The organism is Streptomyces sp. NPDC041135, assembly GCF_055592085.1.
Genome location: NZ_JBVIYZ010000025.1, coordinates 1 through 57,671, shown reverse-complemented (window position 1 = coordinate 57,671; position 57,671 = coordinate 1). Strand labels below are relative to the sequence as shown.

Annotated in this window: 39 protein-coding genes, 1 other RNA gene and 1 pseudogene (1 of these 41 running past the window's edge); 23 read left to right on the top strand and 18 right to left on the bottom strand. The window is 73.5% G+C overall.

The features are described 5' to 3' along the window. The 3 genes from ACZ6CZ_RS32330 to ACZ6CZ_RS32320 all read left to right on the top strand — a co-directional run. Positions 1 to 4,359 carry the 3' portion of an NAD-glutamate dehydrogenase gene (locus ACZ6CZ_RS32330; protein ID WP_469028360.1) on the top strand. The gene continues 600 nt to the left of window position 1, outside the view, so the window shows 4,359 of its 4,959 coding nt (coding positions 601-4,959); its start codon lies beyond the left edge, outside the window; its stop codon occupies positions 4,357 to 4,359. 188 nt (positions 4,360 to 4,547) lie between these two features. Beyond that, positions 4,548 to 5,102: a GtrA family protein gene (locus ACZ6CZ_RS32325; protein WP_469028357.1), complete on the top strand. Its 555-nt coding sequence runs from the start codon at positions 4,548 to 4,550 to the stop codon at positions 5,100 to 5,102. Then, positions 5,083 to 6,600, top strand: coding sequence for a hypothetical protein (locus ACZ6CZ_RS32320; protein ID WP_469028354.1), 1,518 nt, complete (start codon positions 5,083 to 5,085; stop codon positions 6,598 to 6,600). The genes ACZ6CZ_RS32325 and ACZ6CZ_RS32320 overlap by 20 nt, the downstream gene beginning before the upstream one ends. Before the next feature lie 55 nt (positions 6,601 to 6,655). Here the strand turns inward: ACZ6CZ_RS32320 and ACZ6CZ_RS32315 are convergent, their stop codons facing one another. The 4 genes from ACZ6CZ_RS32315 to ACZ6CZ_RS32300 all read right to left on the bottom strand — a co-directional run bounded on the left by ACZ6CZ_RS32315 (position 6,656) and on the right by ACZ6CZ_RS32300 (position 12,772). Continuing rightward, complete coding sequence (locus ACZ6CZ_RS32315; RefSeq protein ID WP_469028352.1) at positions 6,656 to 8,323, bottom strand: glycosyltransferase family 2 protein; 1,668 nt, start codon at positions 8,321 to 8,323, stop codon at positions 6,656 to 6,658. After that, complete coding sequence (locus ACZ6CZ_RS32310; protein WP_469028350.1) at positions 8,320 to 10,515, bottom strand: CDP-glycerol glycerophosphotransferase family protein; 2,196 nt, start codon at positions 10,513 to 10,515, stop codon at positions 8,320 to 8,322. The genes ACZ6CZ_RS32315 and ACZ6CZ_RS32310 overlap by 4 nt, the downstream gene beginning before the upstream one ends. 399 nt (positions 10,516 to 10,914) lie before the next feature. Then, positions 10,915 to 11,745, bottom strand: coding sequence for an ABC transporter ATP-binding protein (locus tag ACZ6CZ_RS32305; RefSeq protein WP_469028402.1), 831 nt, complete (start codon positions 11,743 to 11,745; stop codon positions 10,915 to 10,917). Positions 11,746 to 11,851: 106 nt separating this feature from the next. Beyond that, on the bottom strand, positions 11,852 to 12,772 hold the full coding sequence (locus ACZ6CZ_RS32300; RefSeq protein ID WP_469028347.1) for an ABC transporter permease: 921 nt from the start codon (positions 12,770 to 12,772) through the stop codon (positions 11,852 to 11,854). A 202-nt stretch (positions 12,773 to 12,974) separates the two neighbouring features. On the opposite strand from ACZ6CZ_RS32300, the gene ACZ6CZ_RS32295 reads away from it, so the two are divergent. Continuing rightward, complete coding sequence (locus tag ACZ6CZ_RS32295; protein WP_469028344.1) at positions 12,975 to 13,601, top strand: TetR/AcrR family transcriptional regulator; 627 nt, start codon at positions 12,975 to 12,977, stop codon at positions 13,599 to 13,601. Positions 13,602 to 13,821: 220 nt separating this feature from the next. On the opposite strand, the gene galE is transcribed toward ACZ6CZ_RS32295, so the two are convergent. The 3 genes from galE to ACZ6CZ_RS32280 are packed head-to-tail and all read right to left on the bottom strand — an operon-like array spanning position 13,822 to position 17,773. Then, entirely contained in the window at positions 13,822 to 14,802 is a 981-nt protein-coding gene (gene galE / locus ACZ6CZ_RS32290; RefSeq protein WP_469028341.1) for a UDP-glucose 4-epimerase GalE, read from the bottom strand. Positions 14,803 to 14,831: 29 nt separating this feature from the next. Then, positions 14,832 to 16,454 (bottom strand): glycosyltransferase, encoded by a 1,623-nt coding sequence (locus ACZ6CZ_RS32285; protein WP_469028338.1) that lies wholly within the window; start codon positions 16,452 to 16,454, stop codon positions 14,832 to 14,834. A gap of 29 nt (positions 16,455 to 16,483) precedes the next feature. After that, on the bottom strand, positions 16,484 to 17,773 hold the full coding sequence (locus ACZ6CZ_RS32280; protein WP_469028336.1) for a glycosyltransferase 87 family protein: 1,290 nt from the start codon (positions 17,771 to 17,773) through the stop codon (positions 16,484 to 16,486). Positions 17,774 to 18,164: 391 nt separating this feature from the next. On the opposite strand from ACZ6CZ_RS32280, the gene ACZ6CZ_RS32275 reads away from it, so the two are divergent. Continuing rightward, positions 18,165 to 19,727 carry a glycosyltransferase family 39 protein gene (locus ACZ6CZ_RS32275; protein WP_469028334.1) on the top strand — a complete coding sequence of 521 codons (1,563 nt, stop codon included), beginning with the start codon at positions 18,165 to 18,167 and terminating at the stop codon, positions 19,725 to 19,727. On the opposite strand, the gene ACZ6CZ_RS32270 is transcribed toward ACZ6CZ_RS32275, so the two are convergent. Next, positions 19,675 to 20,163 carry a MarR family winged helix-turn-helix transcriptional regulator gene (locus ACZ6CZ_RS32270; RefSeq protein WP_469028332.1) on the bottom strand — a complete coding sequence of 163 codons (489 nt, stop codon included), beginning with the start codon at positions 20,161 to 20,163 and terminating at the stop codon, positions 19,675 to 19,677. The two genes, ACZ6CZ_RS32275 and ACZ6CZ_RS32270, sit on opposite strands and share 53 nt — an antisense overlap. A gap of 122 nt (positions 20,164 to 20,285) precedes the next feature. Here ACZ6CZ_RS32270 and ACZ6CZ_RS32265 point away from each other — a divergent pair, with 122 nt between their 5' ends. Further along, positions 20,286 to 20,699 carry an organic hydroperoxide resistance protein gene (locus ACZ6CZ_RS32265; protein WP_469028329.1) on the top strand — a complete coding sequence of 138 codons (414 nt, stop codon included), beginning with the start codon at positions 20,286 to 20,288 and terminating at the stop codon, positions 20,697 to 20,699. 6 nt (positions 20,700 to 20,705) lie between these two features. Here the strand turns inward: ACZ6CZ_RS32265 and ACZ6CZ_RS32260 are convergent, their stop codons facing one another. The 8 genes from ACZ6CZ_RS32260 to ACZ6CZ_RS32225 form a co-directional block, all read right to left on the bottom strand. Next, positions 20,706 to 21,974 carry a hypothetical protein gene (locus tag ACZ6CZ_RS32260; protein WP_469028327.1) on the bottom strand — a complete coding sequence of 423 codons (1,269 nt, stop codon included), beginning with the start codon at positions 21,972 to 21,974 and terminating at the stop codon, positions 20,706 to 20,708. After that, positions 21,971 to 24,187: a bifunctional glycosyltransferase/CDP-glycerol:glycerophosphate glycerophosphotransferase gene (locus ACZ6CZ_RS32255; RefSeq protein ID WP_469028324.1), complete on the bottom strand. Its 2,217-nt coding sequence runs from the start codon at positions 24,185 to 24,187 to the stop codon at positions 21,971 to 21,973. Before ACZ6CZ_RS32255 ends, ACZ6CZ_RS32260 begins: the two co-directional genes overlap by 4 nt. Before the next feature lie 7 nt (positions 24,188 to 24,194). Beyond that, positions 24,195 to 26,396 carry a bifunctional glycosyltransferase/CDP-glycerol:glycerophosphate glycerophosphotransferase gene (locus ACZ6CZ_RS32250; RefSeq protein ID WP_469028322.1) on the bottom strand — a complete coding sequence of 734 codons (2,202 nt, stop codon included), beginning with the start codon at positions 26,394 to 26,396 and terminating at the stop codon, positions 24,195 to 24,197. 172 nt (positions 26,397 to 26,568) lie between these two features. Beyond that, a complete protein-coding gene (locus ACZ6CZ_RS32245; protein WP_469028320.1) occupies positions 26,569 to 28,833 on the bottom strand; it encodes a bifunctional glycosyltransferase/CDP-glycerol:glycerophosphate glycerophosphotransferase in 2,265 nt (754 codons plus the stop codon). 203 nt (positions 28,834 to 29,036) lie between these two features. Next, the gene (locus tag ACZ6CZ_RS32240) at positions 29,037 to 29,960 is read right to left on the bottom strand and encodes a carbohydrate ABC transporter permease (protein ID WP_469028317.1); all 924 of its coding nucleotides are present in this window, start codon (positions 29,958 to 29,960) and stop codon (positions 29,037 to 29,039) included. Between the two features lie 91 nt (positions 29,961 to 30,051). Continuing rightward, positions 30,052 to 31,404 carry a carbohydrate ABC transporter permease gene (locus ACZ6CZ_RS32235; RefSeq protein ID WP_469028314.1) on the bottom strand — a complete coding sequence of 451 codons (1,353 nt, stop codon included), beginning with the start codon at positions 31,402 to 31,404 and terminating at the stop codon, positions 30,052 to 30,054. Positions 31,405 to 31,411: 7 nt separating this feature from the next. Then, the gene (locus tag ACZ6CZ_RS32230; protein WP_469028312.1) at positions 31,412 to 32,794 is read right to left on the bottom strand and encodes an ABC transporter substrate-binding protein; all 1,383 of its coding nucleotides are present in this window, start codon (positions 32,792 to 32,794) and stop codon (positions 31,412 to 31,414) included. A 225-nt stretch (positions 32,795 to 33,019) separates the two neighbouring features. Continuing rightward, complete coding sequence (locus ACZ6CZ_RS32225) at positions 33,020 to 36,490, bottom strand: FtsK/SpoIIIE domain-containing protein (protein ID WP_469028309.1); 3,471 nt, start codon at positions 36,488 to 36,490, stop codon at positions 33,020 to 33,022. Between the two features lie 468 nt (positions 36,491 to 36,958). On the opposite strand from ACZ6CZ_RS32225, the gene ACZ6CZ_RS32220 reads away from it, so the two are divergent. From ACZ6CZ_RS32220 to ACZ6CZ_RS32205, 4 genes are all read left to right on the top strand, one after another. Further along, the gene (locus tag ACZ6CZ_RS32220) at positions 36,959 to 38,623 is read left to right on the top strand and encodes a serine/threonine-protein kinase (protein WP_469028306.1); all 1,665 of its coding nucleotides are present in this window, start codon (positions 36,959 to 36,961) and stop codon (positions 38,621 to 38,623) included. 142 nt (positions 38,624 to 38,765) lie between these two features. After that, the gene (locus tag ACZ6CZ_RS32215; protein ID WP_469028304.1) at positions 38,766 to 39,995 is read left to right on the top strand and encodes a serine/threonine-protein kinase; all 1,230 of its coding nucleotides are present in this window, start codon (positions 38,766 to 38,768) and stop codon (positions 39,993 to 39,995) included. A gap of 71 nt (positions 39,996 to 40,066) precedes the next feature. Then, the gene (prfB, locus tag ACZ6CZ_RS32210) at positions 40,067 to 41,173 is read left to right on the top strand and encodes a peptide chain release factor 2 (protein WP_469028302.1); all 1,107 of its coding nucleotides are present in this window, start codon (positions 40,067 to 40,069) and stop codon (positions 41,171 to 41,173) included. A gap of 303 nt (positions 41,174 to 41,476) precedes the next feature. After that, a complete protein-coding gene (locus ACZ6CZ_RS32205; protein WP_469028299.1) occupies positions 41,477 to 42,364 on the top strand; it encodes a hypothetical protein in 888 nt (295 codons plus the stop codon). A 141-nt stretch (positions 42,365 to 42,505) separates the two neighbouring features. Here the strand turns inward: ACZ6CZ_RS32205 and ACZ6CZ_RS32200 are convergent, their stop codons facing one another. Continuing rightward, positions 42,506 to 42,697 carry a hypothetical protein gene (locus ACZ6CZ_RS32200; protein ID WP_016438128.1) on the bottom strand — a complete coding sequence of 64 codons (192 nt, stop codon included), beginning with the start codon at positions 42,695 to 42,697 and terminating at the stop codon, positions 42,506 to 42,508. Positions 42,698 to 42,951: 254 nt separating this feature from the next. Here ACZ6CZ_RS32200 and ftsE point away from each other — a divergent pair, with 254 nt between their 5' ends. From ftsE to ssrA, 5 genes are all read left to right on the top strand, one after another. After that, positions 42,952 to 43,641 carry a cell division ATP-binding protein FtsE gene (gene ftsE / locus ACZ6CZ_RS32195; RefSeq protein ID WP_469028297.1) on the top strand — a complete coding sequence of 230 codons (690 nt, stop codon included), beginning with the start codon at positions 42,952 to 42,954 and terminating at the stop codon, positions 43,639 to 43,641. Positions 43,642 to 43,694: 53 nt separating this feature from the next. Next, a complete protein-coding gene (gene ftsX, locus ACZ6CZ_RS32190; RefSeq protein WP_469028295.1) occupies positions 43,695 to 44,612 on the top strand; it encodes a permease-like cell division protein FtsX in 918 nt (305 codons plus the stop codon). A gap of 67 nt (positions 44,613 to 44,679) precedes the next feature. Beyond that, positions 44,680 to 45,855 carry a S41 family peptidase gene (locus ACZ6CZ_RS32185; protein WP_469028292.1) on the top strand — a complete coding sequence of 392 codons (1,176 nt, stop codon included), beginning with the start codon at positions 44,680 to 44,682 and terminating at the stop codon, positions 45,853 to 45,855. 58 nt (positions 45,856 to 45,913) lie between these two features. Next, positions 45,914 to 46,393, top strand: a complete 480-nt coding sequence (smpB, locus tag ACZ6CZ_RS32180; RefSeq protein WP_469028290.1) for an SsrA-binding protein SmpB — start codon at positions 45,914 to 45,916, stop codon at positions 46,391 to 46,393. 171 nt (positions 46,394 to 46,564) lie between these two features. Continuing rightward, positions 46,565 to 46,951: a transfer-messenger RNA gene (gene ssrA, locus ACZ6CZ_RS32175) on the top strand. Positions 46,952 to 47,060: 109 nt separating this feature from the next. On the opposite strand, the gene ACZ6CZ_RS32170 is transcribed toward ssrA, so the two are convergent. Next, complete coding sequence (locus ACZ6CZ_RS32170) at positions 47,061 to 48,311, bottom strand: MFS transporter (RefSeq protein WP_469028287.1); 1,251 nt, start codon at positions 48,309 to 48,311, stop codon at positions 47,061 to 47,063. A gap of 83 nt (positions 48,312 to 48,394) precedes the next feature. Between ACZ6CZ_RS32170 and ACZ6CZ_RS32165 the strand changes: the two genes are divergently transcribed. The 8 genes and pseudogenes from ACZ6CZ_RS32165 to ACZ6CZ_RS32130 all read left to right on the top strand — a co-directional run. Further along, a complete protein-coding gene (locus tag ACZ6CZ_RS32165; protein WP_469028285.1) occupies positions 48,395 to 49,366 on the top strand; it encodes a LysR family transcriptional regulator in 972 nt (323 codons plus the stop codon). Between the two features lie 156 nt (positions 49,367 to 49,522). Continuing rightward, a complete protein-coding gene (locus ACZ6CZ_RS32160) occupies positions 49,523 to 50,728 on the top strand; it encodes a hypothetical protein (protein ID WP_469028282.1) in 1,206 nt (401 codons plus the stop codon). Further along, entirely contained in the window at positions 50,728 to 52,926 is a 2,199-nt protein-coding gene (locus ACZ6CZ_RS32155) for a polysaccharide deacetylase family protein (RefSeq protein WP_469028280.1), read from the top strand. The genes ACZ6CZ_RS32160 and ACZ6CZ_RS32155 overlap by 1 nt, the downstream gene beginning before the upstream one ends. After that, entirely contained in the window at positions 52,923 to 54,326 is a 1,404-nt protein-coding gene (locus tag ACZ6CZ_RS32150; RefSeq protein WP_469028277.1) for an acyltransferase family protein, read from the top strand. Before ACZ6CZ_RS32155 ends, ACZ6CZ_RS32150 begins: the two co-directional genes overlap by 4 nt. Positions 54,327 to 54,512: 186 nt before the next feature. Further along, entirely contained in the window at positions 54,513 to 55,181 is a 669-nt protein-coding gene (locus ACZ6CZ_RS32145) for a hypothetical protein (RefSeq protein WP_469028276.1), read from the top strand. After that, on the top strand, positions 55,169 to 56,212 hold the full coding sequence (locus ACZ6CZ_RS32140; RefSeq protein ID WP_469028273.1) for a hypothetical protein: 1,044 nt from the start codon (positions 55,169 to 55,171) through the stop codon (positions 56,210 to 56,212). Before ACZ6CZ_RS32145 ends, ACZ6CZ_RS32140 begins: the two co-directional genes overlap by 13 nt. A gap of 98 nt (positions 56,213 to 56,310) precedes the next feature. Next, complete coding sequence (locus ACZ6CZ_RS32135) at positions 56,311 to 56,979, top strand: hypothetical protein (protein ID WP_469028271.1); 669 nt, start codon at positions 56,311 to 56,313, stop codon at positions 56,977 to 56,979. A 68-nt stretch (positions 56,980 to 57,047) separates the two neighbouring features. Then, a pseudogene (locus ACZ6CZ_RS32130) lies at positions 57,048 to 57,671 on the top strand (hypothetical protein); the annotation flags it as partial.

Below are 57,671 nucleotides of genomic sequence, written 5' to 3'. Positions count from 1 at the left end.
GACCTGCTGCGCGTGCTCTCCGACGTCCGCGAGGCCGTCGAGGACTGGGAGAAGATGCGGGAGGCGGCGGTGCGCGTCGCCGACCGCCTCCAGGACGAGCCCGTCCCCGGCGACCTGGCCGGACCCGAGGTCGAGGAGGCCCGGGAGCTGCTGCGCTGGCTGGCCGCCGACCACTTCACCTTCCTCGGCTACCGCGAGTACCAGCTGCGCGAGGACGACTCCCTGGCCGCCGTCCCCGGCACCGGCCTCGGCATCCTGCGCTCCGACCCGCCGCACGGCGGGGACGACAGCCACCCGGTCAGCCCGAGCTTCGAGCGGCTCCCGGCCGACGCCCGCGCCAAGGCCCGCGAGCACAACCTGCTGGTGCTGACCAAGGCGAACAGCCGGGCCACCGTGCACCGCCCGTCGTACCTGGACTACATCGGCGTCAAGAAGTTCGACGCGGACGGCAACGTCATCGGTGAGCGCCGCTTCCTCGGCCTGTTCTCCTCCGCCGCCTACACCGAGTCCGTCCGCCGGGTCCCGGTGATCCGGCGCAAGGTCGCCGAGGTCCTGGAGCGGGCCGGTTTCTCGCCCAACAGCCACGACGGCCGCGATCTGATGCAGATCCTGGAGACCTACCCGCGCGACGAGCTGTTCCAGACGCCGACCGCCGAGCTGCAGTCCATCGCGACGAGCGTGCTGTACCTGCAGGAGCGGCGGCGGCTGCGGCTCTACCTGCGCCAGGACGAGTACGGCCGCTACTACTCGGCCCTCGTCTACCTGCCGCGCGACCGCTACACCACGGGCGTCCGGCTGCGGATCATCGACATCCTGAAGGAGGAGCTGGCCGGCACCAGCGTCGACTTCACCGCCTGGAACACCGAGTCGATCCTCTCCCGGCTGCACTTCGTCATCCGCGTCCCGCCGGGCACCGAGCTGCCCGAGCTGTCGGACGCCGACAAGGAGCGCATCGAGGCCCGCCTGGTGGAGGCCGCCCGCTCCTGGGCCGACGCGTTCGCCGAGGCCCTGACCGCCGAGTGCGGGGAGGAACGCGCGGCCGAGGTGCTGCGCCGCTACAGCAACGCCTTCCCCGAGGGCTACAAGGCCGACCACAGCCCGCGCGCCGCGGTCGCCGACATCGTCCACCTGGAGCAGCTGGGCGAGGACAAGACGTTCTCGCTGAGCCTGTACGAGCCCGTGGGCGCCACGCCCCAGGAGCGCCGCTTCAAGATCTACCAGAAGGGCGGCACGGTCTCCCTCTCCCAGGTGCTTCCGGTGCTCAGCCGGCTGGGCGTCGAGGTCACCGACGAGCGGCCCTACGAGCTGCGCCGCGCCGACCGCACCACCGCCTGGATCTACGACTTCGGTCTGCGCATGCCCAAGGCGGCCGGCGGCGGCGCCGAGCACCTCGGTGACGACGCCCGTGAGCGGTTCCAGGACGCGTTCGCCGCGACGTGGACCGGCAAGGCGGAGAACGACGGCTTCAACGCCCTCGTGCTCAGCGCCGGGCTGACCTGGCGGCAGGCGATGGTGCTGCGCGCGTACGCCAAGTACCTGCGGCAGGCGGCGTCCACCTTCAGCCAGGACTACATGGAGGACACCCTCCGCAACAACGTCCACACCACCCGGCTCCTCGTCTCCCTGTTCGAGGCGCGGATGTCCCCGGACCGCCAGCGCGCCGGGATGGAGATCGTCGACGCGCTGCTGGAGGAGCTGGACGCCGCCCTGGACCAGGTGGCGAGCCTCGACGAGGACCGCATCCTGCGCTCCTTCCTGACGGTCATCAAGGCGACCCTGCGCACGAACTTCTTCCAGGAGGCGATCGGCGGCACGCCGCACGCGTACGTGTCCATGAAGTTCGACCCGCAGGCCATCCCGGACCTGCCGGCGCCCCGGCCGGCGTACGAGATCTGGGTGTACTCGCCGCGGGTGGAGGGCGTGCACCTGCGCTTCGGCAAGGTCGCGCGCGGCGGTCTGCGCTGGTCCGACCGGCGTGAGGACTTCCGCACCGAGATCCTGGGCCTGGTCAAGGCGCAGATGGTGAAGAACACCGTCATCGTGCCGGTCGGCGCCAAGGGCGGCTTCGTCGCCAAGCAGCTGCCGGATCCGAGCGTGGACCGCGACGCCTGGCTGGCCGAGGGCATCGCCAGCTACAAGACCTTCATCTCCGCCCTGCTGGACATCACCGACAACATGGTGGCCGGCGAGGTCGTGCCGCCGCAGGACGTCGTGCGGCACGACGGGGACGACACCTACCTGGTGGTCGCGGCGGACAAGGGCACGGCGACGTTCTCCGACATCGCCAACGAGGTCGCCGAGTCGTACAACTTCTGGCTCGGTGACGCCTTCGCCTCCGGCGGCAGCGCGGGCTACGACCACAAGGGGATGGGCATCACCGCCCGCGGTGCCTGGGAGTCCGTCAAGCGGCACTTCCGGGAGCTGGGCGTGGACACCCAGACCGAGGACTTCACGGTCGTCGGTGTCGGTGACATGTCCGGTGACGTCTTCGGCAACGGGATGCTGCTGAGCGAGCACATCCGCCTGGTCGCCGCCTTCGACCACCGGCACATCTTCATCGACCCCCACCCGGACGCGGCCACCTCCTACGCCGAGCGCCGCCGCCTGTTCGAGCTGCCCCGCTCCAGCTGGGCCGACTACGACACCGGGCTGCTCTCGGCGGGCGGCGGGATCTTCCCCCGCAGCGCCAAGGCCGTCCCGGTCAACGCGCACATCCGCGAGGCCCTCGGCATCGAGGAAAAGGTCACCAAGATGACCCCGGCCGACCTGATGCGGGCGATCCTGCACGCGCCGGTCGACCTGCTGTGGAACGGCGGCATCGGCACGTACGTCAAGGCCTCCACGGAGACCCACGCGGACGTCGGCGACAAGGCCAACGACGCCATCCGCGTCGACGGCAAGGACCTGCGCGTCAAGGTCGTCGGCGAGGGCGGCAACCTGGGCCTGACCCAGCTGGGCCGGATCGAGTTCGCGCTGCACGGCGGGCGGATCAACACCGACGCCATCGACAACAGCGCGGGCGTGGACACCTCCGACCACGAGGTCAACATCAAGATCCTGCTCAACGGGCTGGTCCGGGACGGCGACATGACCGTCAAGCAGCGCAACAAGCTGCTCGCCGGGATGACCGACGAGGTCGGCCGGCTCGTCCTGCGCAACAACTACGCGCAGAACACGGCGATCGCCAACGCGCTGGCCCAGTCCGCGGACATGCTCCACGCCCAGCAGCGGTTCATCCGCCACCTGGTGCGCGAAGGCCACCTGGACCGGGCCCTGGAGTTCCTGCCCACCGACCGCCAGATCCGTGAGCGGCTCGCCCAGGGGCAGGGTCTGACGGGCCCGGAGACGGCCGTCCTGCTGGCCTACACCAAGATCACGGTCGCCGAGGAGCTGCTGCACACCTCGCTGCCCGACGACCCGTACCTGCGCGGGCTGCTGCACGCGTACTTCCCGGCCGAGCTGCGCGAGCAGTTCGCCGACCGCATCGACGGCCATCCGCTGAACCGCGAGATCACCACGACGGTGCTGGTCAACGACACGGTCAACACGGGCGGTACGACGTATCTGCACCGCCTGCGCGAGGAGACCGGGGCGTCGCTCGAGGAGATCGTGCGGGCGCAGACCGCCGCACGGGCGATCTTCCGCTCGGCGCCGGTGTGGGACGCGGTGGAGGCCCTCGACAACACGGTCGAGGCCGCCGTCCAGACCCGCATCCGGCTGCACTCGCGCCGCCTGGTCGAGCGCGGCACCCGCTGGCTGCTCAACAACCGGCCGCAGCCGCTGCAGCTCGCCGAGACGGTGGAGTTCTTCGCCGAGCGGGTCGAGCAGGTCTGGCAGCAGCTGCCGAAGCTGCTGCGCGGCGCGGACCAGGAGTGGTACCAGCACGTGTACGACGAGCTGGCCGCCGCCGGTGTCCCGGACGAGCTGGCGACGAAGGTGGCCGGGTTCTCCTCCGCCTTCCCGACGCTGGACATCGTGTCGGTGGCCGACCGCACGGGCAAGGAGCCGCTGGACGTCGCCGAGGTCTACTACGACCTGGCCGACCGGCTGCACATCACCCAGCTCATGGACCGCATCATCGAGCTGCCCCGCGCCGACCGCTGGCAGTCCATGGCCCGCGCCTCCATCCGCGAGGACCTGTACGCGGCGCACGCGGCGCTCACCGCCGACGTCCTGGCCGTCGGCAACGGCACCTCGACGCCCGAGCAGCGGTTCAAGGCCTGGGAGGAGAAGAACACGGCGATCCTCGGCCGGGCGCGCAGCACGCTGGAGGAGATCCAGGGCTCGGACGCCTTCGACCTCGCCAACCTCTCGGTGGCGATGCGCACGATGCGGACGCTGCTGCGCACGCACTCGTAGCGGGCCGTCGCGGGAGTGAGGCGGTGGCAGGCGCCCCGGGCCGTTCCTGGCCCGGGGCGCCTGTCCTGTTGTGCCCGCAGGCCGCTGTGCCCGCAGGCTGCCACTGGGGCCACTGGGGCCACTGCGAGCGAGACGCGACGAATGTCCCTTTTCCAGCTAATCGTGTTGTTTCGGTTAAGGTCTGCGATGTGACAGTGAACCTCACCGATCCCCGCCCGGCGCACCCCACGGCCCGCACCGCCTCCACGGCCCCGTCCCGCACGCCCGCGCTCCTTCCGGCCCAGGTACCCGCGCAGGCGCCCGGACGGGCACCGGCACCGGCCCGGTCGGCCCGGCGCGTCCTGCTGGAGGTCGTCCGCTTCGGTGTCGTCGGCGGCAGCGGTGTCCTGGTCAACTTCCTGGTCTTCAACCTGCTGCTGCACGGCCTCGGCCGGCGGGCGATGGCGGCGACGGTCCTCGCCAGCTGTGTCGCCATGGCCACCAACTACCTCGGCTTCCGGTACTTCGCCTACCGCGACCGCGCCTCGCGCACCCGCCGGCAGATCGCCCTGTTCTTCGCCTTCAGCGGCCTCGGCGTCGTCCTGGAGAGCGGCCTGTTCTACGCCGGTTACCACGCCCTCGGCCTGGACGGCCCGCTCGGCTCCAACGCGGTCAAGGCGCTGTCGATCGTCCTCGCCTCGGCCTTCCGTTTCCTGGTCTACCGCACCTGGGTGTTCCAGCAGGATGCGCGCCGCGCCGCCTAGCAGCACGCCCGTCGTCGGCGCCGCGCCCGGCGGCAGGGCGCCGGCCGCGCGCGCCTGGCGGGTGCTCACCTGGGCCGTCGCCGGCCTTGTCGTCCTGCTGCTGCTCCTGGTCATCGTCCGGCTGCCCTGGGCGGGCGACCTCGGCATGCACGCGGCGACCGTGCAGCGGCTGCGGCACAGCCTGCTCCACCCCGGCGACCCGCTGGTCGACGCGGACACCCCGAGCCCGTACTACTCGCCCTGGACGGTGGTCCTCGGCGCCGCAGCCCGGCTGGGCGGACTGCCGGTGTTCGCCGTGCTGCGGATCGCCGCCGTCATCGGCCTCGGACTGCTGGTCACCGGCGTCCGGCGGTACGTACGCGTGCTGAGCGCCCACCGCGCCGCCCCGCCCCTGGCGCTGCTGTGCCTGGTGTTCCTGTGGGGCCCGGTGCTGTTCGAGTGGAGCGGCTTCCTCGGCCTGAACTCCCTGGCGCTGACGGTGTCCTACCCGAGCGTGTTCGCCCTCGGGCTCTCCTTCCACCTGTGGGCCTGGCTCGCGCGGGCGCTGCGCGACGGCGCCGGGTGGGCGGCCTGGGCGGGCCTGGGCGTGCTGTGGGCGGTGATCCTGCTGTGCCACCAGTTCTCCGGCGTCGTCGCCTCCCTCGGCGCGCTCGCCACGGTGACCGCCGCCCGGCCCGCGCGGGCGGTGCTGGTGCGGCTCGGTGCAGCGGCGGCGGCGGGGCTGCTGGTGCTGCGGCTGTGGCCCTACTACGACTTCTTCGCGCTGTTCTCCGCCGGCGCGGACCTGGAGGCGATCCACCGCTCCCTCTACCGCGACCTGGCCGGGCGGTTCGGGCTGGTGCTGCTCGGGGTGGCCGCGCTGGTCGCGCGGTGGCGGCGGGACCGGCGGGACCCACTGGTGCTGTTCTTCGCCCTGGGGGTGCTGGTGGTCACCGCGGGCGGGCTGAGCGGGCACTACTCCTGGGGCCGTGCCCTGCCCGCCGCGCTGATCCCGGCGCAGCTCGCCGCCGCGCTGGAGACGGTGTCGGCGGGCAGGCGGGCGGTGCGGACCGGCTGGGCGTGCCTGTTGGGCGCCGCGCTGCTGGCCGGGGCGTGGACGCAGGTGGGGACGGCCGGGTACGTGGTGGGGCGCGGGGCGCTGCCCGGGGTGGTGGCGGACAGGTACCGGGCGCCGTGGCCGGGTTACCGGTGGATCACCCCGTGGGTGCGGTACGGCGACGTGGTGATGGCCCGGACCTGGCCGGCCCGGCAGCTGCCGGCGTACGGGCCGTACACCGTGGCGCCCGGGTACCCGGACGTGTTCCTGCCGGACGCGTCGCGCCGTGAGGCGGCGGTGCGGACGTACTTCGCGGCGGACACCTCCGCGCGCCGGCGGCGCGACCTGCTGCGGGAGTACCGGGTGCGGTGGGTGGTCGGGACGGCGGCTGCGGCCGGGCCCGGGCTGCGCCGGGTCGCCGCGGGCCCGGGGGGACAGGTGCTGTACGAGGTGACGCGCTGAGGCGGGCCGCCCCGCCCGTCACGGCGCGCCGGGCCGGCCCGCCCGCGAGGCCCGCCTACCGCAGGGCGCTCGACACCAGGTGCACGGCCTGCTTCACCTTCGGCCGGGCCACCCTGCGGACCACCGGGCGGATGACCCGGGCCGTCACCCCGACCGGGCGCCAGCGGATCTGGAGCCGCCCCGGGGCGCGGCCCTCCGGTTCGATGGTGACGTCGTGCGGAGTGGCGCCCGAGCGGTAGCGGACGCGGCTGGTGAGCGTGGGGAAGTCCAGCGGGGCGAGCAGGAGTCCCGAGTTGGCCAGGCCCTGCTGTTCCAGGCGGAGGATGGGGTGCCGTACGCCCGCGAAGCCCTGGAGGGGCAGCGGAGCCGCCGCCAGGTCGAGGCACACGCGGCCCTCGAAGACGCCGGGCCGGACGGGATCGAGGCGGAAGGGCACCGTCAGGCGGCGGCGGGCGGGTGCCAGTGCGAGGGAGGCGCGGTGCGGGCCGACCGGGAGGCGCAGCCCCGGGTCGTAGGTGCGGACGGTGAGCGCCAGCGTCGCTCCCGGGCCGGGCGCCAGCTCCGTGATCTCGTGGCGGAACAGCGCGCTGGGGAAGGGCCGGGTGTCCAGCTCCAGCTCGCTGACGTCCAGTTCGCGCCGGGCCCGGTCGGTGTCCGGGACGCTCTCGCCCCAGTAGACCGCGCCGTCGCCCCCGGCCGGCGCGGTCACCTGCCGCGGCGCCACCCCGTGCCCCAGGCCGCGCGCCGCCGTCCCCGCCTCGTCCAGGCGGCCGTCGCGCAGCAGTTGCAGGACGATCCGCTCGGGGCGCGGCAGCCGGGCGTAGGCACCGGGCGCCAGGGTGTCCAGGTACGGGTTCATGATCCCGGCGAAGGACTCCCGCCACGGCCGGTCCCGGAAGGGCAGGTCGCCCGCGTACATCCGGAAGTCGTGCTTGAGGAACTTGTAGTCCTTGTCCTCCCGCAGCTCCGCGTGCCCGCTGCTCACCAGGAAGTCGTCGATGAGGTGCTGCACGTGGACGCGGTCGCGGACGTTGGAGAGCTTGTGCCGCTGGTTGGAGATGGACGCGGCGTCGGCGGCCGCGTACGGCTCGATGTACCACAGGTACACCGGCTCGGGGATGATCGTGAACGCCCTGGCCAGGCAGTACGCCTGCGCCGAGAACAGCTGGTCCTCGTAGTGGATGCCCTCGGGGAAGCGCAGGGCGTGCCGGTCCAGGAAGGAGCGGGCGTACATCTTGCTGGTCGACAGGTGCTCGAAGAACAGGCGCGGGTCGTCCCCGATGCCCTCCAGGGTGCGGCGTTCGGCCACCAGGTGCGGCATCCAGGTGGAGCGGCGGCCGTTGTCCACCCGGATGCGCCGGACCGCGCCCATCGCGAAGTCGACGTCGCGCTCCCGGTGGGCGGCCAGCAGCGACTCCACCGCGCGCGGGGGCAGCTCGTCGTCGCTGTCGAGGAACATCAGGTACGGCGCCCGGGCGGTCTCCAGGGCCCGGTTGCGCGGGGCGCTGCACCCGCCGCTGTTCTGCGGCAGCCGCAGGTAGCGCACCCGCGGGTCCTCCGCTGCCAGGCGGCGCGCCACGGCCGGGGTGTCGTCCGTGGAGTGGTCGTCACTGATGATGATCTCGATGCCGGCGTGCGTCTGCGCGCGTACCGAGGCGACCGCGCGGGGCAGCCGGCGGGCGTCGTTGTGGACGATCACGGTCACCGTCACGTCGGGGGTCATGCGGTGGCCTCCTCGGGGCTCGGGGCCGGGGTGCGGTCCTCGACCGGGATCACCGGGGGCAGCGCCTCCTCGGGCTCGCCGAGGAACACCCGCCGGACGACCCGCTCGGCGGCGCGTCCGTCGTCGTACTCGCAGAACCGGCGGCGGAACGTCGCCCGTGCCTTCGCCGCGTTCTCGTCCCGCCACGCGCCCGTGGCGAGGATCTCGGTGAGTTCCTCCTGGGTGCGGGCCACCTGGCCGGGGGCCTCGGCCGGCAGGTCGAAGTACACGCCGCGGGTGGTCGCGTACGTCTGCCAGTCATCGGCGTAGATCACGATCGGGCGGTCCAGGTTGGCGTAGTCGAACATGATCGACGAGTAGTCCGTGACCAGGGCGTCTGCGGCCAGGCAGAGATCCTCGACGGGGTCGTAGGAGGAGACGTCGATGATCCGGCCGGTGCGGCGCAGGCCGGTGAGCGGGGAGGCGGCGCCGCCGTAGAAGTAGTGGGCGCGCACCAGCAGCACGGTGTGCTCGCCGAGCCGGTCGGCGAGGGCGGCGAGGTCCAGGCGCGGGGTGAAGCCGGCCTCGTAGTCGCGGTGGGTGGGGGCGTACAGGACGGCCCGGCGGCCGGGGGCGATGCCCAGGCGCTCGCGTACGGCGCGCACGTCGGCGGCGGTGGCCGCGTACAGGACGTCGTTGCGCGGGTAGCCGTGGTCGAGGGAGGTGTAGCGGGCCGGGTAGGCGCGCTGCCACATGCGGGTGGAGTGGCTGTTGGCGGAGACGCTGTAGTCCCACTTGTCGACGCGGGCCAGCAGCGCGGCGAAGTCCAGGCCCTTGGCGGCGGCCGGGTGGTCCATCTGGTCCAGGCCCATGCGTTTGAGCGGGGTGCCGTGGTGGGTCTGGAGGTGGATGGCGCCGGGGCGTTTGACCACCGCGTTGGGGAAGTTGACGTTGTTGGTCAGGTACTTGGCGGTGGCCAGCACCTCCCAGTAGCGGCGGGTGCCCGGGACGACGTGGTCGGTGCCGGGCGGCAGCAGGGCCGCGTTGTCCTTCGTCACCACCCACACCGGGTGGATGTGCGGGGCGAGTTCGGCGAGCTTGGCGGCGATCGCGGCCGGGTTGCAGGCGACTCCGCGGTCCCAGTAGGCCGCGAACACCGCAAGCCGCGGATCGACGGGGCGGGCGAGGGCCCGGCGGTAGCGGTGGGCGCGGAGCCTGGCGCCCGCCTCGCGTCTGCGGGTGCGCACCAGCGTCCTGGCCGTCCGGCGGGTGCGGTTGGCGGCCTGGAAGGCGCGGTACCTCGTGTAGGCGCCCTCCTCCAGCAGCGAGCGGCGGACGCCCTCCAGCCCGGCCGGGCGACGGTGGCCGTCGGGACGCCAGCGGACGGCGGCGACGGAGGCGCGGCGGAAGAACTCCCGGGCCACCGGCTCGGGCAGGTCCTCGCGGGCGAAGGTGCGCAGCAGCTGGGTGACCATCAGGTCGTACAGGACGGCGCGGACGGCGGGGCGGTCCTTGGCCAGGAGGAGCAGCGCCTCGTAGCGGTCGACGAGCGCGTACCGCTCCTCGGGGGCGACGGGCGGCAGGCTCTCGGGGCGCGGTCTGCGGTCCTCGAAGGCCACCTGGTTCAGGCACGCGGTGCGGCGGGCGTGCAGCAGGGCGGCGTACGCGGCGCGCGGCTCGTCGTCGGTGGCGAGCCGCTCCCGGTGGTCCCGCCAGAAGCCGGCCCGCAGCACGCGGTTGCCGAGCAGCGGGGTGAGGCGCAGCAGGTCGGGGGCGTCGTCCAGGGCGACGTCGGCGCGGCCGGCGCGGGCCAGGCGGCGGCCGTCCCGGCTCGGCACGGCGGCGGTCCGCCAGGTGGTGACGACGTGGTCGACGAGCAGCACGTCGACGGTTTCCGGCAGTTCGGCGACCCGCTCGGTGAGCAGCCGGATGGCGCCCGCGGGCAGCCCGTCCTTGGCGTGCACGAAGTGCAGCCAGCGGCCGGTGGCCCGGTCGGCTCCGGCGGCCCGGGCGGCCGCGTCCGTGGTGCCCTCGGGCAGGGGCAGCACCACCGTCTCCGGGGCGTGCCCCGCGGCGGCCTCCCGGGCCCAGTCGCCGACCGCGGCCACGATCACCTCGGCGTCCGCCGGCGGGCGGGCGTCCAGGGCGTCGAGCAGCTCGGTCAGATGCCCTTGGGTGTTCGGCCCGTGGACGATGACGCTGAGTTCGGGCATCGGGGTCCGGCTCCTTCACCTCGACGTCTCCAGGCGCACCTTCCCTGTCATCCTTCCACCGGGCGGATAAAAGGGATAACTGTGCTTGGGCTGGCCGGGGGAGGGCACCGCTCACCCGGCCAGGCCCGCGGGACGCCACGGCCGCGCGGAGACCCCGGCGCCGCGTGATGACGGTCGGGCCGGCGCGAAGGCCCCGGCGCCGATCACACCGCCGAGGCCACCGAGCCTGCCGGAGCCGCCGAGCCTGCCGGAGCCGCCGAGCCTGCCGGAGCCGCCGAGCCCGCCAGGGCCCCGGCGCCGGTCACACCGCCGGAGCCGCCGAGCCCGCCGGAGCCGCCGAGCCCGCCGGAGCCGCCGAGCCCGCCGGAGCCGCCGAGCCCGCCAGGGCCCCGGCGCCGGTCACACCGCCGAGGCCGCCGGAGGCTTCGGGGTGGCCTTCTTCGGGGCCCTGGCCTTCGGCTTCGGGGTCTTCTCGCCGGTGAAGGCCTCGTACTCCTTCAGGACGTCCTCGGTCGGCCCGTCCATGCGCAGTTCGCCGCGCTCCAGCCACAGCACCCGGTCGCAGGTGTCCCGGATCGACTTGTTGTTGTGGCTCACCAGGAACACCGTGCCGGCGTGCTTGCGCAGCTCGCGGATGCGCTGCTCCGAGCGCTTCTGGAAGGAGCGGTCGCCGGTGGCCAGCGCCTCGTCGATGAGCAGGACGTCGTGGTCCTTCGCGGCCGCGATGGAGAAGCGGAGGCGGGCGGCCATGCCGGAGGAGTACGTCCGCATCGGGAGGGTGATGAAGTCGCCCTTCTCGTTGATGCCGGAGAACTCCACGATGTCCTGGTAGCGCTCCTTGACCTCCTCGCGGGACATGCCCATGGCGAGGCCGCCGAGGTGGACGTTGCGCTCGCCGGTGAGGTCGTTCATCAGGGCCGCGTTGACGCCGAGCAGCGAGGGCTGGCCGTCGGTGTAGATGTGGCCGCTCTCCACCGGGAGCAGACCGGCGACCGCCTTCAGCAGGGTCGATTTGCCCGAGCCGTTGGTGCCGATCAGCCCGATCGCCTCGCCCTTGTAGGCGACGAAGGAGACCTTCTTCACCGCGTGCACCGTGCGCACGCCCGACGCCCGCTCGGTCTGCTTGCGGCGCAGCATGCGGTTGAGCGCGGCGGTGGCGGTGCCGCGGCCGGCGCCGGTGCCGTTGACGCGGTAGACGATGTCGACGCGGTCGGCGATGACGGTCGGCACCTGGTCCTGCGCGGGCCCTGTCCGGTCGGGCTGGACGCGGTCCGCGGGGGGCGCGGAGTCGGCCGGGTGCGCCGGGTCCGCGGGGTGGGTGAGGGGGTGGGTGAGGTCAGCCACGGCCGTAGGTCTCCTCAGCCTTCCAGAAGTAGATGAACCCGCCGGCTCCGGCGAGCAGGGCCCAGCCGGCCGCGATCGCCCACACGTGGTGGGGGAGCTGGCTGGAGTGGAAGCTGTCGATCAGCGCGAAGCGCATCAGGTCGATGTAGACGGCCGCCGGGTTGGCCTGCAGCACCGGGCCCACCCAGGACGGCAGGTCGTTGTGCTTGCTGAGCAGGTGGTCGATGCTCCACATCACGCCGGAGACGTACATCCAGGTGCGCAGCAGGAACGGCATCAGCTGGGCGATGTCCGGGGTCTTCGCGCCCAGCCGGGCCACGATCATGGAGACGCCGGCGTTGAAGGCGAACTGCAGCGTCAGCGCCGGGATCGCCAGCAGCCAGGACACCGACACCGGCACGCCGAAGCAGAGCAGGATCACGAACAGGGCGCACATCGAGAACAGCAGCTGCTGGAGCTGCTGGAGGCAGAAGGAGATCGGCAGCGCGGCCCGTGGGAAGTGCAGGGCGCGCACCAGGCCCAGGTTGCCGGAGATGGCGCGGGTGCCCGTCATGATCGAGCTCTGCGTGAACGTCCACACGAACACGCCCGTGACCAGGAACGGGACGTAGTCCGGGACGCCCTTCTTGGTGCCGAGCAGCACGCCGAAGATGAAGAAGTAGACGGCCGCGTTCAGCAGCGGGTTCATCACCTGCCACACCTGGCCCAGCTTGGCCTGGCTGTACTGGGCGGTGAGCTTGGCGGTGGAGAACGCGGCGATGAAGTGGCGCCGGTCCCACAGCTGGCGCAGGTAGGCGGGCAGGGAGGGGCGGGCGCCGCTGACCGCGAGGCCGTGCCGGGCCGCGAGCGCCGCGAGGTCGTCGGCGTCGGCCTGGGCCGGGGTCTGGGGCGGTGCGTGGAGGACCTGGCTCACTTCCGCTGCTTTCGCTCGGGGGTGGGGTGCTGCGTCCGGCTGCCGCCGGTCCGTCGCCGCGTGGTCCCGTCGCCCGCCGTTTCCTTACGCTTCTCTTCACGTTCTCTTACGTCGGGACGGGACCGTATCGTCGCAACGGGAGCGTAGGCCCAATCGGCGTCGGAACGCAACCGTTTCGTCGCTACGCCCTATGCTGGTCGGCATGACGACGAACGCCGAGGAGCCGCAGACGCGTCCGCGCCGCCGGGCGCCCGCCGGGGCCGCCGTGCTGCGGGAGGACGTGACCGAGGCCATCCGCGCCGCCGTCTTCGAGGAACTCGCGGCCGTCGGGTACGCGCGCATGTCGATCGAGGGCATCGCGCGCCGCGCGGGCGTCGGCAAGACGGCCGTCTACCGCCGCTGGCGCTCCAAGCTGCACCTGGTGCTCGACGTGATGTCGGCGATGGCTGTCCTGGGCCTGCCCGCTCCGGACACCGGCTCCCTCGAGGGCGACCTGCGGCTGCTGTACGAGGTGACCTCGCGCGCGTTGCGGCACCCCGTCGCCTCGCAGGTCATCCCCGATCTCCAGGCCGAGGCGGCCCGCAACCCGGAGATCGCCGAGGCGGTGCGCAAGACCCTGCGCGACGGCCAGGAGGGCGTCGCCAGCAAGATCCTCGCGGCGGCGGAGCGGCGCGGCGAGATGCGCCCCGGCGCCGACCGCGACCTGGCCCTCGACCTGATCTCCGGGCCCTTGTACTGGCGCTCGGTGGTGATCCGCAGCCCGAAGCTGCCGAAGACCTACCTGACCACCCTGACCCGGGCCACGGCGGAGGCGCTCAAGGCCCTGTGAGGGCGCCCCGCCACGGGTGCCTCGAGGTCCGGCCGTAGGGCCTGTCGTTTGGATCATGTCGGCGTCGCGGGGCGTGGCACGCACATCTGCCGCGTTGTCGTCGGTCCTCGACGCTCCGCGTCGACTCCCTCCTCCGCCTTGCAGCTGCACGCACCACGCCCCGCTCGGGTAGGCAAAAAGGCGCAGGCCCTCTCAGCCGACCTGATCCAAACGACAGGCCCTAGTCCCGTGCCGCCTCCGGGTGCAGGCGTACCCAGCCCTCCCAGGCGGAGGTGATCATGTCCTCGACGTCGTACCGGGCCTTCCAGCCCAGTTCGGCCGTGGCGCGGGCGGCGGAGGCCACCACGCGGGCCGGGTCGCCGGGGCGGCGCGGGGTGACGGTCGGGGCGCGGTCGTGGCCGGTGATCGCGTTGATGCGGTCGATCATCTCGCGCACCGACACGCCCTCCCCGCGTCCGATGTTGAGCGTCAGGGCGAGTCCGCGGGAGTCCCGCAGGGCGCGGGCGGCGGCCACATGGGCCTCGGCCACGTCCACCACGTGGATGTAGTCGCGGACGCAGGTGCCGTCCGGGGTGGGGTAGTCGTCGCCGAAGACGCGCGGCGCCGTCGCCCGGGTGAGCTTCTCGAAGACCATGGTGACGAGGTTGAACACCCCGGTGTCGGCCAGTTCGGGGGCGGCCGCGCCCGCCACGTTGAAGTAGCGCAGGCACGCCGTCGACAGACCGGTGGCCCGGCCCGTCGCGCGCACCAGCCACTCGCCCGCCAGCTTGGTCTCGCCGTAGGGGGACATCGGGGCGCAGGGCGTCTCCTCGGTGACCAGGTCCACGTCCGGCATCCCGTAGACGGCGGCCGACGAGGAGAACACGAACGACGGGACCCGAGCCGCCGTCACCGCCTCCAGCAGGACCCGCAGGCCCTCCACGTTCTCCCGGTAGTAGTGCAGCGGGCGGTCCACCGACTCGCCGACCTGCTTCTTCGCCGCCAGGTGCACGACACCGGTGACGGCGTGACCGGCCAGCACGCGCGCCACCCGGTCGCCGTCCAGCGTCGAGCCCACCACCAGGGGGACGCCCTCGGGCACGCGGGCGGCGATCCCGGTGGACAGGTCGTCGTACACCACCGCGCGCTCGCCCGCCTCGGTCATCGCCCGGACGACGTGCGCCCCGATGTAACCGGCGCCGCCGGTGATCAGCCAGGTCATGGTGCGACCGTCCCCTCGTCGAGTGGTCCTCAGTGAAGCAGGCGCCGCAGCCGTCCGCGGGCGACCGCGGCCACTCCGCGCAGCCCGGTGGCGGCACGCAGCGCGAGTGCGCCGGAGTGCGTGGAGTACGGCTGCACCAGCAGCACGCCGTGCACGGCGCTCGGTACGGTGCGACGGCGCAGCGAACCGGCGCGCGTGACGGCGTGCGCCGTGACGTCCCGGTGGGAGCCGTCGCGGAAGCGCACCGTGAGGCGCAGGTCCCACACCCCGGCGCCGAGCGCGTCCAGGTCGACGGGCACCTCGGCCGGCCAGCCGTCCCCCTCGGCGGCCGCGAAGGGCACCGTGCGCCGCTGGCGGACCTCGCCGTCGTCCCGCGACCGCCACCGCGCCTCCACCTCCACGGGTCCCGCCGCGGCCACCCGCCCGTACAGCTCGTGCAGCCGCAGGCGCAGCCGGGCGCCCCGCGCGCGGGCGTGCAGTTCCGCGTCCACCGCGAGGGGCAGGACGCGGGCGGGGCGGGTCAGGAAGGGCGCGAGGCTCACCTCGGGCAGGTCGGCGGACCAGACGGGGCCGCCGTCCGGGGTGCGCGCGTACGGGGGCAGCAGCCGGGCCGGGCGGGCGGCGAGTTCCCGCAGCCGGGGCAGGTCGCGGGGCCCGGGGGACGCCAGGACGACCCGGCCGAGCAGCCGGCCGGGCGCCGCCGGGTCGGCCGCCCAGTCGGCGGCGTCGTACCGCCCGAGGTGGTCCCGGGTCCGCGCCCACCACGCGCGCCGGTAGGGCGCGTCCCGCGTCGGGAGGTCGCGCGCGTACATGCGCAGGTCGTGGTCGAGGAACTTGGCGCGCGCCGCCCGCGCCAGCTCCGTCTGCCCGGCGCCCAGCAGGATGTCGTGCGCCAGCGCGCAGGCCCTCAGGCGCGCCTCCCAGTTGCCGATGTGCTCCCGGTCCAGGGAAAGCGACAGCCGGTCGGCCGAGCGGCGCACGTGCCACACGTAGACCTGGTCCGGCACCAGGGCCAGGCGTGGTCCGGCGGCCAGCACGCGCGCGGTGAAGACGAAGTCCTCGTAGAGGAAGCGCCCCTCGGGGAAGCGGATGCCATGCGCGCGCAGGAAGGCGGTGCGGTAGAGCTTGTTGACGCACAGCGTGTCGCGGACCAGGCGCGGCCGCCGCGCGGGGCCGGCGAGGACGGCGTGCGCGGTGTAGAGGGACGGCTGCCAGGGCCGTTCGCGCCCCGAGGGCAGCTCGCGGCGCACGCACAGCCCGCCCGCGACCTCGGCGCGCGCCTGGGCGGCCGCCCGCAGCAGTGCCCCCACGGCGCCGGGCGGCAGCACGTCGTCGCTGTCGAGGAACATCACGTACGGCGCGCGCACCGCGTCGATGCCGGTGTTGCGGGGGCTGCCGCAGCCGCCGCTGTTGACCCGGTGGCGCACCACCCGCAGCCGCGGCTCACCGGCGGCCAGGCGCTCCAGCAGTTCCCCGCTGCCGTCGGTGGAGCAGTCGTCCACGGCGACGACCTCGGCCACGGCCGGCCCCTGCGCGAGTGCGGAGCGCACGGCGTCGGCGACGTGGGCGGCGTCGTTGTGGCCGATGACGACGACGGCCGCCCCGGGCAGCGGCGGGGCGGGGGACGGGGAGTCCGGGTGCGGGGAGTCCACGGGAGGTCCGGTGCCGGGGCGGCGGCCCGTCAGGAGACGGGCACCGCGGGCTCGCGCAGCCGGCCGGAACCGGGGCGCGGCCGGGTCGAGGACGGGGCCCGGCCGGCCGGTGGCCGCCCGGCCCGCCACAGCCGGACGAAGGACAGCACGGCGGCGGCCGTCAGCAGCCCGTTGCGGGCGAGCATCAGCAGGCAGCCGGTCCAGGTGCCGTCCACGACCTCGCCGTAGGACAGCGGATACGCGACGGTGCTCAGCGCGGTCGCCGCCAGGACCAGCGCGCAGACCGGGCGCTGGCTGGTGTACCGGGAGGTCAGGCACACGGCGGCCAGCCCCAGCAGCCAGATCATGTACTGGGGGCTGATGACGCGGCTGGTGACGGTGAACAGCAGCACCGCGCTGAGCGCCGCGTCGTAGGGGGTCGCCTCGCTCCAGTGCCGGGCCCGCAGCCGCCACAGCACCAGCAGGGCGAAGGCCGCCGCGGTGAGCGCGAGGGAGGCGGTGGCGACCGTGGAGACGTACGGGCCGACGAGTTCGATCGCGCCGTAGCGGTAGCGGGCCCGGCCGGGCCAGCCGGCGAGCCGGGCCAGGTTGAGGGCGGTGCCGCCGAGCGACTCGATCTGCACGCCCCGGCCGCCCTGCTGCCGCAGGAAGGCCAGGGAATGGGTGAACGACAGGGCGAAGAACGCCAGGGACGTGATCGCGCCGGCCGCCGCCCACGACCACGCCGACCGGGTCGACCGCCCCCGGGGCGCCCCGAGCAGCACCAGGATCGGCCACACCTTCACCAGCGCGCCGAGACCCGCGAGGATCCCGCCCGCGCGCGTGGAGCGCTCCGACGCCAGCAGGGAGAGGACGGCGAGCGCCGTCACCTCCACGTCGTAGCGGGCGAGCGGGAGGTGCAGCAGCAGTGGCAGGCCGCCGATCCACAGGGCCGCGCCGCGCAGGCTGCGCCCTGGGCGGGTGCCCGCGCGCACCAGGGCCGCCGTGACCAGGGCGTCGGCGGCCAGGGTGAGGGCCACGAACGCCTGGAAGTAGCTCGGCCCCGGCAGCAGGCCGGGCAGCAGCAGCACCGCGCCCGCGCCGGGCGGGTACTGCCAGAGCGTGTCGTGCGCGGGGAAGGCGCCGTGCGACAGCACGCCGTACCAGTGGAAGTACAGCCGCCACACCTCGCGTGCCACGCCGCCCCGGCCCAGCAGCGGCAGGGCGTTGTGGGCCAGCAGCCACAGCATGAGGGCGCGGGTGGCGAGCCAGGCGGCGGACGCGAGGAGCGGCCCGGCGGGGAGACGGTGCGTAACGAGATCATCGGCACGGCTGTTCATCACGTGGGAGCCTAAGCCGCGCGGATGGTGTATCCACGCCGATACGCCGTCAATGCGCCGCAAAGGTTGGCTAATCGCAAAAGATCGGGCCGTGGTGAACATCGCGCTTCTGGTAAGACCGCGGTCGCGCTCGCGCGCGGCGACTCCCGGGGAGCCGGGCGCGCGTACGCGTGCGGCCGGACACGTGCCCGGACGCACGCCCCGACCCGCACCCGGACGTGCGCCGGAACGGGCGCCGGGCCGCGCACCGGTGCGTGCGGCGGGGCGCGAGCCGGGCCGCGAGCCAGGGCGCACGCCGGAGCACCCGGAGCATCCGGAGTCCGGTCCCGCCCCCGCCGTCCGCCCCACGCGCCCCGCGCGCCCCGCGCGCGAGGTTCGCCGCCTCGTCGCCGTGGCGGTGCCGGCGGCGGTGATGCTGGCGCTCGGGCTGTGGGGAGTGGACCGCGGCGGGATGTGGCGCGACGAGGCCGTCACGTTCCAGGTCGCGCGCCGCACGGTGCCGCAGATCTGGCGGCTGCTGCACGACGTGGACGCGGTCCACGGCCTGTACTACCTCCTCATGCACGCCGTCCTCGTCCCGCACCCCGGCGAGGTCGTGCTGCGGCTGCCCTCCGTCGCCGCCGCGGCACTGACCGCGGGCCTGGTCGCCGCGCTCGGCGCCCGGCTGGTGCGTCCCCGCGTCGGACTGTGGGCCGGACTGCTGTACGCCGTCACGCCGCTGGCCGGCCACTACGCGCAGGAGGGCCGCTCCTACGCCCTCGTCGCCGCCGGCGCCACCGGCGCGACCCTGCTGCTCACGCGCGCCGTCGACCGGGGCGGCCGCTCCTGGTGGGCCTATGCCGCCCTCCTCGCCGCCACCTGCTGGCTGCACGAGTTCGCCGTCCTGCTGCTGCCCGCCCACGCCGCGACGCTCGCCCTGAGCCGGGTGCGCGCCCGGGTCTGGCGGGGCTGGGCGGGCGCGGCCGGCGGTGTCGTCCTGTCGCTGCTGCCCCTGGTCCTGGTCTCCCGGGCGCAGTCGGCGCAGGTGGCGTGGCTGCGGACGCCGACCCCGCAGACGGCGGAGGAGCTGCTGCGGACGTTCCTGGGGCCGACGCCCGGGGTCTACTGGACGGCGCTGACGCTGGCCCTGGTGGGGCTGGCCGGGCCGGCCGGCCGGCGCGGCGAGGTCACCTGCGCGGGGCTGGCGCTGCCGCTCGCGGTCGTCCCCCCGGTGGCCCTCATGCTGGTCTCGCAGTGGTCGCCGCTGTACGTCGACCGCTATGTGCTGTACGCGCTGTCGGGCGCCCCGCTGCTGGTGGCCGCGGGCGCCGACCGGGTGCTGTCGGCGGCCTGGCGCCCGGCGGTGGCCGGACACCGGCGGCGGCCCGCCGGTCCCGCCCTCCCTGCCCTGCTGGGGGCCGCTCTCCCCGCGCTGCTGGGCGCCGCCGTCGTCGCGCTGGCCCTGGTGCACCAGCTCCCGCTGCTGCGCCAGGACCGCTCGCCGGACCACCGCCCCGACGACCTCGGCGCCCTCTCCCGGACCGTCGGGCACCGGCTGCGCCCGGGTGACCCGGTGCTGTTCCTGCCGTCCTCCGCGCGCAGCGCGGCGCTGGCCTACCCGGGGCCGTTCCGCCGGGCGCGGGACGTGTCGCTGGCGAGCGGCGCCGCCCCGTCCGGGACGCTGTACGGCAGGGAGGCCGCGCTCCCCGAGATGCGCCGCAGGCTGGCCGCGCTGCGCCGGGTGTGGGTCGTCGCCGACCGGCGGGTCGTGGCCGGGGACCTGTGCCCGGCCGACCCCGCCGAACGGCTGAAGCTGGCCGTGCTGAACGAGCGGTTCGTCCTGCGCGGGGAGACGGTCCGCGACCGGGTCACGGTGCGGCTGTACGTCCGCGTCCTGGGGCCGGCCGGTCCATCCGCGGCAGCTACCGGTCGTCCTCCGCTTCCTGGAGCGCCGCCGTGTCCAGTGCCGCGGTGAGCCGGTCGAGGCGTTCGTGCAGCTCGCGGATCTCCGCCAGGTCGAACCCGGTGGCCGCGGCGATGCGGCGCGGCACCCGCAGGGCCCGCTCGCGCAGCGCGGCGCCCTCACCGGTCAGCAGCACCACCACCGACCGCTCGTCCCGCGCGCTGCGCTCCCGCCGCACCAGACCGGCCGCCTCCAGCCGCTTGACCAGCGGGGAGAGCGTGCCGGAGTCCAGTCGCAGGTGTTCGCCGAGCTGCTTGACCGGCAGCTCGCCCCGCTCCCACAGCACCAGCATCACCAGGTACTGGGGGTAGGTGAGACCGAGGTCCTTCAGGAGCACCCGGTAGACGCCGTTGAAGGCGCGGGAGGCGGCGTGCAGGGAGAAGCAGATCTGGCGGTCCAGGCGGAGCCAGTCCGCCTCGGCGGGGGTGGCGGGAGTGGCGGCGGTCATGTCACCAGGATAGCTCGCGACGCCATTAAGTTGTACACAATTCAGTTGTGTGCTCTACTTAGGGACGTACGGCGGCCGGACCAGCCGCGGTACGCACCGACTTCCGAGAGGGATGGTTTTCCATGGACGCGCTGTACACCGCTGTCGCCACCGCCACGCACGGCCGCGAGGGCCGTGCCGTCTCCTCCGACGGCCGGATCGACCTCCAGCTGGCCGCGCCGGCGGAGCTGGGCGGCAACGGCCAGGGCACCAACCCCGAGCAGTTGTTCGCCGCCGGGTACGCCGCCTGCTTCGGCAGCGCGCTGGGCCTCGTCGGCCGCCAGGCCAAGGTGGACGTCAGCGACGCCGCGGTGACCGCCGAGGTCGGCATAGGCAAGCAGGGCGAGGGCTTCGCGCTGAAGGTGACGCTGCGCGTGGAGCTGCCCGACACCGTGGACGAGGCGACCGGCCGCAAGCTGGTCGAGACCGCCCACCAGGTCTGCCCCTACTCCAACGCCACCCGCGGCAACGTCCCGGTCGAGCTCGTCATCGAGTAACCGGGCTCAGCCCACCGCCTGGGCCGCCCGCCGCTCCTGCGACGGCAGCCCCGCCGCCCGCCGCCCCCGCGGCTCCAGCAGCAGCGGCACGCCGAGCACCGGCAGCAGCCAGGCCAGGACGATCAGCCGGTCACCCCAGATGCCGATGTCGGGGTGACCGGCCTGGGTGAGCAGCCCGGTGCCCGCGGCCGCCAGCAGGAAGCAGCCGAACGCCGGCCGCCGCACGGCGCCCCACGCCCCGGCCGCCAGCGCCGCCGCGAACAGCGGTTGCAGCAGCTGCCGGCGCAGCCACTCCAGCCAGAAGTTCCCCTCCAGCTGGAGCAGCTCCGGCCACGGGTGTGGGCGGTCGGGGCGGCTGTAGTGCCCGGTGAGCAGGTCCTGCACGCTCTCCGACTCCGCCGGGTAGTGCAGCAGCCGCGCCAGCACCAGCGTGCCCAGGGCGGCGCCGCAGCCCACCGCCGCGAGCGCCGTCACCCCGTGCCCCGGAGCCCGGCCCCGGCGCCGCCGCCACACCGCCACCGCGGTGCCCGCCCCGGCCAGGCACAGCCCGAGGAACAGCGCCTGCGAGTGCTTGACGGCGAACAGGGCGAGCAGACAGCCGCCCGCCAGCGCCGCGCCCGCCCGGCCCCGCCCGGTCAGCGCCAGCGCACAGCCCCACACCGCCGCCAGGCTCAGCGCCAGCAGCAGGCCCTCGGTCATCGGGCGCATCGCGGTCGCCCCGCACGGCAGCACGTAGTACAGGGCCTGCCCGGTCAGCGCCCGCGGCACCGGCACCGACAGGGTGCGCAGGGTCAGGAAGACCAGCACGCCGCCCGCGACGGTGACGGCGACGCCCGCCAGCCACACGCCCCACGTCACCCCGAACACCGTGACGAACGGCAGCAGCAACGCCGGATAGCCCGGCCGCACCTCGAAGATCCGCCGCAGCCGCGGCGCCACGAACGGCACCACGTGACCGTCGCCCTGCCCGGCCCGCAACCGCCGCTGCACCCGCCCCAGCTCCTCGGCCCGGCACCGCGCCAGCACCTTCGCGTCCGGGCTCGGCGCGTGGAAGCGCACCACGTCCACGTTCTGCGCCCGGTGCGCCAGCGACGCCCGGCCCGCACAGGCCCACTCGACGGTGGCGGCCGCCGCGGCCCGCTGGCCGGCACCGCCCAGGGTCAGCGCGTAGGAGACGTAGTTCAGGGAGTCGGGGGTGTCCCGGCCGGTGACGTTCGCCAGTTGCAGCAGGGCGAACCCGGCGGCCAGGACCGCCACCCAGAGGCGTGCCCTCACCTCGGCGCCAGCAGGTCGCGCCCGGTGGCCGGACCCGGCACCCGGGCGGTCACCGGCCCGTCCGCGTCCTCGCCGAGCAGCAGGGTCCGCACCACGCGCTCCGCGGCGCGGCCGTCGTCGTACTCGCAGAACCGGGCCCGGAAGTCCGCCCGCAGCCGCGCCGACTCCTCGTCCCGCCAGGCACCCGAGGCGAACAGCCACGCCAGCTCCCGCTGGGAGCGCGAGACGTGTCCGGGGGCCTCCGCGGTGATGTCCAGGTAGGCGCCCCGGCTCGCCGTGTACGCGGGCCAGTCGTCGGCGTGCACGACGATCGGCCGGTCCAGGTTGGCGTAGTCGAACATCACCGCCGAGTAGTCGGTGACCAGGACGTCCGAGGCCAGCATCACCTGCTCCACGTGCGGCTCGTCGGTGGCGTCCACCACGATCCCGCGCCGGTGCAGCTCCGCGAGCCCCGCCCCGCGCGCGGGACCCGTCGCCAGCGTGGGGTGCAGCCGCACCACCAGGGTGTGCCCCTCACCCAGGTCGGCGGCGAACCGGGCCAGGTCCAGGCGCTCGGCGTGGCCGCTGCGGCGGTAGTCGCGCCGGGTCGGCGCGTACAGCACGACCGTGTGGTCCTCGGGGATGCCGTACCGGGCGCGGAAGGCCGCCCCGGGCTCCGCGGGGGCCTCGACCAGGATGTCGTTGCGCGGGCTGCCCGAGCGCACCGAGGTGAAGTGGCAGGGGTAGGCCCGCTCCCACACCAGCTCTGAGTGGCGGTTGGCGACCAGGCTGTAGTCCCAGCGGTCGGCCCGGCGCAGCATCTGCGGCACGTCGAAGCCGAGGCGGGCGCCTGGCTTGCCCAGCAGGTCGGCGCCCATGTACTTGAGGGGGGTGCCCTGGTGGGTGTGGATGTGCACGCTGCCGGGCCGCTTGGCCAGGGTGCCGGGCCAGTTGACGTCGTTGACGAAGAACCCCGCCCGCGCGGTGACCTCCAGGTAGCGCCGGGAGTCCAGCAGCACGTGCTCCACGCCCGGCGGCAGCTGCTCGGCGGCCTCCTCGTCCCGCACGACCCACACCCCGCGCAGCTGCGGGGCGATCTGCCGCGCCCGGTGGTAGACGGCCGCCGGGTCGCCCAGCACCCCGCGGTGCGAGGCGGCGGAGTACACCACCAGGTGCGGGTCGAGCGGGCGCCGGCCGTGCACGGCGGCCCAGCCGCGCCGGGCCCGGGTGCCGGCCGCCCGGCGCGCCTGAAGTGCCCGCCGCCCGGCCTCCCCGGCGGCCCGCCCGGCCAGCCGCCTGACCCGGTACGCCGCCCAGCTGCCCTCCAGCAGGGCGACCTCCCCGTCGACCTGGGCGTCCTCGGGCCGGTGGCTGCGGAACAGCTCCGCCGTGCGCCGGAAGAACTCGGCCTTGTCCGACGGCGGCAGCCGGTCCGGCTTGGCGAGGATGTCGAGACAGTGCTCGCCCATCTTGCGGTGCAGGTACGGCCGCCAGCGCCACAGCTCGGCGTGGGCGTCGACGAAGCCGAACACCCGCCGGTACTGTTCGTGGATGTCGAAGTGCTTGCGGCTGGTGGTGGACAGGATGTTGCCCTGCCGGCGCTGCCGGTAGTTCAGGCAGATCCGGTCCAGCGTGGCGATCTGCCGGGCACTGAGCATGACCGGGAAGGTCCAGGGCGTGTCCTCGTAGTAGCCGGGTGGGAAGCGGAAGCCCTTCTCCTCCACGAAGTCACGCCGGTAGACCTTGTTCCACACCACCATCAGCAGGTCGAGGATCTCCGGGTACTCGGTCGCCGTGAAGGTGCCCGCGCCCGCGTCGGCGAGCACGTGCGCCAGGACGTTGCGCCGGGTGCCGCCCCACCAGAAGGTGCGGGCGTAGTCGAAGACCAGCACGTCCGGGTCGCCGGCCTCCTCCAGCCGGTCGGCGACGGCCCGCAGCGCGCCCGGGGTGAGGGTGTCGTCGCTGTCGAGGAAGAACAGGTAGTCGCCGCCGGCGTGCGGGATGCCGGCGTTGCGGGCCCGGCCGAGGCCGACGTTCTCCGGCAGGTGCAGCACCTTCACCCGGGGGTCGCGGGCCTCGTACTCGTCGAGGATCTCCCCGCAGCCGTCCGGGGAGCAGTCGTCGACGGCGATCAGCTCGAGGTCGTTGAAGGACTGCAGCAGGACCGAGTCGAGGCACTCGCGCAGAAAACCCTGCACCTTGAAGCAGGGGACGATGACGCTGAAGCGGGGCACGGCTCGGTCAGCTCCTCACGAGGGTCGCGGCGGCGGGGGCGGGGACGCGCTCCGCGAGCGGGATCACGGGCGGGACGGCCTCCGGCGGCTGGCCGAGCAGCACCCGCCGCACGACCCGCTCGGCCGCCCGGCCGTCGTCGAACTGGCAGAACCGCTCCCGGAACGCGGCCCGCAGGGCGCGGGAGCGCGCTCCCGCGAACGAGCCGTCGCGGAAGACGCGGGCCAGCTCCTCGGGGGTGCGGGCGACCGGCCCGGGCGGCTCGGCCATCAGGTCGAAGTAGACGCCGCGCGTCTCGCGGTAGACGTCCCAGTCGTCGGCGTACACGACGATCGGACGGTCCAGGTTGGCGTAGTCGAACATGATCGACGAGTAGTCCGTGACCAGGGCGTCGGCGGCCAGGCAGACCTCCTCCGAGGAGCGGTGCGCGGTGACGTCGATGACCCGCCCGCCGCCGGCGCCGCGGCCCCGGTCGTAGAAGTAGTGGGCGCGCAGCAGGACGACGACGTCCTCGCCGGCCGCCTCGCAGAACGCCGCGAGGTCGAGGCCGGTCTCGAAGCCGGTGTGGTGGTCGCGGTGGGTGGGCGCGTACAGGACGGCCGTCTTGCCCTCCGGCACACCGAGTTCGCGGCGGATCCGGGCGACGTCCTCGCCGGTCGCCGTGTAGAAGACGTCGTTGCGCGGATAGCCGTACTCCAGCGCCTCGTAGGAACCGGGGAAGGCGCGCTCCCACATCTGCGTGGAGTGGCGGTTGGCGGAGAGGTTGTAGTCCCAGCGGTCCACCCGGCCCAGCAGCTTGGCGAAGCTGCCGCTCTGCGCGGCCACCACGGGGTACGCCGACTGGTCCACGCCCATCGTCTTCAGCGGGGTGCCGTGCTGGGTCTGCAGGTGCACGCTGCCGGGCCGCTTCACCACGCCCTCGGCGAAGTTGGCGTTGTTGACCAGGTACGTCGCCCGGGCCAGCACCTCCCAGTAGCGGCGGGAGCCGATCACCGCGTGGTCGACGCCCTCGGGCACGGCGTGTTCCTGGCCGGCCTCGACCAGGAACACCGAGCGGATGTGCGGGGCGAGTTCGCGGGCCTTGGCGTGGATCGCGGCCGGGTTGCAGGCGTACCCCCGGCCCCAGTACGCGCAGTAGACGGCGAGGTTCGGGTCCAGCGGGCGGCGCAGGTCGCGGGCGTAGCGCAGCCGGGTGCGCAGCAGCCGCGGGCGCGGGACGCTCTCCGCGGTGCGCGCGGCCACCTGGTTGGCGCCGCGCAGCGCCCGGAACGCCGTGTACGCGCCCGTCGCCAGCAGCCGGTGCTGGATGCCCAGGCTGCCGCCGGGGGCGCGGTGACCGGCCGGGCGGTACCGGCGGTACAGGCGGCCCGCCCGGCGGAAGAACGCCCGGTGCCCGGCCGGCAGCCGCTCCGGACGCGCCGCCGTCCTCAGCACGACCGCGAACAGCTGGTCGAACAGCGGCCGGGCCCGCCCGGTGTCGAGCCCGCCGTCGGCCGCCCGGGTCAGCACCAGCTCCACCTGGTCGAGGAGCTGGTGCTGGTGCGCGCCGGGCAGATTGAGCCGGCTGCCCTGCCGGCGCAGCCGGTGCCGTACGACCACCGAGCGCAGCACGGCGACGCGCTCGGCCGCCAGCGTGGTCAGGCCTCCCCAGCCGACGTCGGTGAAGTGGCTGTCGGGGAAGGCGAGGTCCCGCTCGGCCAGGAAGGCGCGGCGGTAGGCGGCGCTCCACGCCGGGAGCTGCACCCCGGTCACCTGGGGCGCCCGGCCGGGCGCGAAGGCACCGGCGGGCGCCGTCGCCAGCAGGGCCGCGGCCGGGTTCGTCGCCTCGCCCTCCCACCAGGGCACCCGCTCGTGCTCCACGTACAGGACGTCGACGTCCCCGGTCTCGGTGAGCCGCGCGTCGAGCGCCGCCAGCGCCCCCGGCAGCAGGACGTCGTCGCCGTCGAGGAACAGCAGGTACGCGCCGGTCGCCGCCCGCGTCCCGGCGTTGCGCGCCCCGCTCAGGCCGGCGGCGGGCGGGGAGTGCACCGGAAGCACCCGGGGATCCCGTTCGGCGTACCCGGCGGCCACGTCGGCGGCCGGGGTGCCGGGTGCGTCGCAGACCGGGATCAGCTCCAGGTCGCCGAAGGACTGGGCGAGGACCGAGTCCAGCGCCTGGGACAGCCGGCCGGCGACCCCGTGGGACGGGACGATGATGCTGAAGCGGGGCATTCTGTTCTTTCTGTCGTCTTGCCTGGGCTCAGGCCCTGTACGTCCCCCGGCCCGGTCCCGGTCGGACCGCGCCGCGCCCGGGCCGCCCGGTCGGCCGCCAGGTCGGCGGCCGGGTCGGGGTGGGCCGCGAGGTGCTGGGGGGCATGGGGACTCCCGGTAGGACAAACGCCGTTCAGCGGCTCTCGGTGACGGGGAGCGGGCCGGAAGGTTGCGGCACCGTGGCGAGCGGGGAGCTGATGCGGGCCGCGGCGGCCGACGCGGCCGGGCGGCGGGCGCCGAGCGGGACGACGGGCGGCAGTCCCGCCTCCTCGCCCAGCACGACGTGGCGGACGACGCGCTCGGCGGCCCGCCCGTCGTCGTACGGGCAGAAGCGCTCCCGGAACGCGGCCCGCAGCTCGGCCGCGCGGGAGCCGCGCCAGCGGCCGGAGGCGAAGACGTCGACCAGCTCGTCCTCGGTGCGGGCGATCGCGCCCGGCGGGCAGGAGAGCAGGTCGAGGTAGGTGCCGCGGGCTGCCTCGTACGCCTCCAGGTCCGCGGTGTGCAGGACGATCGGGCGGTCGAGGTTGGCGTAGTCGAACATGAGCGACGAGTAGTCGGTGATCAGGACGTCCGAGGCCAGGCAGAGCGACTCCACGCTCGGGTGGTCGCCGACGTCGATGATCCGCGGGCCCTCGCCGAGGCGGCCGCCGTGCGCGGGGTGGGCGCGGGCCAGCACCACGAAGCGCGGGCCGAGGCGGCGGGCGAGCCGCTCCAGGTCCAGGAGCGGGCGCTGGGTGCGGCGGTAGTCGCGGTGGGTGGGCGCGTACAGGATCGCGACCGAGCCGTCAGGCACGCCGAGCTGCTCGCGCAGCCGGGTCACGTCCGCCGGGGTGGCCCGCTGGAAGACGTCGTTGCGCGGATAGCCGTACTCCAGCGTCCGGTAGCGGCCCGGGTAGACGCGCTCCCAGGTGAGGGTGGTGTGGCGGTTGGCGGACAGCAGGTAGTCCCACGCGTCGACGCCCCGCAGCAGCTCGCCGAAGTCGGTGCCGGCGGCGGCCGCGGGGCGCTCCTGGAGGTCGAGGCCCATGTGCTTGAGCGGGGTGCCGTGCTGGGTCTGCACGAAGACCTGGCCGGGCCGCTTGCGCAGCCGGCGGTCGAAGTTGACGTTGTTGACGAGGTACTTGGAGCGGGCCAGCGCCGTCCAGTAGGCGGCCGTGCCGGGGCGCAGCCGGCGCGGTCCGGGCGGCAGCGTGTGCAGGTGCTCGGGGCGGGCGATCCACGCGGTGCGGATGTGCGGGGCGTGCGTGCGGAACGCGGCCTCCAGCGCGCCGGGGTTGCAGCCGTGGCCGCGGTGCCCGTAGGCGGCGAAGACGGCGCGGTCGGCGCGCAGCGGCAGCCGCAGCTGGACGCGGTAGTGCAGCTGGAGGGCGCCGGCGCGGACCGCCCGGGCCGGCTTGACCGCGGCCTTGCGGACGCGGCGGTGGGCGGACGCCGCCGCCCGCAGGGCGCGGTAGGTGCGGTGCAGGCCGAAGCGGACCAGACCGTGGCGCAGCCGGTTGCGCAGCGGGACCGGGGCGCCCGGGACGCGGTAGCGGCGGTGGTGGGCGCGGGCCCGGCGCAGGAACTCGGCGCGCGAGCCGCGCGGCAGTCGGTCGCGCCGGGTGAAGACGGTGACGAGGTGGTCGACCATCCGGCCGAACAGCACCGGCCGCCAGCGGGCCAGTTCGGGCCGTTCCTCGACGTACGCGAAGACCCGGTCGTACTGGTCGAAGACGTCGAAGTGCCGGCGGCTGGTGGTGGCCAGGATGTTGCCGCCCTGGCGGCGCTGGCGGTAGTGCACGCACACCCGGTCCAGGGTCGCCAGCGACCCGGCCGCCATCAGGACGGGGAACGTCCAGGGGGTGTCCTCGTAGTAGCCGGGCGGGAAGGCGAAGCCCTCGCGCTCCAGGAACTCCCGGCGGTAGGCCTTGTTCCAGGCGACCATCAGCACCTTCAGCAGCCCCGGGCGGTCCTCCAGCCGGAACGGCGCCGGGCCCTGCTCGGACAGCTCGGCCGCGGCCTTGTTGCGGACCGTGCGGCCCGTCCAGAAGGTGCGTGCGTAGTCGTAGACCAGGACGTCCGGTTCGCCGGTCTCCTTGATCCGGTCGGCGACGGCGCGCAGCGCGTCCGGGGTGAGCGTGTCGTCGCTGTCCAGGAAGATCACGTAGTCGCCGGCGGCCAGCTCCAGACCCGCGTTGCGGGCCAGGCCCAGGCCCCGGTTCTCCGGCAGGTGCAGCGGCCGTACGCGCGGGTCACGGGCCGCGTACTCGTCGATGATCGCGCCGCAGGCGTCGGGGGAGCGGTCGTCGACGGCGATGAGCTCCAGATCGGGGTACGACTGGGAGAGCACCGAGTCCAGGCACTCGGACAGGTACGCCTGGACCTTGTACGCGGGGACAATGACACTGAACCTGGGCAAGGGACATCCATGGGTCGGTCGGCGCGGGCCTTCTGCCCGGCAACGGCCGATGGAGTGACTTGGTTACGGCTCGTACGTCGTGTGGGGGACACCCGGGAACGCCGGAAGGCGAGCCGTGGGACGACTCGCCTTCCGGTGCCGAACTCTCCTGATCCTTGGTGGCCTTTCCTGGTCGCGCGTGAGCTACTCGCGGCGCTTTCCGGTCACTTGACCGCTCCGGCCATCACGCCCGAGACGAACTGCCGCTGGAACGCGAAGAACACGGCCAGCGGGATCACCATCGAGATGAACGCGCCGGGCGCCAGGACGTCGATGTTGTTGCCGAACTGCCGTACCTGCGTCTGCAGGGCCACCGTGATCGGCTGCGTGCCGGACTTGGTGAACACCAGGGCGACCAGCATGTCGTTCCACACCCACAGGAACTGGAAGATGCCCAGGCTCGCGATGGCCGGCCCGCCCAGCGGCATCACCACCCGCGCGAACAGCCGCAGTTCACCCGCGCCGTCCAGCCGGGCGGCCTCCAGCAGCTCCCGCGGGATCTCCGCGAAGAAGTTGCGCAGCAGGAACACCGCGAACGGCAGTCCGAAGCCGACGTGGAACAGGATCACCCCGAAGATCGTCCCGAACAGGCCGACCTTGCCGAACAGTTCGGCGATCGGGATGAGCGCCACCTGCACCGGCACCACCAGCAGGCTGACCACCCCGAGGAACCACCAGTCCCGGCCCGGGAACTCCATCCAGGCGAACGCGTAACCCGCGAGGGAGCCGATCACGACGACCAGGACGGTCGCCGGGACCGTGATCAGGACGGTGTTCAGCAGGGAGTGGGTGATGTCGCCGTTCTCCAGCAGCTTCCGGTAGCTGCCGAAGGTCAGCTGGGAGGGCTTGGCGAACACCTGCCACCAGCCGCTGGCGCTCATCGCCTCCGGCGCGCGCAGCGAGGAGATCAGTAGACCGATGGTAGGCACCAGCCAGAACAGGCCCACCAGCAGCAGGAACACCCGGACCGCGCCGCCGCTCAGCCGCTCCGCGATCCGCGAGGCGACCGACTGCCGCTTGCGCACCCCCTCGACGGGAGTCGCCGCGCCCGCACGGCCCGCGTTCGCGCTCTCGGCGTGAGTCGTCATCGCCGCACCTCCCGCCGAAGCCGCCGGATGTTGCTGTGCCATCCCGGGGGGCGATCCCCGAACCCCCGGCCACGCCGAAGCGCACGCGTGTTCATCGCCGCACCTCCCGCCGAAGCCGCCGGATGTTGAAGAGCATCACCGGGATCACCAGCAGCAGCAGGAACACCGCGATGGCGCTGGCGATGCCCGGCTGGCCCTCGGAGAAGCCCTTGCGGTACAGCTCCAGGGCGAGCACGTTGGCGTCGTCCTGGGAGGAGCCCGGGGCGATGATGTAGACGAGGTCGAAGACCTTCAGCACGTTGATCATCAGCGTGACGGTGACGACCGCGAGGACCGGCGCGAGCAGCGGCACGGTGATCCGGCGGAACACCTGCCACTCGTTGGCCCCGTCCACCCGCGCGGCCTCCAGCAGCTCCCGGGGCACGCCCGCGAGCCCGGCCGCGATCAGCACCATCGCGAAGCCCGCCCACATCCACACGTACGACCCGATGATGGCCGGGGTGACCAGCGACGGGCCCAGCCAGTCCACGCCGTTGTAGGGCTCCTTGAAGTTGCTCGCGGGCAGCCGCAGCCGCGCCCCGTCGGCCGCCGCGGGCAGTGTGAAGGTGCCGTCGCCCGCGGCCTCGGCGGTGGCCACCACCGAGCCGTCCTTCACCGCCTCGATGCGCATCCCGGCGTAACCCAGCTCCGACGGGTCCGGTGCGCCCAGCCTGCCGACGCCCTTGCCGCGCGTGAAGTCCTGCCACGTCGTGCCGGTGATCTTCCCCGGCCGCGGTTCGGCGGGCACGGCCTTCTTCGCGCCGTCGGGCATCTGGTCCGGCGCGACACCGACCAGCGGGAGGGTGACGGCCTGGCCGGTGTGCACGGGTGCCTTGGTGAGGAAGCCGCCGCCCTGCGCGGTGAACGGCGACTCGCGGCCCGGGTGCGCCTTCGGGAACGCCGAGGACTGGGCGAAGGTGTCGTGGACGCCCACCCACACCGCGTTGGCGACCCCCTTGTCCGGGTCCTGGTCGTACACCAGCCGGAAGATGATCCCGGCGGCCAGCATCGAGATCGCCATCGGCATGAAGACGACCAGCTTGAACGCCGTTCCCCAGCGCACCCGCTCGGTCAGCACCGCGAAGACCAGGCCGAGGGCCGTGGAGACCGTCGGCGCGAACACCACCCAGATGATGTTGTTCTTCAGGGCGGTACGGATGCCGTCGTCGGTGAACAGCGCCTTGTAGTTGTCGAGTCCGGCGAACCCGTCACCGGAGGCGTTGTAGAAGCTGCGGACGATCGAGTACCCGATCGGGTAGACCACGAGCGCGCCCAGCAGCACCAGGGCGGGCAGCAGGAAGAGCACGGCCACCGTCCGGCGGGTGCCGGTCACGCTCCTGCGGCTCCTGGGTGTCTTGGACGCGGCGGGGGCCGGACCGGCCCCCGCCGCCGCTGCCGACGTCATGGCCGGATCAGCTCCCGTTCCCGTACGCGGCCGCGGCGTCCTTCTCCAGCCGCGCCTGGGCGCCGGCGACGTCCTTCGGGTTCTTCAGGAAGTCCTGGAGGTCCTTCCACTCGCCCTTGCCGGGCGTGCCGCCGAACGCCTGCGGGGCCTGGTCGGACATGTCGAAGCGGAAGTCGTCGCCGGACGCGACCAGCGCCTTGGCGATCCGCTGCTGCACCGCGTTCGGGTACGCCGAGTCCGGCACGTTCTTGTTCGGCGAGAGGTAGCCCCCGAGCTTGGCCTGGATGGTCGCCGCGTCCGGGGAGGCCAGGAAGGTGGCCAGCGCCTGGGCCGCCTTGGAGTCCTTCAGGATGACGGCCGCGTCACCGCCGGAGACCACCGGCGCGGACGAGCCCACCGCCGGGAAGGGGAACACCTTGGCGTCCGTGCCCACCTTCGCCTTGGTGTCGGCGATGTTGACCTGCGCGAAGTCGCCCTCGTAGACCATGGCCGCCTTCGGCTGGTCACCGCCGGTGAAGGTCTGGGTGACCGAGGCCGGGAACTCCGTCTGCAGCGCGCCGTCGGCGCCGCCCGCCACGTAGTCCTTCTTGCCCCAGACCTGGGCGAGCGTGGTGAGCGCCTGCTTCACCGAGGGGTCGGTCCACTTGATCTTGTGCTGGGCGAGCTGGTCGTACTTCTCCGGGCCCGCCTGGGACAGGTAGATGTTCTCGAACCAGTCGGTCAGCGTCCAGCCGTCGGCGCCGCCGACCGAGAAGGGCGTGACACCGGAGTCGTACACCGCCTGGGCGGCGGTCAGCAGCTCCTGCCAGGTCTTGGGCTCCTTGGCGCCCGCGTTGTCGAACGCCTGGGCGTTGTACCAGATCAGCGACTTGTTCGCGGCCTTGTAGTAGACGCCGTACTGCTTGCCGTCGACCTTGCCGATGTCCTGCCAGCCCGGCGAGTAGTTCTTCTGCAGCTCCTTCAGGGCGTCGGCGCCGAGCGGCTTGGCCCACTTCTTGTCCACGGCCTGCTTGATCGCGCCCGGCTGCGGCAGCAGCGCGATGTCCGGCGGCTGACCGCCCGCGATCTTGGAACCGAGGAAGTTGATGATCGGGTCCTGGGCGGGCACGAAGGTCACCTTGGCACCGGTGCGCTTCTCGAACTCCGCCAGCACCTTCTTGAAGTTGGCCTGTTCGGTGCCGGTCCAGACGGCGGCGACCTCCAGGCTCTCGCCGTTCAGCTTCGGCAGGGTGAGGGAGGAACCGGAGGCGGTCGCCCCGGTGCTGCTGCCGTCGTCGTCCTTCTTGTCGTCGCCGCCGCCGCACGCGGTGAGCACGAGGGCTCCCGTGAGCAGGGTGGCCAACGCCGTGGTGGCCCTGATCGGCCGGATCATGTCGCTGTTGCTACGCATTACTGCCCCGTTCTTCGTTCTTCGTCGAACGTCCTGAACGTCTCGAGCGCCGTCCCGTGCGCACCGGTCTACGCCGCGTCGCTCGAGGTGGGCAAGAGCGCCCGCGGTGTCGACGGGGTGATCGTGACCGCCTCGTGACCAGGTGTGTATGCCTGGCAGTCCGGGGGTACGCGTGCTCGTTCGGACGCAACCCGATCAGACCGGACGGGGGCGCGACGGCGCGGATCAGAGCAGCGACGGGACCTCCGCCGCCGCCACCTCCCGTGCCGCCCGCTCCACCGCGCTCGCCAGCAGGGCCAGGTCGGTGGGGCCGTTGCCCAGCTCGCGCACCGGCCGGCGGGCCGGCGGGTCGCCCATGCGCTGCCACTCCAGCGCGACGACCGTGGGCCGCTGGGTCGCGGTGCGCGGGATACGGCCGGTCACCCGGCCGCCCTGGAACGCGGTGACCCGGCCGTCCGCGCAGGTCAGGCTGCCCCGCCCGGGCGCCGGTTCGTCCGGTCCGGCGGACGGCGCCGCGAGCTGCACACGCAGCGCGGCCCGGCGCGCCGGTTCCGTGTCCGCCGTACGGCCGCCGGGCCCCGTCGCCGCCACCAGGTGGACGCCGAGCCGCTCGCCCTCCTTGGCCACCGCCTCCAGCGCCCGCATCACGGACCCGGCGGCGGGCCGGCCCGGCGAGCCCAGCGCGGGGGAGACCAGCGCGTCCAGGTCGTCGACGACCACCACCAGCCGTGGCAGCGGCGGCGCCTCCCCGGTCTGCCGGCGGGCAGCCGCCGGGCGCAGCCGGAGGGTCGAAGTGGACGGCGTCTCTATGTCCCCGGCGCCGGAAGAGGCGCCGGAGGCTGCCGCGGACCCGGCGGGCGCGGCACCGGTGACGGCGGCCGGGGCGGCACCGGAGGCGCCGGCCCGCCCGGTCGCCGTGCGCTGGGTGACGATACGGCCGGACACCGCACGCCCCGCGTGCCACTCCGCGAAGTCCGCCCGGCCCAGCAGCTCCGCGCGCCGCTTCAGCTCGGCGCTCAGCGACTGGGCGAACTCCCGCATCCGCACGGGGTCGTTGACGGTGAGGTGGGTCGTGACGTGCGGTATCTCCGTGCAGGCGCGCAGGCCCTCGCCGAGGCCCGCGCCGGTGCCGACGCCGTCGCGGCCGTCGATCAGGACGACGCCCAGCCGGTCCGGGCGCTCGGCGGCGGCCAGCGAGGCGACCACGGCCCGCAGCAGCTCCGTGCGGCCGCTGCCGGGCGGGCCCTCGACCAGCAGGTGCGGCCCGTCGGCCACCAGGTCGGCGGTGACCGGGCCGCGCGGCCCGGCGCCGAGCACCGCGCAGGCCCGCCCGCCGAGCGACGCCGTGTCGTCGGCGGCGTCCGCCCAGCGCGCCATCAGCGACGCCGGGGTGGCCCGGGCCAGCCCCAGCTCGTCCAGCAGCCTCGCCGACCGGGGCAGCGGCAGGGCCACGCGCGCGTGCCGGTCGCCGACGGGTCCGTCGGGGCGCAGCGGCGCCAGCGCCCGGGCGAACCGCTCGGCCCAGGCCGGGGACACCGCGTCGACGGCCGCGAGGGTGCCGGGGCCGACGGGACCGGCGGGCGCGACCCGCATCAGGTGCAGCGCCGTGGCGACGTCACCGCTGAGCAGGGCCACCGCCCCGCACCGCGAGAACGTCGGCGCCACCGCGCAGGCCGACTCGTACGTCCGGGTCACCGGCGAGGCGGGCGACGCGGCCACCGTCTCGGCCAGGCAGATCACGTGGATGCCGGCCCGCGGCCCGGCCGTGGCCAGCCGGGCGACCGCCTCGCGCAGCGACGCGCCGCCGGGGTCGCCGTCCACGACGACGACGGTGTACGGCCCCCGGAAGCCGCCGCCGTCGAGCGCGAGGTCGTCCCGGGCCCAGGAGGGGCGGCGGCCGGACGAGCGCTCCGGGTCGGCGGGCGGGGCGGCCGCGCTCTCCGGCCCGGAGCCGGAGGCGGTGCCGGGTGTGGTGGCGGGCCGGTGCCGTGCCGGGTCGGCGGTGGGTACCGGGTGCCCGGTGGACCGGGCCGGGACCGCCGCCGACCTGCCCGTCGCCGCGTGGTCCTCCACCCGGCGCAGCAGTTCCTCCACGCGGGCGGCGGCCTGCTCCCGGTCGTAGGCCAGCAGAAGGCGGCAGTCCTGGCCGTGGCCGGGGCGGACGTGCGGCAGCCAGCCGAGCCAGGACCACTCGGCCGTGCGCTCCTCCACCGGGCGGGAGCGGTCGGCGCTGATCAGCACGATCTCCAGCAGGTCCGGGGAGTGCAGCGCGGCGAGCTGGGCCAGCACCGCGCGGGCCAGCCCGGACAGCCGGGGGCGCGGCCCGGCCAGGCCCAGCGCCCCGGCCTCGCGCAGATCCGCGGTGACCGGCACGGCGGGCAGCAGGCCCGAGCCGTCCGGCGCGGTCCGGTCGGCCGTACCGAGGCGCACGGTCAGCGCCTCGGGGTGCCCGGGGCCCCGCTCCCACAGCCGGGGCCCGGGGCCGAGCGCGGTGAGCAGCAGCGCGGCCGGGTCCGGCCAGGTGTCGCTCCGCTGCGGGGCGCCGGCCGCCGGGGCCCCGGGCGCACCGGCGGCCGTGCCCTCGTACGGCCGGGTGTCCCGCGGTGCCTGCTCCGGGCGTCCGCCGGCCAGCCGCCGTGCCCAGGCCCCGAGCCCGCCCCGGCGGCGCCCGCCCTGCGGGACGTCGGCGTCCGCGTCCGTGCCGCCCCCGCCCGGGCCGCTGCCCTCCGCGGCCGCGAGCCCGGGGACGCCGAAGTGCCCGGCGTGGGTGTCCCCGCCGCCGGACGCCGCGTCCCGGCTCTCGGCGTCCGGCGCGCCGCCCTGCCCCGGCACCCGCGGGGGCTGCGCGCGCCGGTGCTCCTGAGCCTCCGGCCCGCCGCCCGGGACGTCCCAGTGCCCGGCGCCGTAGGAGTGGTGCGTGACCTCCGAGGGGCCGGGCCCGGCGGCGCGCCCGGCGCCCTCCGCCTCGCGTGCGTGTCCCGCGTCGCCGTCCGCGCCGCCCCCGGGGCCGGTCGCGCCGTCCACGGGGACGATCCGCACGCAGCCCTCGCCGTCGGCCGCCGTGGCCACCCGGGCCCCGGGTCCCCCGGACGGCGTAACCCGCAAGGCCGATTCGCCGATCCGCAGCAGCGCCCCCGGCGCGAACCGCACCGCCCGGTCGGTGACGCGGACGCCGGCGAGCGAGGTGCCGTTGGTGGACCCGAGGTCGGACACCGAGACGCGGCCGTCGGCGCCGACCGTGACGGCGCAGTGCAGCCGGGAGACGTCCGGGTCGTCCAGCGGGACGTCGGCGTCGGCGGAGCGGCCCACGGTGACCTGGCCGCCGTGCAGCAGATGGACCCCGCCCGCGTCCGGTCCCGCCACCACGTGCAGCTGGGCGGGGGCGTCGTCCAGCTCCGGATGCGGCTCGGGCGCGGCCGGGGCGCCCAGGGACAGCACGGCGCCGTCGACCAGCGGGGGCTCGCCCAGCACCCGGCGGCGGGCGTCCAGCCGCTCCGCGCCGGCGTACAGCACCACCGAGGCGCCCGAGGACTCCCGGCCCGCGCCCCCGTCCCCGGTGACCGCCGCGGCCAGCGCCGACGCCACCGCCGCCAGGTCCGTGCCCGCGGGCGCCGTCACCAGCACGTCGCGGCTCGCGGCGCGGCCCCGCTGCGCGGACGGACCCTGCGGGTCTACGACGGTCAGCCGGATCTGCATCGGCGTCAGCGGTCCCTTCTGCGCGGGCGCGGACTTCCCCCCACCCCACGAGCACGTCGGCCAGTACTGCAAGGCATCCTCGCACCTGCCACCGACAGTGCGCCCGGTGCCCGGTGCCGAGTGATCTTGATTGGTCGGCTCTGCCCGCAAAAGTGCCTGGCCGGTACCGCACCGGCGACCACTTGAGATCGGTCACGTCCGGCTTTCGGCAACCAGGAGACCGAGCCCGGCGTCTTTCCTCCGGGTCGCCGTGACGGCGGCCGGCGCGGTCGCCGTGGAACAGTCCCGGGAAGGGCCGGGGGAAAGGTCCGGGAAGGGCCGGGGAACCGGTCCGGGACCGACCCGGGAAGTCTCCGGGAACCGTTCGGTGCGACCGCCGTCGAACATGGGGAGGAACGCTTACGTAGTGCTCTCGGGGGCGGCACTACAGTGGGTCGGAACACCAGCAAGCAGCAGGGAGCACATGACGTGCGGCCGGTAGGCAGCAAGTACCTGCTCGAGGAGCCGCTCGGCCGCGGCGCCACGGGCACCGTCTGGCGAGCCCGCCAGCGGGAGACCGCGGGTGCCGAGGCCGCCGTGGCCGGCCAGCCCGGTGAGACCGTCGCGATCAAGGTCCTCAAGGAGGAGCTGGCGAGCGACCCCGACGTCGTCATGCGCTTCCTCAGGGAGCGCTCCGTCCTGCTCCGGCTCACCCACCCCAACATCGTGCGGGTGCGCGACCTGGTGGTCGAGGGCGACCTGCTGGCGCTGGTCATGGACCTCGTCGAGGGCCCCGACCTGCACCGCTACCTGCGCGAGAACGGTCCCTTCACGCCCGTCGCCGCCGCGCTGATGACCGCGCAGATCGCCGACGCGCTCGCCGCCAGCCACGCCGACGGCGTCGTCCACCGTGATCTGAAACCGGCCAACGTGCTGCTGCGGCAGTACGACGGCCTGATGCACCCGCTGCTCACCGACTTCGGCATCGCGCGCCTCGCCGACTCCCCGGGGCTGACCCGCACCCACGAGTTCGTGGGCACGCCCGCCTACGTGGCCCCCGAGTCCGCCGAGGGCCGCCCGCAGACCTCCGCCGTCGACATCTACGGCGCCGGCATCCTGCTGTACGAGCTGGTCACCGGCCGCCCCCCGTTCTCCGGCGGCTCCGCCCTGGAGGTCCTGCACCAGCACCTGAGCGCCGAACCGCGCCGCCCGTCCACGGTGCCCGACCCGCTGTGGACGGTGATAGAGCGCTGCCTGCGCAAGAACCCCGGGGAGCGGCCCAGCGCCGAGAACCTCGCCCGCGGCCTGCGGGTCGTCGCCGAGGGCATCGGCGTGCACGCCAACGCCGCGCAGATCGCCGCCGCCGAGGGCGTGGGCGCCCTGCTGGCCCCCGACCCGGACCCCGCCGCCGTACCGGGCGTGCCCGGCGCCGCCGACCCCACCCAGGTGCTGCCGACCGGCTCGCCGCAGGGGGCCTACGACCCGAACGCGGCGACCAGCGTGCTGCCCCACACCGGCGCCGCCGACCCCACCACCGTCCTGCCGCCGGTGCCGCCGCACCGGCCCGGCGACGGGCAGCCGGGGCAGCCGCCCGAGCAGCCGCACCCCTGGCAGACCCAGCTGCGCGCGGCCCGGGACCGCAACGAGCAGACCCAGATCCAGTACGTCGACCCCGACGAGGACCCGCTGCGCCGCCGCCCGCAGCGCCAGGTCGCCCGGCCGCAGCAGCAGCCGCAGCGCCCCGCCCCGCAGCAGCGGCCCCAGCAGCGCCCGCAGCCCCGCGGCCGGCAGCAGTCCCCGGGCGGCTACGGCCACCCGCAGCAGCAGCAGCAGCCGCAGCAGTACTCCCCGCCGCAGCGCCAGCAGCCCCAGCGGTACGCGCCGCCCGCCCCGGCGGAGCCCCGGCGGCCCGCGCGCGAGCCCCGGCCGCCGCGGCAGCGCAGCGCCAACCCGATGAAGATCCCCGGGCTCGGCTGCCTGAAGGGCTGTCTGTTCACCCTCGTCATCCTCTTCGTGGCGGGCTGGCTGATCTGGGACCTCACCCCGCTGCACACCTGGGTCGGCCAGGGCAAGGGGTACTGGGACCAGCTCACCGACCTGGCGGGCAAGGCCGGCGACTGGGTGCGGGACCTGAAGAACTCCTCCGGCGGCTGACGCCCGCAGGGCCGCCGGCGTCCGGAACCGATAGCCGGTCTGGAGATTTGTCGACACCTGGCGGGTGATTTCCGTCTCCGCGGTGAAGGCCGGCTCGCCGGACGCGTAGTTTTGTCGCTCACACGCGTCTGTAGGAGCAGTCTTGGCACGGAAGATCGGCAGCCGGTACACCGCGCACCAGATCCTGGGGCGGGGCAGCGCCGGCACGGTGTGGCTGGGCGAGGGACCCGAGGGCCCCGTCGCCATCAAGATGCTGCGCGAGGATCTCGCGTCCGACCAGGAACTCGTCGGACGCTTCGTGCAGGAGCGCACCGCCCTGCTCGGCCTGGAGCACCCGCACATCGTCACCGTCCGCGACCTGGTGGTCGACGGCAACGACCTGGCGCTCGTCATGGACCTGGTCCGCGGCACCGACCTGCGCACCCGGCTGGAGCGCGAGCGGCGCATGGCGCCCGAGGCCGCGGTGGCCGTCGTCGCGGACATCGCCGACGGCCTGGCCGCGGCGCACGCGGCCGGCATCGTGCACCGCGACGTCAAGCCGGAGAACGTGCTGCTGGACATGCAGGGCCCGCTGGGCCCCGGCGGCGCCCACCCCGCGCTGCTGACCGACTTCGGCGTCGCCAAGCTGATCGACTCGCCCAAGCGGACCCGGGCCACGAAGATCATCGGCACCCCGGACTACCTGGCCCCGGAGATCGTCGAGGGGCTGCCCCCGCGCGCGGCCGTCGACATCTACGCCCTCGCCACCGTGCTGTACGAACTGCTCGCGGGCTTCACCCCCTTCGGCGGCGGCCACCCGGGCGCGGTGCTGCGCCGCCATGTGACCGAGACGGTCGTCCCGCTGCCGGGGATCCCCGAGGAGCTGTGGCAGCTGATCGTGCAGTGCCTGGCCAAGGCGCCCGCCTCCCGGCTGCGCGCCTCGGAGCTGGCGGACCGGCTGCGCGAGCAGCTGCCGCTGCTGGCCGGGATGCCGCCGCTGGACGTGGACGAGCCCGACACCGAGCCCGACGAGGACCGGGACGCGCCCTCCCCGGCGGGCCCGGCGGCCGCCGGGCAGGCGCGCAGGCGCGGGGCCGTCCCGCTGGTCCCCGGCGCCGAGCCGGACTCCAACCGGGACACGCACACCTCGATGCGCGTGCCGGGCCCGGACGAGCTGGCCGGCCCCGCCCACGGCACGGCCCGCGCGCCCCGTGCCGCCGGTGCCCCCCGTCCCGGTTCCGCCCGGCACCGGGCGGCGGCGCGGCGCCGGAAGGTGACGCTCGGCGTGGCCGGGGTGGTCCTGGCCGCCGCCCTGGGCGTCGGCGCCTGGCTCGCCACCTCCCACGACGACGGACCCCCGCAGGACACCACGCACAGCACCTCCGCCCCGTGAGCCGGCGGCGCCCCGTGAGCCGGCGGCCCGGCCCGGCGCTCGCCGCACGGCGGAGCCGTTAGGCTGGATGCGTGGCAGTCGTCGATGTATCCGAAGAGCTGAAGTCCCTCTCCTCGACCATGGAGTCGATCGAGGCCGTCCTGGACCTCGACAAGCTGAGGGCAGACATCGCCGTGCTCGAGGAGCAGGCGGCCGCGCCGTCCCTGTGGGACAACCCGGACGAGGCGCAGAAGATCACCAGCAAGCTCTCCCACCTCCAGGCCGAGGTCAGGAAGGCGGAGGCGCTGCGCGGCCGGATCGACGATCTCGCCGTGCTCTTCCAGATGGCCGAGGAGGAGGACGACCCGGACACCCGCGCCGAGGCGGAGTCCGAGCTGACGGCCGTCCGCAAGGCGCTGGACGAGATGGAGGTCCGCACCCTCCTGTCCGGGGAGTACGACTCCCGTGAGGCGCTCGTCAACATCCGCGCCGAGGCCGGTGGCGTCGACGCCGCCGACTTCGCGGAGAAGCTCCAGCGCATGTACCTGCGCTGGGCCGAGCAGCACGGCTACAAGACCGAGATCTACGAGACGTCGTACGCGGAGGAGGCGGGCATCAAGTCCACCACCTTCGCCGTGCAGGTGCCGTACGCCTACGGCACCCTTTCCGTCGAGCAGGGCACCCACCGCCTGGTGCGGATCTCGCCCTTCGACAACCAGGGGCGCCGGCAGACCTCCTTCGCGGGCGTGGAGATCCTCCCCGTGGTCGAGCAGACCGACCACATCGAGATCGACGAGTCCGAACTGCGGGTGGACGTCTACCGTTCCTCCGGCCCGGGCGGCCAGGGCGTGAACACCACCGACTCCGCGGTGCGGCTCACCCACCTGCCCACCGGCATCGTCGTCTCCTGCCAGAACGAGCGCTCGCAGATCCAGAACAAGGCGACCGCGATGAACGTCCTCCAGGCCAAGCTGCTCGAGCGGCGCCGTCAGGAGGAGCAGGAGAAGATGAACGCCCTCAAGGGCGACGGCGGCAACTCCTGGGGCAACCAGATGCGTTCCTACGTGCTGCACCCCTACCAGATGGTCAAGGACCTGCGCACCGATCACGAGGTCGGCAATCCCGAGGCCGTCTTCAACGGTGAGATCGACGGCTTCCTGGAGGCCGGGATTCGCTGGCGCAAGCAGCAGGAGAAGTAACTTTGTCGACATGACAACTGCCGCCCTTGAGGCGGCAGTTGTCATTTGTCTGGGTTTTACATCACACTCACACGCGCCAACTCCCGCCAAAGGCCGCCCCACTGGACATTGCGCGCGCAACGACCTTGACGGCACTGCCGAAAGTGGGAAGGGTGAAGCGTGGCATGCGTATCTCTGGGGCGCATGTGAACCGGGGGATATCGATGACGCGCCTGATTCCGGGCGCTTCGGCCACCTCCCGTCGATCACGGCCAGCCCCGAGCGCCGCCTCATTGACGATCAGCTACTGGGGGTAGCAACCAGATGACCAAGAAGACGCGGATCCGGGTCGCGCGGATAGCCGCCGGTGCCGTGATCGCCGCGGGTGCCTCGCTGACCGCTGCGGGGGCCGCCTCGGCCCTCGACATCGGTGTGTCCGTGAGCGCCGACGGTGGCGACACCGCCGGCACGACCGGTGGCGACGCGGGCGGTGACACCGGCGGCTGCCCCATCGGCATCTGCACCGACGGCGGCACCACGACCGAGGGCGGCGACACCGGCACCACCGGCACCACCGGTGACAGCAGCACCGGCGGTGACGTCACGATCGGCGGCGCCATCGGCGGCGACACCGGTGGTGACACCGGTGGTGACACCGGCACCGGCGGCACCACCACCACCGGTGGCGACACCGGCACCGGCGGCACCACCACCACGGGCGGTGACACCGGCACGGGCGGCACCAGCACCACGGGTGGCGACACCGGCACCGGCGGCACCAGCACCACGGGCGGTGACACCGGCACCGGCGGCAGCAGCACGACCGGTGGCGGCTCCTCCACCGGCGGCAGCACCTCGGGCGGCTCCACCGGCGGCTCCACCGGCGGCTCCACCGGCGGCTCCGGCTCGACCGGCGGCTCCGGCTCCACGGGCGGCGACGGCTCCACCGGCGGTTCCGGCTCCACGGGCGGCAACGGCAACACCACCCCCGACGGCGGCGGCAACGACAACGTCTCCCAGGAGGAGGGCTCCTCGGCCCTCACCGACACCGGCTCCGACACCTCGGCCCAGGGCGGCGACAAGCAGCTCGCCGAGACCGGTGCCGGCGAGACCGCGTTCCTGCTCGTCGGCGCGGCCACGATGATCGCCGGCGGCATCGGCTTCCGGGTGCTGCCGCGCCTGGTCGGCGGCCGGGGCGGCGCCGCGGCCTGACCTCGCGTCCGGATGTGACGACAGGGTGTGACGAAGGGCCCGGAGCGGGTGCGCTCCGGGCCCTTCGGCCGTGCTGCTGTTCTGCGGCCGTTCTGCTGCCCTGTGCGGGCCTGCGGGCCGCGTGGGCCCGTGCCGAGCGTCTCAGGCCGTCTGGTGTGCCAGCAGCGCCACGGCGGCGATCAGCACCGCCAGCAGCGCGATCAGCGCCATCGGGTTCAGTCCCGCGAAGAAGTTCTCCTGCTGGAGCCGTTCGCGGTTGGCCCGGCACACCGGGCACCGGCCCTCGCTCACGGGCGCCGCGCAGTTCGCGCACACCAACCGGTCGTACGTCATGCGCTCACCCTCCTCGCACCGGCCATCACATGTACAACGCATCCGGGAACGAGAACGTTCCCCCTCCACTGTGCCAGGTTCCCCCCCAGGTTGCGCGGGCGCCGGAGAAGGGGGGCCTGACCTGTGGGGTCTTGAAAAGTGACTGTAGGTGCAAAACCGTACAAGCCTCGCGCAAGTGCGGCCGTCGACTGCGCGTGCGCACCGGGTTCGCGTATGGTCACGCTCATCTACCCCCGGCGACCCGTGGTGCATCCGTGATCCGATTCGACAACGTCTCCAAGGTCTACCCCAAGCAGACCCGCCCCGCCCTCCGGGATGTCTCCCTCGAGGTGGAGAAGGGCGAGTTCGTCTTCCTCGTCGGGTCCTCCGGCTCCGGCAAGTCGACGTTCCTGCGCCTCGTCCTGCGCGAGGAGCGGTGCAGCCACGGCCAGGTGCACGTGCTGGGCAAGGACCTCGCGCGCCTCTCCAACTGGAAGGTGCCGCAGATGCGCCGCCAGCTGGGGACGGTGTTCCAGGACTTCCGCCTGCTGCCCAACAAGACGGTCGCCGAAAACGTGGCCTTCGCGCAGGAGGTCATCGGCAAGTCGCGCGGCGAGATCCGCAAGTCCGTCCCGCAGGTCCTCGACCTCGTCGGACTCGGCGGCAAGGAGGACCGCAGGCCCGGCGAGCTGTCCGGCGGTGAGCAGCAGCGCGTCGCCATCGCGCGGGCGTTCGTCAACCGGCCCAAGCTGCTGATCGCCGACGAGCCCACCGGCAACCTCGACCCGCAGACCTCCGTCGGCATCATGAAGCTGCTCGACCGGATCAACCGGACCGGCACGACCGTGGTGATGGCCACGCACGACCAGAACATCGTGGACCAGATGCGCAAGCGCGTCATCGAGCTGGAGAAGGGCCGCCTCGTGCGCGACCAGGCCCGCGGCGTCTACGGCTACCAGCACTGACCGCCGTACCCACCCGGCCGACGTTCGTCCACGGAAAGGCTTAACCCGACGCCATGCGCGCCCAGTTCGTACTGTCGGAGATCGGTGTCGGTCTCCGCCGCAACCTGACGATGACCTTCGCCGTCATCGTCTCCGTCGCCCTGTCCCTGGCGCTGTTCGGCGGTTCGCTGCTGATGAGCGACCAGGTGAGCACCATGAAGGGCTACTGGTACGACAAGGTCAACGTCTCGATCTTCCTGTGCAACAAGAGCGACGCCCAGTCCGACCCCAACTGCGCCAAGGGCGCGGTCACCGAGGACCAGAAGAAGCAGATCCTCGCCGACCTGGACAAGATGACGGTCGTCGACAAGGTGACGTACGAGTCGCAGGACGAGGCGTACAAGCACTACAAGCAGCAGTTCGGCGACTCCCCGCTGGCCAGTTCGCTGACCCCGGACCAGATGCAGGAGTCGTACCGCATCAAGCTGAAGGACCCGGAGAAGTACCAGGTCATCGCGACCGCCTTCGACGGGCGGGACGGCGTGCAGTCGGTGCAGGACCAGAAGGGCATCCTGGACAACCTGTTCGGGCTGCTGAACCTGATGAACCGGGCGGCGCTCGGCGTGATGGCGCTGATGCTCATCGTGGCCCTGCTGCTGATCGTCAACACGGTGCGCGTCTCGGCGTTCAGCCGTCGGCGGGAGACCGGGATCATGCGGCTGGTCGGCGCCTCCGGGTTCTACATCCAGGCGCCGTTCATCATGGAGGCCGCGGTCGCCGGACTCATCGGCGGCGGACTGGCCTGCGTCTTCCTGGTGGTGGGCCGGTACCTCACCATCGACCACGGCATGGCCCTGTCGGACAAGCTCACCCTCATCAACTTCGTGGGCTGGGACGCGGTGTTGACCAAGCTCCCGCTGATCCTCGCCACCAGCGTGCTGATGCCCGCGCTGGCCGCGTTCTTCGCGCTGCGCAAGTACCTGAAGGTGTGACGAATGACAAGAGGGCCGTACGGGCAACGTTCCGTACGGCCCTCCGTGTTGTCCTAGACTCACCCGCATGTCAGGCCGTGACCTGTTCTGTCAGCCCCGCCGCATCCGCCGCGGGGCCGCCCTGACATTGGTCTTAGCCGGCGTCCTGGCGGCCGGTGCCGCCACCTGCTCCTTCCCCGACCCCGGCCGGCCCGCCCGCAAGGCCGCCCAGCCGGCCGGCGCGGCCCGCGCGGCCACCCGGCACGAGGACGTGCAGCGCGCCGCCGCCCAGGCCATGGCCGACGGCAAGTCCCCGATGGAGGCCGCCGAGCGGGCCGTCAGCCGCAGCGGCGACCGCTGGGGCGCCGTCTACTCCGAGGGCGAGTACCAGGAGTTCCAGGAGGCGCTGGACGGCGCCTACACCGGCGTCGGACTGTGGGCGCGGCGCGAGCGCGACGGCCGCATCGAGGTGACCCGGGTGCAGTCCGGCTCGCCCGCGGCCGCCGCCGGCATCCACCGCGGCGACCGGCTGCGCAGCGTCGACGGCAAGGACGTCGACGGGCGGCCGGTCACCGAGGTCGTCGCCCTGCTGCGCGGCGACGCCACCGACGCCCACGCCGGCACCGCGGTCACCCTGGGCCTGCAGCGCTCCACCCGCACCTGGCACGAGACGCTGCGCCGGGCCCGCCTGTCCACCGGCTCGGTGACCGTGCGCAAGCTGTCCGGCGGCATCACCGTGATCCGGATAGCCGCCTTCACCAAGGGCGCGGGCGACGAGGTCCGCACCGCGGTACGGCAGGCCCCGGCCGGCGCCGGGATCGTCCTGGACCTGCGCGGCAACTCCGGCGGCCTGGTCACCGAGGCCGTCACCGCCGCCTCCGCCTTCCTCGACGGCGGCCTCGTCGCCACCTACGACGTCGAGGGCAGCGAGCGCGCCCTGCACGCCGAGCCCGGCGGGGACACCGCCCGGCCCCTGGTCGCGCTGGTCGACGGCGGCACGATGAGCGCGGCCGAACTGCTCACCGGCGCCCTCCAGGACCGGGGCCGGGCGGTCGTCGTCGGCTCCCGCACCTTCGGCAAGGGCTCCGTGCAGATGCCGAGCAAGCTGCCGGACGGCTCGGTGGCCGAGCTGACCGTCGGCCACTACCGCACCCCGGCCGGCCGCGCGGTGGACGGCCGGGGCATCACGCCGGACCTGGAAGCGGGCCGGGAGGCGCTCGCCCGGGCCGAGACGGTGCTGAGCGGTCTGGGTGACCCGTCCTGAGCCCCGCGGTAATCGGCTTCCCCCCGACCCCCCGCGTAGTGCGAAAATGGACGGCACTATGGCTAAGGAAAAAGGGCGCAAGCTGATCGCGCAGAACAAGAAGGCGCGGCACGACTACCAGATCCTCGACACCTACGAGGCCGGTCTGGTGCTCACGGGGACCGAGGTGAAGTCACTGCGCCAGGGGCGGGCCTCACTGGTCGACGGCTTCGTCCAGCTGGACGGGCACGAGGCGTGGCTGCACAACGTGCACGTCCCCGAGTACAGCCAGGGCACCTGGACCAACCACACCGCCCGCCGCAAGCGAAAGCTGCTGCTGCACCGGGAGGAGATCGGCAAGCTGGAGGCCAAGTCCCAGGAGACCGGCCACACGATCGTGCCGCTCGCGCTGTACTTCAAGGACGGCCGGGCCAAGATCGAGATCGCCCTGGCCCGGGGCAAGAAGGAGTACGACAAGCGGCAGACATTGCGCGAGAAGCAGGACCGGCGCGAGACCGACCGGGCGATCTCGGCGGTCCGGCGCAAGCAGCAGGCGTAGGCGGGAGCACGGGCCGCCGGTGAGCGCGCCCACGGGCGCCGGGGGAGGCGCCGGACGCGGACGACACCGGGCGGGAATGCGCTGGCACGCTCCCGTGTTGTTCACGTACGATGGCACCTGCACTCCGCAGTGGGTGCGCAGCCCTCCCCGGAGGGTTTGACAACACAACATGGGGATGATCGGTTTCGACAGCGGTTGTCGAAGCAGGGGAAGCGTGCCGAGGAAGCGGCCATGATCTCGTGAACCACAGGCCGAAACAAATAATCGCCAACACCAAGCGCGATTCCTCCCAGTTCGCTCTCGCTGCTTAATTAAGTAGCGGGCGAACTCCTACGGGAGTGTCAGCCCGGGGCTGTTCCCGACCCGGATCCTGGCATCAGCTAGGGAACTAAACCTTGATCCCGGTCACGGGGTGAAGAGGGAAATCAAACAGTGACTGGGCCCGTCGGCGACTTGTTCGCGTGATCGCCGGGGCCGAGAAAATCACAGCGAACTGCGCACGGAGAAGCCCTGGTTCCGCACCGTTGGACGCGGGTTCGATTCCCGCCATCTCCACCAGCTGGAGCACCCCTCCACACCCCATGTGGGCGAAGGCCCCGCCGCTTCCGAGCGGCGGGGCCTTCGTCATGCCGGGCGCCCGGCCGGCGCCGGCTGCCCCCGGCGAGGCTCACGCGGCGCCGCGCGGCGCCGCGCTCACGCCTTTCGCCTGCCGGGGCCGCGCCAGGGCGGCCGTCCGGTCGATGAGCAGCGCCAGGGCCGCGGCGGCGACGGGCACCAGGAAACCGCTCCCCGGCTCGGCACGCTCGGCCACCCAGCCGCCGCAGGCCGACCCGCAGGCGACGCCGGTGAGCAGCGCGGTGACGACGAGACTCATGCCCTCGTTCAGCCGGTCGCCCGGGGTGCGCCGCTGGACCAGGGCCATCGCGGTCACCATCGTCGGCGCGGTCGCCATGCCCGCGACCAGCAGGGCCGGCGCGAGCGCCCACAGGGAACCGGTGGCACGCGCCGCGAGCAGCGGCAGCGCCATCAGCGCGGTCATCGCGCCCAGGCAGCGCGCCGGCCGGGGCGCGGCCGGGCGCAGGGTCCCGTACAGCAGGCCCGCCGCGCAGGAGCCCGCCGCCTGCAGGGCGAGGACCGGCCCGGCCGCCGGGCGGTGGCCCAGCGCGTCGGCGTACGCGATCGTGACGACCTCCATCGCGCCGAAGACCGCGCCGACGGCGACGAAACAGAGCAGCAGCGGCGCGACGCCCGGACTGCGCAGCGGCGACCGGGCCTGCGAACGGGCCCGGGGCGGCGGCTCGGTGGCGCGCTGCGCGGCGAACAGCAGCAGGCCGGCCAGCAGCAGCGCGGCGGCGGTGAGCGTGCCCGCCTCCGGGAAGAACGTGCCGGTCAGGAAGGACGCCAGCACGGGCCCCAGCATGAAGCACAGCTCGTCGGCGGCCTGCTCGAAGGAGTTGGCGGTGTGCAGGGCGTCGGGGTCGTCCCGCAGCAGGTGCGCCCAGCGGGCGCGGGACATGCCGCCGAGGTTGGGGGTGGTGGCGGTGGCGGCGTAGGCGGCGAACAGCGTCCAGTCGGGGGCGCCGCTGCGGACGCACAGCAGCAGGGCGAGGCTGCCGAGCACCGCGAGGACCGTGGCGGGCACCGCGACCCGGGCCTGCCCGTGCCGGTCGACGAGCCGCGCGATCCACGGTCCGGCCAGCCCGGTCGCCACCAGACCGGTGCCCGTGACGGCACCGGCCAGGGCGTACGAGCCGCGCGACCCGGCGATCATCACCACCGCGCTCACGCCGAACATGCCCATCGGCAGACGGGCGAGCAGGTTGCCGGCGGTGAAGGCACGGGTGCCGGGCAGGGCGAACAGCCGGCGGTACGGGGCGAGGGGCGAGGTGCGGGGTGAGGTACGGGACGAGACGGGCATGCAAGGACGGTCGCCCGGGAGGGATCACCGGGTCCAACACCTGTCCGGCGCCGATTGACACACCCCGGTTGTAAGTTCCTGTCGTGCCCACACCCACCCACCTCGATCCCCGCCTCCTGCGCGCCTTCGTCACGGTCGCCGAGGAACTGCACTTCACCCGCGCCGCGGCCCGCCTCTACGTGGCCCAGCAGGCGCTCAGCCGGGACATCCGGCGGCTGGAGCGGGAGCTGGGCGCCGAGCTGTTCGTGCGCACCACCCGGCAGGTCACGCCGACCCCGGACGCCGAGCGCCTGCTGCCCCACGCCCGCCGGGTGCTGGCCGCCCAGGAGGACCTGCTCGCCGCCTTCGGCCAGGTCCGGCCCCTGCTGGTGGACATCAACTCCCCGGGACTCGGCACCGGTCGCCGCGTACTGCACCGGGCCCGGGAACTCGCCCCCGACTGCGATCTGATGGCCCGCTACGAGAGCGGCCTGACCGGAGCGGCGGCCGAGCTGCTCGCCGGGCGGCTGGACGTCTCCTTCGGGCGGTTCGCCGGTCTGGACCCGGCGCTGCGGGCAGGCCTGGAGCAGCAGCCGGTGCGCTACGAGCCCATGGCCGTCGTCCTGCCCGAGGACCACCCGCTGGCCGGGCTGGCGCGGGTGCCGCTGGCCGCGCTGGCGGGGGAGTCCGTCTACGCCGGCGCCGGCAATCCGCGCACCCGGGAGTGGACCGACCTCGCACATCACCTGTTCGAGGGACGGGGCATCCGACTGGCGTCACCCCTTCCACCGGCGTTCGGCGAGGAGGAGTTCGAGCGGTTGATGGCGAAGACCCGTAGTCCGGTTCTGGCCGTGGTGGACTTTCCGGCCATGCCCCGGACGGTGTTGCGGCCGCTGGTCGATCCGGTGCCGGTGTCGCCTGTGTCGCTGGTGTGGCGAAAGGGGCTGGTCCATCCGGGATTGGCTGCGCTTCGGCGGGCCGCGACCGAGATCGGCGGAGCCGAAGGGTGGCTTCGGCGGCCCGCCGGGAGTTGGATTTCGGCCAGTGACGATGGTGTGATGAACGCCATCAGATGACACATGGCGACCGCGGGGCCTGCCAGTGCGCTACATTCATCGCCCGAGCGCGGTCTGGTAGTAGGGGCGCTTGAGCTGGGTGGGGGCCCGGCTCGATCGACTGGTGCTCGGAGTCGTGTGCGCACCCTTAACTGTCCCGTGGGGGGATGTGCGCGCGTGAATAAGTGGCGAGAAGACGCCCAACCGGAGTGGCCCCAGGTCGCGTCCGGGGCCGGCGGCCTGCCCGTGACGGCGGGAGACACCCGGCTCATACCGGGGACCGGCGTCCAGGGGTTCCCGCCGGGGCCGACGGAGCCGTACGCCGACGCGGAACCGTACGGCGGCGCCTACGGTGCTTACGTCGACTCCGGTGTCTCGGGTGCCTCCCATGCCTCCGCCACCGGTGGGGCCCCGGGTTCCTTCGACGCCTTCGGCGCGTTCGACGCCTTCCGTTCGCACGGGCCGGCGCGGCCCACCGCGGCGGCCCCGGTCGACGAGACCGCCGTACTGCCGCAAGGCCGTCACGGCGGAGGCGTCGGGAGCCGCACGGGTGCCCCGCACGACCTCTGGAACGAACCGCTCACGTCCGTCACGCGGGCCACCGGGGCGACGTCCGCCACGCGCGCCGCGTCCGCCGGTGCCGACGCGACCCACGATCCGCACGAGGTGACGGTCCAGCTCGACGCCGTACAGCTCGGGGACCTCCACCTGAGCGCGGTCGCGAGCGCGCCGCGCGGGGGCGGGCAGGACGCCTCCGACGGGCCGGTCTTCGTCGACGCCTCCGGCCGCCGCGGCCGTACCTTCCGCCGCCTGGGCGTGCTCATCGGGGTCGCCTGCGCCGGGTACGCCGCCGTCATCGTCGCCACCCTGCTCAGCGGCAGCTCCGACGCGCCCTGGCTGCCGGTGCCGGGCCAGGACGCCGACGGCACCGCCGGCAAGGTCGACACCTCCCCGCTGCCCAGCACGTCCGCTCAGCCGTCCGGCAGCGCCGGTGCCGCCACCCGGGCGACCGCCACGCCGGGCAGCGGCGCGACCGCCACCGGGACCGCCGCCCCCATCGTGCGCGAGACCGCCGGCAGCGCGGCGACGAAGAAGACCACGACCGCCCCGCGGCCGACGGCCACGAGGTCCACCACCGCCGCGGCGGGCGGCGCCGGCGCGTCCTCGCCGGACCCCACGCCGGTGCTGCCGACGACCACCGCCTCGGCCGTCGGCAGCACGCCCACCCACGACGTGCCCGACCCCACCGCGACGGCCGGCGACAGCGTCGGCGCCCTCGGCGACTTCGCGGCCCAGGCGCAGCTCATCCCCACGCCCCTCGCCGAGGAGCCGCGCACCGACGCGTTCTCCTCGTCCGCCCCGTCCCCGGAGCACACCCTCTGATGGCACCCCGCACCAGCCGTCACGGAGCGCCCGGCGCCCGTGGCGGCTCCCCGCGCCGCCGCCTGCCCATGCGCCTGCTGCTGCCGCTGCTCGTCCTCGTCGCGCTCTCGGCGATGCTGATGCTGCGCGGCTACGTCCACAGCGAGATCCTCGCCGACCACCGCATCCAGCCCGAGGCCGCCACCGGCAAGGTGCCGGAGCGGATCCTCGAGGGCGGCCCGGTCATCGACACCCGCAGCGGCCGTACCGCCAGCCTGGGCGTGCCCGACCACCGCCTGGTCCTCACCTTCGACGACGGACCGGACCCGACCTGGACACCGAAGGTCCTGGACGTGCTGAAGGAGCACCACGCGCACGCGGTCTTCTTCGTCACCGGCACCATGGCCTCCCGCTACCCCGAGCTGGTCCGGCGCATGGTGGCCGAGGGCCACGAGGTCGGCCTGCACACCTTCAACCACCCCGACCTCTCCTACCAGTCGAAGAAGCGCATCGACTGGGAGCTGTCCCAGAACCAGCTGGCGATCACCGGGGCCGCGGGCATCCGCACGTCGCTCTTCCGGCCGCCGTACTCCTCCTTCGCCGACGCCATGGACGACAAGTCATGGCCGGTCACCCGGTACATCGGTACCCGCGGCTACATCACGGTCGTCAACAACACCGACAGCGAGGACTGGCGCAAGCCGGGCGTCGACGAGATCATCCGCCGCGCCACCCCGCACGGCGGCAAGGGCGCCATCGTCCTGATGCACGACTCCGGCGGCGACCGCCACCAGACCGTGCGGGCGCTGGACCGGTTCGTGCCGATGCTCCAGGCGCGGGGCTACACCTTCGGCAACCTCACCGAGGCCCTGGACGCGCCGAGCGCGCTCACCACCGTGCACGGCCTCGACCTGTGGAAGGGCAAGGCCTGGATCTTCCTGGTCCAGGCCGCCGACGGCATCACCGACGTGCTGGTCGTCGCCCTCGCCGTGATCGGCGTCCTGGTCATGGCCCGCTTCGTCCTGATGCTGCTGCTGTCCGGCGCGCACGCCCGCCGGGTGCGCCGCAAGGGCTTCCGCTGGGGGCCACCGGTCACCGAACCGGTGTCGGTGCTGGTCCCGGCGTACAACGAGGCGAAGTGCATCGAGAACACCGTCCGTTCGCTGATGGCCAGTGAGCACCCCATCGAGGTCGTCGTCGTCGACGACGGTTCGAGCGACGGCACCGCGCGGATCGTCGAGGCCATGGCGCTGCCGAACGTCCGCGTCGTCCGCCAGCTCAACGCGGGCAAGCCGGCCGCGCTCAACCGCGGCCTGGCGAACGCCCGGTACGACGTCATCGTGATGATGGACGGCGACACGGTCTTCGAACCGGCCACCGTCCGCGAACTCGTCCAGCCCTTCGGCGACCCGCGCGTGGGCGCCGTGGCCGGCAACGCCAAGGTGGGCAACCGGGACTCCCTCATCGGCGCCTGGCAGCACATCGAGTACGTGATGGGCTTCAACCTCGACCGCCGCATGTACGACATCCTGCGCTGCATGCCGACGATCCCGGGGGCGGTGGGCGCGTTCCGCCGGTCCGCCCTGGAACGCGTCGGCGGCATGAGCGACGACACGCTCGCCGAGGACACCGACATCACCATGGCGATGCACCGCGACGGCTGGCGCGTCGTCTACGCCGAGAAGGCCCGCGCCTGGACCGAGGCCCCGGAGTCGGTCCAGCAGCTGTGGTCCCAGCGCTACCGCTGGTCCTACGGCACCATGCAGGCCATCTGGAAGCACCGCCGTGCCCTCGTGGAACGGGGCCCGTCGGGCCGCTTCGGCCGGGTCGGCCTGCCCCTGGTGTCGCTGTTCATGGTGCTGGCCCCGCTGCTGGCCCCGCTCATCGACGTCTTCCTCCTGTACGGCGTGGTCTTCGGCCCCACCCAGAAGACGGTCCTGGCCTGGCTGGGCGTCCTGGCCCTCCAGGCCGTGTGCGCGGCCTACGCCTTCCGCCTCGACCGCGAACGCATGTCCCACCTGATCTCGCTGCCCCTGCAGCAGATCCTCTACCGCCAACTCATGTACGTCGTCCTGCTCCAGTCCTGGATCACGGCACTCACCGGCGGACGCCTGCGCTGGCAGAAGCTGCGGCGCACGGGTGTCGTCGAAGCCCCCGGCGGCCCGGCGCCGGGCCGGCGGACCCACCGGAGCGGCAGTGATCGGAGGCCTGTGGGATGACCCACGGATACACGCCCGGGCAGCAGCCCCACGGCTTTCCCCAGCAGCGGGCGACCGACGCGGTCCCCGCACCGGCTCACGTCCCCCCGTCCCCCCACGCCTCCCCGTCCCCCCACGCCTCCCCGTCCCCCTACACCTCCCCGTCCCCTTACGGCTCCGCTTCCCCTTACGCTTCCGGCCCCGCCCCTGCCACCGCCGCCCCTGCCGCCGCCGTCCCCGCTGCCCCTGCCGCTCCCGCCGCCGCTCCCGCGGCGAGGAAGCCGGGCCGCGACCGCTACCTGGACCTGCTGCGCTCGATCGCCCTGGTCCGCGTCGTCGTCTACCACCTGTTCGGCTGGGCGTGGCTGACGGTCCTGTTCCCCTCCATGGGCGTGATGTTCGCGCTGGCGGGCTCGCTGATGGCGCGCTCGCTGAACCGCCCGCCGGTGAGCGTGATCAAGAGCCGGGTGCGCAGGCTGCTGCCCCCGCTGTGGGCGTTCAGCGCGGTCGCCCTGGCGCTGATGTTCGCCGGTGGCTGGAACCCGGTGAAGGACCCCGACCACGGCGGCACCTGGGGCATCGTCGACCTGTTCACCTACCTCGTCCCGATCGGCGCCCCGCCCTTCCCCTGGCACATCGGCTCCCGGTCGGGCCTGCTGGAGGACACCTGGGCGGTGCAGGCGTGCGGCCCGCTCTGGTACCTGCGTGCCTACCTGTGGTTCGTCGTGGCGTCCCCGCTGCTGCTGTGGGCGTTCCGCAAGGCGCCGTGGCCGACGCTGCTGGCCCCGCTGGGCCTGACGGCGATCGTCGGCACCGGGCTGGTGTCGATCCCGGGCGAGACCGGCAACGCCGTCACCGACTTCGCGGTCTACGGCGGCTGCTGGGTGCTGGGCTTCGCCCACCACGAGGGCGTCCTGCAACGCGTCCCCCGCTACGTCGCCGTCTCCGGCGCGGCCCTGCTGATGGCCTTCGGCCTGTGGTGGGCCTCCGGCCACCTGGGCCCCGACGGCTGGGACCTCAACGACATCTCCCTGGCCCAGGCGACCTGGTCGTTCGGTTTCGTGGTCATCCTGCTCCAGTACTCGCCGTCCTGGCAGGAGCTGCCCGGCCGCCTCGCCCGCTGGGACAAGCTGGTCACGCTGTCCAACAACCGCGCGGTCACGATCTACCTGTGGCACAACATGCTCATCATGGCCACGGTCCCGATCATCGACCAGGCCTACAACCTCCCGTTCATGCAGAGCGACCGCGCGGTGGCCGCCCTGGACTCCAGCTACATGATCTGGATGTTCTTCCTGGTCTGGCCGCTGATCGGCCTGGTCGTCGTGGCCTTCGGGTGGATCGAGGACATCGCGGCCAAGCGGGGCCCGAGGCTGTGGCCGAACGGCGCCCAGCGGGCAGGCGGCCGCCGCAAGCCCTGACCGGGCCTCGCCCTGCCTCCGCCCCGCCTCCGCCACCCTTCATGTTTGCCCTTCCCTTTCGCCCCGTCGCGCGTACGTCCGCCGTCCGCCGACGGGGCGAATCAATTCGCTCTGGTGCGCCCACGGCCGATCTCGATACCGTGTCGACTGCTTCACCGACCTCAACAGCCCCACCAGGAGCCCACCGTGACCCGCCGCCGCTCCCGTCTGCTCACCACCGCCGCCACCGGTGCGACAGCCGTACTCCTGCTCGCCGGCTGCGGGGGAGGGGACGACGGCGGCAAGAAGTCGGAGGACAAGATCGCGGGCTCGGACACGGGAAGCTCGGCCTCCGCCACACCGTCGGCGTCGCCATCGGCGCCCGTGGCGCAGGACCGCCCGAGGATCGTCCTGCCGTCGGACGTCAAGCTGGCCTTCACGCCGGAGACGACGGGGGACGCCACGAAGGACGCGGTCCTGCGCGACAACGCGGAGTTCATCCGCGCGCTCAACGCGGCCATCGTCGCCCAGAACCCGCGGCTGCCCGCGCTGGAGTACTACACCGAGGGCGAGGGGGCGGCCGCCGCCCAGCAGTGGGTCAAGTCCTTCAAGGACGCCGGCTGGACGGTCACCGGTACCGTGCGCTACTTCGACCGCCAGGTCGGCGTGGAGTCGTCGGGCAAGGCGTCGCTCAGCTACTGCGGGGACGAGAGCAAGGGATACAGCAAGGTCGTCAAGACCGGCGAAGTGAAGCGGACGAAGGCGACCAAGGACAGCTACGTCGCCTACGGCGTGCAGGTGCAGAAGAACCAGAAGGGGGTCTGGGAACTCGTGAAGATCGCATCCACCCGTGGGGCCGGCAGGTGCCAGCCGTGATTCGCTCGCGCCGCGTCACCGTCCTGCTCGCCGCCGCGGCGATATCCCTGATACCCGCGACGGCAGCCCACGCCGATCAGGGACCGCCGGGAGGCGGCACGGTGGGCGGCGGATCGGACACCCACACCTCCGGCAACTCGTCCGGCGACGGCACCCTTTCGTCCTCCGCCGGGGTCATCGTCTACGACCGTTCGAAGAACGGTTCCGGTCCTTCCGTGGGTCCGGTGACGTCGACGACGTCGTGGACGCCGCCCGCGTGCTGGTACGCGCCGAAGTATTCCCCGGCCGACCTGAAGGCGTACCTGGAACCGATCTGGGAGGCGGGCTCGACGGGCTCCGACTGGGACGCGCAGCAGCGTGACCGCTACGAGGGCGGCCATCCCTACAAGGACTTCAACAAGGACAAGGCCGGCAAGGGATATTGGTGGGACTCGTATGTGAACGAGGATTTCCCGCCGGGGTGGGACAAGTGCGAGGAGCCGATCTTCTGGGTGGACAAGGGTGATGCTCCGCCGCCGAACGTCCAGAACGCGATCACGCCGAGGATCCTGGCGGAGTTGGCGTACGGCGAGGTGCGGGTGCCGAGTACGGAGGTGACGTTGGCTCCGGCGGCGGCGACGAAGGTGAATCTGCCGACGTGGGCGTGGCTGGACGGGGCGCGGTTCAAGCCGGTGTCGGTGACGGCTTCGGTTCCGTTGCTGGGGATTTCGGCGACGACGACGGCGACGCCGGTCTCGCTGAGGATCGATCCGGGGACGTCGGACGCGGTGACGTATCCGGGGTCGGGTGTGTGCGCGATCGAGGACGGCCGTATCGGGGAGCCGTATGCGAAGGGCAAGGCGGAGCGGACGCCGCCGTGCGGGGTGAAGTACCTGCGCTCCTCGGGCACGGGTTCGTACCGGCTGAAGGCGACGATCACGTGGGACATCCACTGGACGGGCAGCGACGGTGATGGCGGTGACCTGCCGCAGGGGACGTTCGGTGCCGACCAGGACGTGGTCGTACAGGAGATCCAGTCCGTGAACCGCTGAGAAGCGGACGGTCCTCCTCTCCCGTTTTGCGCCCACGGGCCCGCTCGATACGGTGTCGGCTGCCTCACCGACCTCAACAGCCGCACCAGGAGCCCACCGTGACCCGCCGCCGCCCCCGTCTGCTCGCGACTGCCACCACCGGTGCGATGGCCGTACTCCTGCTCACCGGGTGCGGGGGAGGGGACGGCGGCGGCTCGACGTCGGGGGACAAGATCGCGGGGGCGGACACGGGGCGCTCGACGTCCGCCACTCCGTCCGCGTCGGCATCGACGTCCGTGGCGGAGGGCCGCCCTGTGCTCCAGATGCCGTCGGACCTGTCGTACACCTTCGACTGGCCCAGAACGGGTGACGCCACGAAGGACGCGGTGCTGAGCGACAGTGAGCAGTCCATCAAGGCGGTGGACCTCGCGATCGTGCACCAGGACGCCCTCGACCCGGCGTACCGCTTCTACTACGAGGGTGAAGCCGCCGCGCAGACACAGCAGTACATCCAGGCCTATGCCAAGGCGAAGGCGCGGGTCACCGGTAGCTACCGCTACTACAACCCGGTGGTCAACGTCAGCGGCTCCGACAAGGCGTCGCTGGTGTACTGCGAGGACCAGGGCAAGGCGTACGACTTGTACCTGAAGACGAAGAAGGTCGACAGGACGTCCGTCACCAAGAACAGCTACGTGCTCTACAGCTCCCAGTTGCACAAGAACGGCAAGGGCGTCTGGGTCGTCGAGAAGCTCGACTCCGTGAGGGGTAGCGCGAAGTGCCAGCCCTGAGCACCGGATCACGAGCGGTGGTCGCGTCGGCGCTGGTCGGTTCGATCCTGGCGGGTGCCGCTCCCGCCATGGCAGACAACAAGATAGACGGGGGTGTACAGAAGCCTCCGCATTCCGGCGAGAAGACGTCGGGCGGTGTAAACAACGCCACGCTCAGCTCGTCGGCCGGGGTCATCGTCTACGACCGTTCCAAGAACGGTTCGGGTTCTTCCGTGGGCCCCGTCACCTCCACGACCACATGGACGCCGCCCGCCTGCTGGTACGCGCCGAAGTACACGCCGGACCAGTTGAAGGCGTATCTGGAGCCGATCTGGGAGGCGGGGTCGACCGGGTATGAGTGGGACGCGCAGCAGCGTGACCGTTATGTGGGTGGCCATCCCTACAAGGACTTCAACAAGGACAAGGCCGGCAAGGGATATTGGTGGGACTCGTATGTGAACGAGGATTTCCCGCCGGGGTGGGACAAGTGTAAGGAGCCGATCTTCTGGGTGGACAAGGGTGATGCTCCGCCGCCGAACGTCCAGAATGCGATCACGCCGAGGATTCTGGCGGAGTTGGCGTACGGCGAGGTGCGGGTGCCGAGTACGGAGGTGACGCTGGCTCCGGCGGCGGCGACGAAGGTGAATCTGCCGACGTGGGCGTGGCTGGACGGGGCGCGGTTCAAGCCGGTGTCGGTGACGGCTTCGGTTCCG

Coding starts and splice junctions, on each gene's coding strand:
- ACZ6CZ_RS32310 (WP_469028350.1), bottom strand. CDS start 10,515: ATGCCCGAACTCAGCGTCATCGTCCACGGGCCGAACACCCAAGGGCAT.
- ACZ6CZ_RS32225 (WP_469028309.1), bottom strand. CDS start 36,490: ATGCAGATCCGGCTGACCGTCGTAGACCCGCAGGGTCCGTCCGCGCAG.
- ACZ6CZ_RS32315 (WP_469028352.1), bottom strand. CDS start 8,323: ATGACCCCCGACGTGACGGTGACCGTGATCGTCCACAACGACGCCCGC.
- ACZ6CZ_RS32170 (WP_469028287.1), bottom strand. CDS start 48,311: ATGCCCGTCTCGTCCCGTACCTCACCCCGCACCTCGCCCCTCGCCCCG.
- ACZ6CZ_RS32235 (WP_469028314.1), bottom strand. CDS start 31,404: ATGACGTCGGCAGCGGCGGCGGGGGCCGGTCCGGCCCCCGCCGCGTCC.
- ACZ6CZ_RS32250 (WP_469028322.1), bottom strand. CDS start 26,396: ATGCCCCGCTTCAGCATCATCGTCCCGTCCCACGGGGTCGCCGGCCGG.
- ACZ6CZ_RS32270 (WP_469028332.1), bottom strand. CDS start 20,163: ATGACCGCCGCCACTCCCGCCACCCCCGCCGAGGCGGACTGGCTCCGC.
- ACZ6CZ_RS32320 (WP_469028354.1), top strand. CDS start 5,083: ATGCGCGCCGCGCCGCCTAGCAGCACGCCCGTCGTCGGCGCCGCGCCC.
- galE (WP_469028341.1), bottom strand. CDS start 14,802: ATGACCTGGCTGATCACCGGCGGCGCCGGTTACATCGGGGCGCACGTC.
- ACZ6CZ_RS32295 (WP_469028344.1), top strand. CDS start 12,975: ATGACGACGAACGCCGAGGAGCCGCAGACGCGTCCGCGCCGCCGGGCG.
- ACZ6CZ_RS32150 (WP_469028277.1), top strand. CDS start 52,923: ATGACCCACGGATACACGCCCGGGCAGCAGCCCCACGGCTTTCCCCAG.
- ACZ6CZ_RS32280 (WP_469028336.1), bottom strand. CDS start 17,773: ATGAACAGCCGTGCCGATGATCTCGTTACGCACCGTCTCCCCGCCGGG.
- ACZ6CZ_RS32200 (WP_016438128.1), bottom strand. CDS start 42,697: ATGACGTACGACCGGTTGGTGTGCGCGAACTGCGCGGCGCCCGTGAGC.
- ACZ6CZ_RS32205 (WP_469028299.1), top strand. CDS start 41,477: ATGACCAAGAAGACGCGGATCCGGGTCGCGCGGATAGCCGCCGGTGCC.
- ACZ6CZ_RS32230 (WP_469028312.1), bottom strand. CDS start 32,794: ATGCGTAGCAACAGCGACATGATCCGGCCGATCAGGGCCACCACGGCG.
- smpB (WP_469028290.1), top strand. CDS start 45,914: ATGGCTAAGGAAAAAGGGCGCAAGCTGATCGCGCAGAACAAGAAGGCG.
- ACZ6CZ_RS32185 (WP_469028292.1), top strand. CDS start 44,680: ATGTCAGGCCGTGACCTGTTCTGTCAGCCCCGCCGCATCCGCCGCGGG.
- ACZ6CZ_RS32155 (WP_469028280.1), top strand. CDS start 50,728: ATGGCACCCCGCACCAGCCGTCACGGAGCGCCCGGCGCCCGTGGCGGC.
- ACZ6CZ_RS32240 (WP_469028317.1), bottom strand. CDS start 29,960: ATGACGACTCACGCCGAGAGCGCGAACGCGGGCCGTGCGGGCGCGGCG.
- ftsX (WP_469028295.1), top strand. CDS start 43,695: ATGCGCGCCCAGTTCGTACTGTCGGAGATCGGTGTCGGTCTCCGCCGC.
- ACZ6CZ_RS32265 (WP_469028329.1), top strand. CDS start 20,286: ATGGACGCGCTGTACACCGCTGTCGCCACCGCCACGCACGGCCGCGAG.